Source organism: Pseudoalteromonas sp. SG44-17 (genome assembly GCF_014164235.1).
GTDB classification, from domain to species: Bacteria; Pseudomonadota; Gammaproteobacteria; order Enterobacterales; family Alteromonadaceae; genus Pseudoalteromonas; species Pseudoalteromonas rhizosphaerae.
Map to the genome: position 1 here is coordinate 1 of NZ_JACJEV010000020.1, position 57,671 is coordinate 57,671.

The 57,671-nt window shown below is 40.6% G+C and carries 50 protein-coding genes, 22 tRNA genes and 3 pseudogenes (1 of these 75 running past the window's edge); 37 read left to right on the plus strand and 38 right to left on the minus strand.

The features are described 5' to 3' along the window. Positions 1-45: 45 nt before the first annotated feature. The 14 genes from H5182_RS14120 to lolB form a co-directional block, all read right to left on the minus strand. A tRNA-Gln gene (locus H5182_RS14120) sits at positions 46-120 on the minus strand. A 40-nt stretch (positions 121-160) separates the two neighbouring features. Continuing rightward, a tRNA-Leu gene (locus tag H5182_RS14125) sits at positions 161-245 on the minus strand. Positions 246-329: 84 nt separating this feature from the next. After that, positions 330-404, minus strand: a tRNA-Gln gene (locus H5182_RS14130). A 40-nt stretch (positions 405-444) separates the two neighbouring features. After that, positions 445-529, minus strand: a tRNA-Leu gene (locus tag H5182_RS14135). Positions 530-696: 167 nt separating this feature from the next. Then, positions 697-773: transfer RNA gene (locus tag H5182_RS14140), tRNA-Met, on the minus strand. A gap of 5 nt (positions 774-778) precedes the next feature. Beyond that, positions 779-853, minus strand: a tRNA-Gln gene (locus H5182_RS14145). A 38-nt stretch (positions 854-891) separates the two neighbouring features. Beyond that, positions 892-976 (minus strand) — tRNA-Leu (locus H5182_RS14150). Positions 977-1,039: 63 nt separating this feature from the next. Then, positions 1,040-1,116: transfer RNA gene (locus H5182_RS14155), tRNA-Met, on the minus strand. Positions 1,117-1,395: 279 nt separating this feature from the next. Then, positions 1,396-2,487, minus strand: coding sequence for a redox-regulated ATPase YchF (gene ychF, locus H5182_RS14160; protein WP_145240629.1), 1,092 nt, complete (start codon positions 2,485-2,487; stop codon positions 1,396-1,398). 34 nt (positions 2,488-2,521) lie between these two features. Continuing rightward, positions 2,522-3,106 (minus strand): aminoacyl-tRNA hydrolase, encoded by a 585-nt coding sequence (gene pth, locus H5182_RS14165; RefSeq protein ID WP_145240631.1) that lies wholly within the window; start codon positions 3,104-3,106, stop codon positions 2,522-2,524. Between the two features lie 17 nt (positions 3,107-3,123). Further along, entirely contained in the window at positions 3,124-3,729 is a 606-nt protein-coding gene (locus H5182_RS14170) for a 50S ribosomal protein L25/general stress protein Ctc (RefSeq protein ID WP_145240633.1), read from the minus strand. Positions 3,730-3,889: 160 nt separating this feature from the next. Next, positions 3,890-4,837, minus strand: a complete 948-nt coding sequence (locus H5182_RS14175) for a ribose-phosphate pyrophosphokinase (protein WP_145240635.1) — start codon at positions 4,835-4,837, stop codon at positions 3,890-3,892. A gap of 100 nt (positions 4,838-4,937) precedes the next feature. Next, complete coding sequence (gene ispE, locus H5182_RS14180) at positions 4,938-5,795, minus strand: 4-(cytidine 5'-diphospho)-2-C-methyl-D-erythritol kinase (RefSeq protein ID WP_257325560.1); 858 nt, start codon at positions 5,793-5,795, stop codon at positions 4,938-4,940. A gap of 1 nt (position 5,796) precedes the next feature. Next, a complete protein-coding gene (gene lolB, locus H5182_RS14185) occupies positions 5,797-6,384 on the minus strand; it encodes a lipoprotein insertase outer membrane protein LolB (RefSeq protein ID WP_149980714.1) in 588 nt (195 codons plus the stop codon). An 83-nt stretch (positions 6,385-6,467) separates the two neighbouring features. Between lolB and hemA the strand changes: the two genes are divergently transcribed. From hemA to H5182_RS14250, 13 genes are all read left to right on the plus strand, one after another. Continuing rightward, positions 6,468-7,724: a glutamyl-tRNA reductase gene (gene hemA, locus H5182_RS14190; RefSeq protein WP_182719176.1), complete on the plus strand. Its 1,257-nt coding sequence runs from the start codon at positions 6,468-6,470 to the stop codon at positions 7,722-7,724. A 7-nt stretch (positions 7,725-7,731) separates the two neighbouring features. Continuing rightward, on the plus strand, positions 7,732-8,817 hold the full coding sequence (gene prfA, locus H5182_RS14195; RefSeq protein WP_145240641.1) for a peptide chain release factor 1: 1,086 nt from the start codon (positions 7,732-7,734) through the stop codon (positions 8,815-8,817). Between the two features lie 2 nt (positions 8,818-8,819). Beyond that, the gene (gene prmC, locus H5182_RS14200) at positions 8,820-9,662 is read left to right on the plus strand and encodes a peptide chain release factor N(5)-glutamine methyltransferase (RefSeq protein ID WP_182760195.1); all 843 of its coding nucleotides are present in this window, start codon (positions 8,820-8,822) and stop codon (positions 9,660-9,662) included. A 49-nt stretch (positions 9,663-9,711) separates the two neighbouring features. Continuing rightward, positions 9,712-11,253 carry a response regulator gene (locus H5182_RS14205; RefSeq protein WP_182732428.1) on the plus strand — a complete coding sequence of 514 codons (1,542 nt, stop codon included), beginning with the start codon at positions 9,712-9,714 and terminating at the stop codon, positions 11,251-11,253. Positions 11,254-11,364: 111 nt separating this feature from the next. Further along, positions 11,365-11,739, plus strand: coding sequence for a SirB2 family protein (locus H5182_RS14210; protein ID WP_145240645.1), 375 nt, complete (start codon positions 11,365-11,367; stop codon positions 11,737-11,739). Between the two features lie 124 nt (positions 11,740-11,863). Next, a complete protein-coding gene (locus tag H5182_RS14215; protein WP_145240647.1) occupies positions 11,864-12,691 on the plus strand; it encodes a tetratricopeptide repeat protein in 828 nt (275 codons plus the stop codon). A 16-nt stretch (positions 12,692-12,707) separates the two neighbouring features. After that, positions 12,708-13,961 (plus strand): DUF819 domain-containing protein, encoded by a 1,254-nt coding sequence (locus H5182_RS14220; protein ID WP_145240649.1) that lies wholly within the window; start codon positions 12,708-12,710, stop codon positions 13,959-13,961. A gap of 9 nt (positions 13,962-13,970) precedes the next feature. Continuing rightward, a complete protein-coding gene (gene kdsA / locus H5182_RS14225; protein WP_145240651.1) occupies positions 13,971-14,825 on the plus strand; it encodes a 3-deoxy-8-phosphooctulonate synthase in 855 nt (284 codons plus the stop codon). 119 nt (positions 14,826-14,944) lie between these two features. Then, entirely contained in the window at positions 14,945-15,841 is an 897-nt protein-coding gene (locus tag H5182_RS14230; RefSeq protein WP_145240653.1) for a transcriptional regulator GcvA, read from the plus strand. Between the two features lies 1 nt (position 15,842). Further along, positions 15,843-16,481, plus strand: a complete 639-nt coding sequence (locus tag H5182_RS14235) for an alpha/beta family hydrolase (protein ID WP_182732427.1) — start codon at positions 15,843-15,845, stop codon at positions 16,479-16,481. A gap of 25 nt (positions 16,482-16,506) precedes the next feature. Next, positions 16,507-16,875 carry a DUF423 domain-containing protein gene (locus H5182_RS14240; protein ID WP_179959144.1) on the plus strand — a complete coding sequence of 123 codons (369 nt, stop codon included), beginning with the start codon at positions 16,507-16,509 and terminating at the stop codon, positions 16,873-16,875. Positions 16,876-16,913: 38 nt separating this feature from the next. Beyond that, entirely contained in the window at positions 16,914-17,999 is a 1,086-nt protein-coding gene (gene rlmM, locus H5182_RS14245; protein ID WP_145240657.1) for a 23S rRNA (cytidine(2498)-2'-O)-methyltransferase RlmM, read from the plus strand. A 177-nt stretch (positions 18,000-18,176) separates the two neighbouring features. Then, the gene (locus H5182_RS14250; protein WP_145240659.1) at positions 18,177-18,530 is read left to right on the plus strand and encodes a YkgJ family cysteine cluster protein; all 354 of its coding nucleotides are present in this window, start codon (positions 18,177-18,179) and stop codon (positions 18,528-18,530) included. Positions 18,531-18,588: 58 nt separating this feature from the next. Here the strand turns inward: H5182_RS14250 and cysZ are convergent, their stop codons facing one another. Beyond that, positions 18,589-19,299, minus strand: coding sequence for a sulfate transporter CysZ (cysZ, locus tag H5182_RS14255; protein ID WP_220493073.1), 711 nt, complete (start codon positions 19,297-19,299; stop codon positions 18,589-18,591). A 246-nt stretch (positions 19,300-19,545) separates the two neighbouring features. On the opposite strand from cysZ, the gene H5182_RS14260 reads away from it, so the two are divergent. Next, on the plus strand, positions 19,546-19,809 hold the full coding sequence (locus H5182_RS14260; RefSeq protein ID WP_257325566.1) for a hypothetical protein: 264 nt from the start codon (positions 19,546-19,548) through the stop codon (positions 19,807-19,809). 99 nt (positions 19,810-19,908) lie between these two features. Continuing rightward, positions 19,909-20,523, plus strand: a pseudogene (locus tag H5182_RS14265) (sulfotransferase); the annotation flags it as partial. An 11-nt stretch (positions 20,524-20,534) separates the two neighbouring features. Here H5182_RS14265 and H5182_RS14270 read toward each other — a convergent pair. Beyond that, positions 20,535-21,914 (minus strand): hypothetical protein, encoded by a 1,380-nt coding sequence (locus H5182_RS14270; protein ID WP_182760197.1) that lies wholly within the window; start codon positions 21,912-21,914, stop codon positions 20,535-20,537. A gap of 298 nt (positions 21,915-22,212) precedes the next feature. On the opposite strand from H5182_RS14270, the gene H5182_RS14275 reads away from it, so the two are divergent. The 3 genes from H5182_RS14275 to speB all read left to right on the plus strand — a co-directional run bounded on the left by H5182_RS14275 (position 22,213) and on the right by speB (position 25,870). Beyond that, positions 22,213-22,674, plus strand: a complete 462-nt coding sequence (locus H5182_RS14275) for an N-acetyltransferase (protein WP_145240665.1) — start codon at positions 22,213-22,215, stop codon at positions 22,672-22,674. A gap of 357 nt (positions 22,675-23,031) precedes the next feature. Further along, positions 23,032-24,945, plus strand: a complete 1,914-nt coding sequence (gene speA, locus H5182_RS14280; protein ID WP_145240667.1) for a biosynthetic arginine decarboxylase — start codon at positions 23,032-23,034, stop codon at positions 24,943-24,945. Position 24,946: 1 nt separating this feature from the next. Beyond that, positions 24,947-25,870 carry an agmatinase gene (gene speB / locus H5182_RS14285; RefSeq protein WP_145240669.1) on the plus strand — a complete coding sequence of 308 codons (924 nt, stop codon included), beginning with the start codon at positions 24,947-24,949 and terminating at the stop codon, positions 25,868-25,870. Between the two features lie 53 nt (positions 25,871-25,923). Here speB and H5182_RS14290 read toward each other — a convergent pair whose 3' ends face one another. The 3 genes from H5182_RS14290 to H5182_RS14300 are packed head-to-tail and all read right to left on the minus strand — an operon-like array spanning position 25,924 to position 28,450. After that, the gene (locus H5182_RS14290) at positions 25,924-26,322 is read right to left on the minus strand and encodes a DoxX-like family protein (protein WP_145240671.1); all 399 of its coding nucleotides are present in this window, start codon (positions 26,320-26,322) and stop codon (positions 25,924-25,926) included. Beyond that, positions 26,309-27,331 (minus strand): M48 family metallopeptidase, encoded by a 1,023-nt coding sequence (locus tag H5182_RS14295; protein WP_182760198.1) that lies wholly within the window; start codon positions 27,329-27,331, stop codon positions 26,309-26,311. Before H5182_RS14295 ends, H5182_RS14290 begins: the two co-directional genes overlap by 14 nt. A 9-nt stretch (positions 27,332-27,340) precedes the next feature. Beyond that, the gene (locus H5182_RS14300) at positions 27,341-28,450 is read right to left on the minus strand and encodes a YjgN family protein (protein ID WP_182732423.1); all 1,110 of its coding nucleotides are present in this window, start codon (positions 28,448-28,450) and stop codon (positions 27,341-27,343) included. Positions 28,451-28,625: 175 nt separating this feature from the next. Between H5182_RS14300 and H5182_RS14305 the strand changes: the two genes are divergently transcribed. The 8 genes from H5182_RS14305 (at position 28,626) to msrB (ending at position 37,810) form a co-directional block, all read left to right on the plus strand. Next, positions 28,626-29,357, plus strand: coding sequence for an RNA methyltransferase (locus H5182_RS14305; RefSeq protein ID WP_145240683.1), 732 nt, complete (start codon positions 28,626-28,628; stop codon positions 29,355-29,357). Positions 29,358-29,437: 80 nt separating this feature from the next. After that, positions 29,438-32,833 carry a chromosome segregation SMC family protein gene (locus H5182_RS14310; RefSeq protein WP_182760199.1) on the plus strand — a complete coding sequence of 1,132 codons (3,396 nt, stop codon included), beginning with the start codon at positions 29,438-29,440 and terminating at the stop codon, positions 32,831-32,833. Positions 32,834-32,872: 39 nt separating this feature from the next. Beyond that, entirely contained in the window at positions 32,873-33,625 is a 753-nt protein-coding gene (gene zipA, locus H5182_RS14315) for a cell division protein ZipA (RefSeq protein WP_182732421.1), read from the plus strand. Positions 33,626-33,718: 93 nt separating this feature from the next. Beyond that, positions 33,719-35,740, plus strand: a complete 2,022-nt coding sequence (ligA, locus tag H5182_RS14320; RefSeq protein WP_182760200.1) for an NAD-dependent DNA ligase LigA — start codon at positions 33,719-33,721, stop codon at positions 35,738-35,740. Next, the gene (locus H5182_RS14325; RefSeq protein WP_145240691.1) at positions 35,733-36,077 is read left to right on the plus strand and encodes a DUF3392 family protein; all 345 of its coding nucleotides are present in this window, start codon (positions 35,733-35,735) and stop codon (positions 36,075-36,077) included. The genes ligA and H5182_RS14325 overlap by 8 nt, the downstream gene beginning before the upstream one ends. Beyond that, complete coding sequence (locus H5182_RS14330) at positions 36,074-36,577, plus strand: DUF2919 domain-containing protein (RefSeq protein WP_182735432.1); 504 nt, start codon at positions 36,074-36,076, stop codon at positions 36,575-36,577. Before H5182_RS14325 ends, H5182_RS14330 begins: the two co-directional genes overlap by 4 nt. Positions 36,578-36,605: 28 nt before the next feature. Further along, positions 36,606-37,046, plus strand: coding sequence for a hypothetical protein (locus tag H5182_RS14335; protein ID WP_182732419.1), 441 nt, complete (start codon positions 36,606-36,608; stop codon positions 37,044-37,046). A 323-nt stretch (positions 37,047-37,369) separates the two neighbouring features. Then, complete coding sequence (gene msrB / locus H5182_RS14340; RefSeq protein ID WP_182760201.1) at positions 37,370-37,810, plus strand: peptide-methionine (R)-S-oxide reductase MsrB; 441 nt, start codon at positions 37,370-37,372, stop codon at positions 37,808-37,810. Between the two features lie 193 nt (positions 37,811-38,003). Here the strand turns inward: msrB and H5182_RS14345 are convergent, their stop codons facing one another. From H5182_RS14345 to H5182_RS14385, 9 genes are all read right to left on the minus strand, one after another. Beyond that, positions 38,004-39,665: a tetratricopeptide repeat-containing response regulator gene (locus H5182_RS14345; RefSeq protein ID WP_145240699.1), complete on the minus strand. Its 1,662-nt coding sequence runs from the start codon at positions 39,663-39,665 to the stop codon at positions 38,004-38,006. Positions 39,666-40,001: 336 nt separating this feature from the next. Next, positions 40,002-40,092 (minus strand) — tRNA-OTHER (locus H5182_RS14350). Positions 40,093-40,234: 142 nt separating this feature from the next. Continuing rightward, positions 40,235-40,310 (minus strand) — tRNA-Val (locus H5182_RS14355). A gap of 19 nt (positions 40,311-40,329) precedes the next feature. Then, a tRNA-Val gene (locus tag H5182_RS14360) sits at positions 40,330-40,405 on the minus strand. 42 nt (positions 40,406-40,447) lie between these two features. Further along, positions 40,448-40,523 (minus strand) — tRNA-Val (locus H5182_RS14365). A 19-nt stretch (positions 40,524-40,542) separates the two neighbouring features. Next, positions 40,543-40,618: transfer RNA gene (locus H5182_RS14370), tRNA-Val, on the minus strand. A gap of 35 nt (positions 40,619-40,653) precedes the next feature. After that, positions 40,654-40,729, minus strand: a tRNA-Val gene (locus H5182_RS14375). A gap of 172 nt (positions 40,730-40,901) precedes the next feature. After that, positions 40,902-40,977: transfer RNA gene (locus tag H5182_RS14380), tRNA-Val, on the minus strand. Between the two features lie 169 nt (positions 40,978-41,146). Further along, positions 41,147-41,222, minus strand: a tRNA-Val gene (locus H5182_RS14385). Between the two features lie 883 nt (positions 41,223-42,105). On the opposite strand from H5182_RS14385, the gene H5182_RS14390 reads away from it, so the two are divergent. The 7 genes from H5182_RS14390 (at position 42,106) to H5182_RS14420 (ending at position 43,691) form a co-directional block, all read left to right on the plus strand. Continuing rightward, positions 42,106-42,181 (plus strand) — tRNA-Ala (locus H5182_RS14390). A gap of 39 nt (positions 42,182-42,220) precedes the next feature. Next, a tRNA-Glu gene (locus tag H5182_RS14395) sits at positions 42,221-42,296 on the plus strand. Positions 42,297-42,440: 144 nt separating this feature from the next. Further along, a tRNA-Glu gene (locus tag H5182_RS14400) sits at positions 42,441-42,516 on the plus strand. Between the two features lie 90 nt (positions 42,517-42,606). Beyond that, positions 42,607-42,682, plus strand: a tRNA-Glu gene (locus H5182_RS14405). A 90-nt stretch (positions 42,683-42,772) separates the two neighbouring features. Next, a tRNA-Glu gene (locus H5182_RS14410) sits at positions 42,773-42,848 on the plus strand. 183 nt (positions 42,849-43,031) lie between these two features. Beyond that, positions 43,032-43,107, plus strand: a tRNA-Glu gene (locus tag H5182_RS14415). Positions 43,108-43,424: 317 nt separating this feature from the next. Continuing rightward, positions 43,425-43,691: a DksA/TraR family C4-type zinc finger protein gene (locus tag H5182_RS14420; protein WP_182760202.1), complete on the plus strand. Its 267-nt coding sequence runs from the start codon at positions 43,425-43,427 to the stop codon at positions 43,689-43,691. Between the two features lie 90 nt (positions 43,692-43,781). Here the strand turns inward: H5182_RS14420 and gloA are convergent, their stop codons facing one another. From gloA to H5182_RS14450, 6 genes are all read right to left on the minus strand, one after another. Beyond that, on the minus strand, positions 43,782-44,183 hold the full coding sequence (gene gloA, locus H5182_RS14425) for a lactoylglutathione lyase (RefSeq protein ID WP_145240703.1): 402 nt from the start codon (positions 44,181-44,183) through the stop codon (positions 43,782-43,784). 53 nt (positions 44,184-44,236) lie between these two features. Then, on the minus strand, positions 44,237-45,268 hold the full coding sequence (locus H5182_RS14430) for a serine hydrolase (RefSeq protein ID WP_182760228.1): 1,032 nt from the start codon (positions 45,266-45,268) through the stop codon (positions 44,237-44,239). 234 nt (positions 45,269-45,502) lie between these two features. After that, the gene (locus tag H5182_RS14435) at positions 45,503-47,413 is read right to left on the minus strand and encodes an aminotransferase class V-fold PLP-dependent enzyme (protein ID WP_182760203.1); all 1,911 of its coding nucleotides are present in this window, start codon (positions 47,411-47,413) and stop codon (positions 45,503-45,505) included. 735 nt (positions 47,414-48,148) lie between these two features. Continuing rightward, positions 48,149-49,519 (minus strand): sodium:alanine symporter family protein, encoded by a 1,371-nt coding sequence (locus H5182_RS14440; RefSeq protein WP_182760204.1) that lies wholly within the window; start codon positions 49,517-49,519, stop codon positions 48,149-48,151. A 119-nt stretch (positions 49,520-49,638) separates the two neighbouring features. After that, positions 49,639-50,604, minus strand: a complete 966-nt coding sequence (locus H5182_RS14445; protein ID WP_182760205.1) for a porin — start codon at positions 50,602-50,604, stop codon at positions 49,639-49,641. 238 nt (positions 50,605-50,842) lie between these two features. Next, positions 50,843-52,174 carry a D-serine ammonia-lyase gene (locus H5182_RS14450; protein ID WP_182760206.1) on the minus strand — a complete coding sequence of 444 codons (1,332 nt, stop codon included), beginning with the start codon at positions 52,172-52,174 and terminating at the stop codon, positions 50,843-50,845. A gap of 373 nt (positions 52,175-52,547) precedes the next feature. On the opposite strand from H5182_RS14450, the gene dsdC reads away from it, so the two are divergent. After that, positions 52,548-53,483 (plus strand): DNA-binding transcriptional regulator DsdC, encoded by a 936-nt coding sequence (gene dsdC / locus H5182_RS14455; RefSeq protein ID WP_182760207.1) that lies wholly within the window; start codon positions 52,548-52,550, stop codon positions 53,481-53,483. A gap of 128 nt (positions 53,484-53,611) precedes the next feature. On the opposite strand, the pseudogene H5182_RS14460 reads toward dsdC, so the two are convergent. Then, positions 53,612-53,850, minus strand: a pseudogene (locus H5182_RS14460) (endonuclease III); the annotation flags it as partial. A 39-nt stretch (positions 53,851-53,889) separates the two neighbouring features. On the opposite strand from H5182_RS14460, the gene H5182_RS14465 reads away from it, so the two are divergent. Together H5182_RS14465 and H5182_RS14470 are read left to right on the plus strand one after the other, a co-directional pair. Then, the gene (locus H5182_RS14465) at positions 53,890-54,207 is read left to right on the plus strand and encodes a hypothetical protein (protein ID WP_149980691.1); all 318 of its coding nucleotides are present in this window, start codon (positions 53,890-53,892) and stop codon (positions 54,205-54,207) included. Next, positions 54,204-54,758, plus strand: coding sequence for a GNAT family N-acetyltransferase (locus H5182_RS14470; RefSeq protein WP_182735429.1), 555 nt, complete (start codon positions 54,204-54,206; stop codon positions 54,756-54,758). The genes H5182_RS14465 and H5182_RS14470 overlap by 4 nt, the downstream gene beginning before the upstream one ends. Positions 54,759-54,871: 113 nt before the next feature. On the opposite strand, the pseudogene H5182_RS14475 reads toward H5182_RS14470, so the two are convergent. Next, positions 54,872-55,120 (minus strand): annotated as a pseudogene (locus H5182_RS14475) (endonuclease III); the annotation flags it as partial. A gap of 115 nt (positions 55,121-55,235) precedes the next feature. Here H5182_RS14475 and H5182_RS14480 point away from each other — a divergent pair. Further along, complete coding sequence (locus tag H5182_RS14480; RefSeq protein ID WP_145240713.1) at positions 55,236-56,627, plus strand: alpha-amylase family glycosyl hydrolase; 1,392 nt, start codon at positions 55,236-55,238, stop codon at positions 56,625-56,627. Positions 56,628-56,726: 99 nt separating this feature from the next. Here H5182_RS14480 and nth read toward each other — a convergent pair whose 3' ends face one another. Together nth and H5182_RS14490 are read right to left on the minus strand one after the other, a co-directional pair. Continuing rightward, positions 56,727-57,359 carry an endonuclease III gene (nth, locus tag H5182_RS14485; protein WP_145240715.1) on the minus strand — a complete coding sequence of 211 codons (633 nt, stop codon included), beginning with the start codon at positions 57,357-57,359 and terminating at the stop codon, positions 56,727-56,729. A 37-nt stretch (positions 57,360-57,396) separates the two neighbouring features. Then, positions 57,397-57,671: the 3' portion of an electron transport complex subunit E gene (locus tag H5182_RS14490; protein ID WP_145240717.1), read on the minus strand. It continues 424 nt past the right edge of the window; 275 of the gene's 699 nt are visible here — the last part of the coding sequence; its start codon lies off the right edge, out of view; it ends in the stop codon at positions 57,397-57,399.

Here is a 57,671-nt window from a genome sequence, read left to right on the forward strand (position 1 = left end):
CGTAGCTAGAGTTATTCTTTAACAACATTCTTTGGTAGAAGAAGTTGGCTGGGATACCAGGATTTGAACCTGGGAATGCCAGGATCAAAACCTGGTGCCTTACCGCTTGGCGATATCCCAACAAAGAAACAGTTGATAGTTTTAATTCTTATCAAGAACATGGTGCGGAAGGAGAGACTTGAACTCTCACATCCTAAGATACTGGAACCTAAATCCAGCGCGTCTACCAATTCCGCCACTCCCGCATAGTCCGTATAATTATATACGTTTTTGCTGTTTATACTCGTAGCTAGAGTTATTCTTTAACAACATTCTTTGGTAGAAGAAGTTGGCTGGGATACCAGGATTTGAACCTGGGAATGCCAGGATCAAAACCTGGTGCCTTACCGCTTGGCGATATCCCAACAAAAAATCAATTGATAGTTTTAGTTCTTATCAAGAACATGGTGCGGAAGGAGAGACTTGAACTCTCACATCCTAAGATACTGGAACCTAAATCCAGCGCGTCTACCAATTCCGCCACTCCCGCATCGAACATACAGGTAACAATGTATTAGAACCTAAATCCAGCGCCTAATTCAAGACAACTGTTAATTCCGCTACTCCTGCATACTTTGTGTAATAAAACACTAGGTAGTTATTTTAAACTCTTTATTGAGTGTAGTTTATACTCCTACAGAGCCATTTCAAAAGAAATGGTGGCTAAGACGGGATTTGAACCTGTGACCCCATCATTATGAGTGATGTGCTCTAACCAGCTGAGCTACTTAGCCATTGTTGGCTGGGATACCAGGATTTGAACCTGGGAATGCCAGGATCAAAACCTGGTGCCTTACCGCTTGGCGATATCCCAACAATAACAATTGATAATTTTAATTCTTATCAAGAACATGGTGCGGAAGGAGAGACTTGAACTCTCACATCCTAAGATACTGGAACCTAAATCCAGCGCGTCTACCAATTCCGCCACTCCCGCATACGTTGTGTAATAAAACACTAGGTAGTTATTTTAAACTCTTCATTGAGCAACAAAAAATAATGGTGGCTAAGACGGGATTTGAACCTGTGACCCCATCATTATGAGTGATGTGCTCTAACCAGCTGAGCTACTTAGCCATCTTTTTTTGTTAGCACTTCATCGCTGAGTGCGGGGCGTATTATGCTGATATGACCCAAATCCGTCAACACCTTTTTTGCAAAAAAACACGTATCTTGGTTTGTTTGCGGGAAAAATAGGCTAACAGGCTAAATTTTAATAAAAATGGTGTTTTTTTAACTGCTTTATTGTGACTTATTCACAACAGCTGATATTTAATGATAGTGCAAAAATAAAAAAGGCTCGTAAAAACGAGCCTTTAAAAATCACTAAAGGTGATAGGTCACACTGGGATGGTGTTAAACATTGAACAAGAAGTTCATTACATCGCCATCTTTAACTATGTATTCTTTGCCTTCTTGGCGCATCTTACCTGCTTCTTTTGCACCACTTTCACCTTTATAGGCGATGTAGTCATCAAAAGCGATGGTCTGTGCGCGGATAAAGCCACGCTCAAAGTCAGTGTGGATTTTACCTGCAGCTTGTGGCGCAGTTGCACCTACTGGGATTGTCCATGCACGTACTTCTTTTACACCTGCAGTAAAGTAGGTTTGTAAATGAAGTAACTCATAACCACCACGGATCACTAGATTCAAACCTGGCTCATCCAGACCAAGATCGGCCATAAACTCAAGTTTATCTTCTTCATCTAGTTCCGAAAGCTCAGATTCAATCGCGGCACATACAGGCACAACAACAGCATCTTCAGCAGCAGCAATTTCGCGTACACGGTCAAGATATGGGTTATTTTCAAAACCATCTTCAGCTACGTTAGCAATGTACATAGTTGGTTTGATTGTTAAGAAGTTAACAGAGCTAATAGCCGCTTTTTCTTCTTTAGTTAATGCTAAAGAACGTAAAGTTAAGCCTTCATCAAGGTGTACTTTTACTTTTTCAAGTACGGCATTTTGTTCTTTTGCGTCTTTATCGCCACCTTTGGCTTTTTTCGCGTTACGGAAAAGGGCTTTTTCAGCGCTATCCATATCAGCAAGTACTAACTCGGTGTTGATCACATCAATATCATCAGCAGGATCAATGGTACCTGCAACGTGAATGATGTTGTCATCTTCAAAGCAGCGCACTACGTGGCCAATTGCATCGGTTTCACGAATGTTAGCTAAAAACTGGTTACCAAGACCTTCCCCTTTCGATGCGCCTTTTACAAGACCCGCAATATCCACAAATTCCATACTCGTTGTAAGAATACGTTGTGGTTTTACAATCTTTGCAAGTTCGTCTAGACGAGGATCTGGCACCGGTACCACGCCCGTATTTGGCTCGATGGTACAAAAAGGAAAGTTAGCGGCTTCAATACCCGCTTTGGTTAATGCATTGAAAAGTGTTGATTTACCAACATTAGGCAAACCGACGATGCCACATTTGAAACCCATAGTTAAGATACCTTGTTTAGATCCGCTTAACCAATTATGGCTTAAACGAATGTAGTCTGTTTTGTGCTTTTAACACACCGTCTTTTGCAAGTATTTCCATACAACGAACTGCTTCATCTACTGCGGCATCCATTTTCTCTTGGTCTTCTTTGGCTGCTTTTCCAAGCACCCATCCGGTCACCATTTCACGGTGTCCTGGATGACCTATGCCAACGCGCAAACGCATGAAATCTTTTTGATTTGCCATCTTTGCAATAATGTCTTTTAAACCATTATGGCCACCGTGTCCGCCACCTTTTTTTAATTTGGCAACACCGGGTTCTAAATCCATTTCGTCATGGGCAACTAGGATGCTCTCAACAGGAATTTTGAAAAAGTTGGCTAAACTACCGACAGCTTTACCACTTAAATTCATATAAGTAGTAGGGATCAGTAATTTGAATTCTTGACCTTGGATGATCACTTTGCCGGTAAGGCCGTGATACTTAGGATCGTGTTTTAGCGTACAGTTGTAGCGTGCAGCGAGTTGCTCGATGAACCAAGCACCTGCATTGTGGCGTGTGTTTGCGTATTCGGGGCCTGGATTAGCCAGGCCCACAAGCATTTGAATAGAATTCAAGGTGCAAACCTTAAAATTTATTCTGCAGCTTCGTCTTCAACTGGCGCAGCTTTGTTAGCTTTGATAGTTACGATAGACTGGTCGTGATCAGCACCTTTCGCTAAATCAACAGATGAAACACCTGCTGGAAGTTTAACGTCAGAGATGTGTATTGAGTCACCAGCAACTAGGCCAGCTACGTCAACTTCTACGAATTCAGGAAGTGACTTAGGAAGACACGTGATTTCGATTTCTGTTAATTGGTGAACTACAGTGTTACCCGCTTTAGTTACCGCTTCTTCACCGATGAAGTGAACTGGTACTTTAGTGTTAAGTTTGTGGGTAGCATCTACACGTTGGAAATCAAGGTGAGTGATTTTAGGCTTGAACGGGTGACGTTGGATATCTTTAAGGATAGCTTCAACTTTTTCACCAGCGATATCAAGAGTAAGGATGTGAGTGTAAAAACCTTCACTTTCTTGTGCTTTGATAATATCTTTGTGTTCAAAAGTAAGTGATGCAGCTTCTTTGTCAGCACCGTAAAGGATCGCAGGGATTTTATCTTCACGACGTAGGCGGCGGCTCGCACCTGTACCCGTAGCTGTGCGTAATTCTGCATTAAATGTATATGTTTCGTTAGACATGATGTCTCCAATAATTAAATAGTGTAGGGCCTTTGCGACCAAGGTCCCTAGCCAAAAGGCGCGCTATCATACCACCGCGACTAATTAAAAGAAACACGATACATAAAAAAAGCGCCAACGAGGCGCTTTATTACATCAGGATATTTTAACTAAACCAAGTTTAGTGTTCGAACATCGCTGAAATAGATTCTTCATTGCTGATACGGCGAATTGTTTCAGCTAGCATGTCTGCAAGTGTTAACACTTTAATTTTATCAATTGCTTTTAATTCAGCAGACAGTGGAATTGAGTCAGTTACAATCACTTCATCAATTACTGAGTTACGAATGTTTTCTAATGCTTGGCCAGAAAGTACAGGGTGAGTAGCGTAAGCGAATACTCGCTTAGCACCGTGTTCTTTAAGTGCTTCAGCTGCTTTACATAAGGTACCGCCAGTATCGATCATATCATCAACGATGATACAGTCACGGCCTTCAACGTCACCAATAATGTGCATTACTTGAGAAACATTCGCTTGTGGGCGACGCTTATCAATAATGGCAAGATCGGTATCGTTTAATAACTTAGCAATAGCACGGGCACGAACTACACCGCCGATATCAGGTGATACAACAACAACATCATCAAATTGACGCTCTTTCATATCTTCAAGTAGCACTGGGCTACCGAACACATTATCAACTGGTACATCAAAGAAGCCTTGGATTTGCTCAGCGTGTAAATCAACCGTTAGAACTCGGTCAACACCTACACTTGATAAGAAATCGGCAACAACTTTTGCTGTGATTGGTACGCGAGCAGAGCGCACGCGGCGATCTTGACGTGCATAACCAAAATAAGGAATGACGGCTGTTATACGACCTGCAGATGCACGACGTAAGGCATCAACCATTACAATAAGCTCCATCAAGTTATCGTTAGTAGGGGCACAGGTTGATTGCACAATAAAAACATCCGAGCCACGAACATTTTCATTAATTTGAACACTGATCTCACCGTCGCTAAAACGGCCAACAACAGCATCGCCAACTTCAATATATAAACGTTTTGCAACTTTTTGAGCTAACTCAGGTGTTGCGTTACCAGCGAAGAGCTTCATGTCAGGCACGGTAGGGTTCCTCAGGCACTGAATTTTTGGACTAATAAGCGATAAAAAAAGTATAGCTTATTAACTTAAACTTTATTTACTTGTACGTTACTTCATTGCTTCAATGTATAGCGTCCAACTGCGTATGAGCAGGAGAGATATTAACGCTGCTGGCAATAAAACCGTCCCAGTTATGGGGGAGATTTTCAAGAACATGTTGCGCTTCTTTTTGCGTGGCAAATTCAACAAAACAGCATGAACCTGTGCCAGTCATCTTCGACGGAGCGTATTTTAGCAACCACTGGAGGGTCTTTTCAACCTCAGGGCAGAGCTTTTTAACTAAAGGCTCGCAATCGTTGGCTAATGTTTGTTGCTGCCAGTGGCCTTTTAGCTTCGGTGTATTGCGTTTTAAATCTGGGTGAGTAAAAATTTTCGCGGTGCTGACATGTTCACTTGGATGCACTACACAATACCATTTTGACGGCAGCTCTACATTCACTAACTTCTCGCCAATGCCTTGAGCTAGGGCGCTTTTGCCGTTAATGAACACCGGCACATCTGCGCCTAACTGCACGCCAAGCGCTGCTAATTCAGATAGTGATAACTGGCATTGCCATAATTTATTAAGCGCTAAAAGTGTGCTGGCCGCATCTGAAGAACCACCACCAACGCCGCCTCCCATGGGTAATATTTTAGTTAAATTTATTTTTGCGCCAAAAAGGGAATTTGTGTGTTTTTGTAATAAAACGGCCGCTTTATAGATTAAATTATCTTTTAGGGGGATATCGGTGGTGTCACCAGTGACTTCAATTTCAGTTGTTTCAGTCAAAGTAAATGTGAGTTGATCGCCATAATTTAAAAAAGTAAATAAGGTTTCCAGTTCATGATAGCCATCTTCACGACGGCCATTAATGTGTAAAAATAAATTGAGTTTGGCAGGAGCCAATAACGAAAATGAAGTCATAGTGTGCGTAGTCATGTTAGTTAAAGTGCCACTCGTAAAGTTGAATTTTTATTTTAATATCTTGGTGTTTTAACGTGAGCTTTTTAGGTAACCAAAATCCGGCGTATTGTTGGTAATCAGCATAGCTTATTTGCCATTGATCGCCATCGGGTGCGTGCCAAGTTACATTTTTTGCTCGGCCTAGTTCATCAACTTGCAAACTTGGATCGTCAACAGTGCCTTTTAACCAATTATCGGCGCTGTCCATCGGTATATTAAAACCAGTGAGCCTAGCAAGCAGGCGCGATGCATTAATGTCATGGTAAATGTGATCATCGTATTCAAGTTCAGCGCCGTTAGTATTTTGTGTTAATGCTAAAACACGGGTACCGATAAAACTCGTTAAAATAAGTTGGTTTAACTGTTCTTGTTGTTGCCAATTTAAGTTTGCTGATTGGCGTTCATCTGGACTAATAAAAGCCAGTTTTCCTTCAACTTGCCAATTGGTTTGTTGTGATAATTGCGACTTCCAATCGTCATAAAGAGCTGTTTGAGGGCTAATTTGCTGCGCACAACCACTTAAAAATAAAAAAAATATGAGTAAAATCAAATATAGTCGAATCAAATGTCGTTCCTTACTTTCCATATTCCGCTGATTTTTGGTAAAATTATCGTCTTTCGAGCACGGCTTAGCAATATTTGGCACATATGACCATAGTAGCACTTGGTATTAATCATAAAACCGCATCTGTAGAATTACGCGAAAAGGTTGCCTTTTCGCCTGAGCAATTGTCAGAAGCATTACAGCAACTGAGCGATCACGATCAGTTTAATGAAGCGGTTATTGTGTCCACATGTAACCGAACAGAAATCTATTGTAGCCTCGCTCAGCAAAATTCCCAAATACTGTTGCAATGGTTAGCTAGTTTCCACGGTTTGGATGAATACGAACTGAGCAGTAATGTATATTGTCATCAAGATAATGATGCTATCAATCATTTAATGCGTGTGTCATGTGGCCTAGATTCTCTGGTGCTAGGTGAACCGCAAATTCTTGGTCAAATAAAGCAAGCTTATAATAGCGCCAAAAATCACAATTCGGTGAGTGTGGTATTTGACCGGTTATTTCAAAAAACCTTTTCGGTAGCAAAACAAGTAAGAACGGAAACCGATATAGGCGCCAGTGCGGTGTCTGTTGCTTATGCTGCGGTTAATTTAGCTAAACATATATATGGCAAGTTAGATAAAACCAAAGTGCTATTAATTGGTGCCGGGGAAACAATTGAGCTGGTAGCGAAACATCTATATCAAAATGAACCACAACAGATCACCGTGGCGAATCGCACCATAGAGCGTGCACGCCTACTGGCAGAAGATGTTAATGCCGACGTTATTGCGTTAGCGCAGTTACCTGAACGCTTACATCAGGCGGATATAGTGATCAGTTCGACAGCAAGTACTTTGCCAATTATTGGTAAAGGGGTAGTTGAACAAGCGCTAAAACAACGCCGTAATAAGCCAATGTTATTTATTGATATTGCAGTACCGCGCGATATTGAAAGCCAAGTTGGTGAATTAGATGCGGCCTATTTGTATTCGGTTGATGACTTACAGGCAATAGTAAGCGAAAATATCGCTTCAAGAGAACAAGCCGCCGATGAAGCGCAAGTGATTATTACCCAGCGCTGTGCGGAATTTGTGATGTGGATGCGTTCACTCGACTCTGTCGATCTGATCCGTTCTTATCGCCAAGATGTACACGATATTAAGTCTGAGCTGGTTGATAAGGCAATAAGCCAATTAAATACCGGTAAAGACGCAGAAAAAATTATTTTAGAGCTGGCCAACAAGTTAACCAACCGCCTAATGCACGCGCCTACCCGTGCAATTCAAGATGCGGCTAAAAAAGGTGAAGTTGCTCAGTTAAGCCAATTAAAGAAAATGTTAGGTATTGATCAGGAATAGCAGTTACATGAAAGAGTCCGTTTATCGTAAGTTAGAAACCTTAGTAGAGCGTTATGAAGAAGTGCAAGCGCTGCTAAGTGATCCGTCAGTTATTAGCGACCAAAATCGTTTTCGTGCGCTTTCAAAAGAATATTCTGAGTTGGAAGAAATTGTTAAAGCATTTTTAGGCTATCAGCAAACACAAGATGATGTTGCTACAGCAGAAGAAATGCTAAAGGATTCGGATCCTGATATGCGTGAGATGGCGCAAGAAGAATACAAAGAAGCCAAAGCGCAAATCCTTGCTATCGAAGATCAAATACAAGTGTTGATGCTACCAAAAGATCCGCGCGACAATAATAATGTGTTTTTAGAAGTACGTGCCGGCACGGGAGGCGATGAAGCGGCCATTTTTGCTGGTGATTTATTCCGTATGTATACCCGTTATGCTGAAACTAAAAAATGGAAAGTAGAGATTGTGAGCACCAATGAAGGTGAGCACGGTGGTTACAAAGAAGTCATTGCTAACATTAGTGGTGAAGGCGTGTATGGGCAATTGAAGTTTGAATCTGGTGCTCACAGGGTACAACGTGTGCCAGAAACTGAATCGCAAGGACGAGTACATACCTCTGCGTGTACTGTTGCGGTAATGGCTGAAGTGCCAGAAGCTGAAGCGATTCAAATTAATACCGCTGATATTAAAGTTGATACGTTCCGTGCCTCAGGTGCCGGTGGTCAGCACGTTAATAAAACTGACTCGGCAATTCGTATTACCCACTTACCAACAGGTGTAGTGGTTGAGTGTCAAGATGAACGTTCACAGCATAAAAATCGCGCGAAAGCGATGTCAGTGCTTGCTGCACGTTTACAACAAGCGGAAGATGAAAAACGCCACGCGGCTGAAGCATCAGAGCGTCGTAACTTAGTCGGTAGCGGTGACCGTTCGGAACGTATTCGTACTTATAACTATCCGCAAGGACGTATTACAGATCACCGTATCAATCTCACTTTATACCGTTTAAATGAGGTAGTTGCCGGCGACTTAGGTTGTGTGATTGAGCCGCTAATGCAAGAGCATCAGGCTGATTTACTAGCCGCTATGGGTGATGAGTAATCGTGACCGACACGATTGAAAGTGCTGTTTCGCGTGCTACTTTGCTGCTGCAAAGTAGCAGCGATAGTGCCAAATTAGACGCTCAAGTATTATTGCTCGACGTATTACAAAAACCACGTAGCTACTTATTTAGCTGGCCAGAACAAAAGTTAACACCGCAACAACAACAGCTATTCGAAAGTTATTGTCAACGTCGCTTAACAGGTGAGCCAGTGGCTCATATAACGGGCACGCGTGAATTTTGGAGTTTGCCACTGCAGGTTAATCCCACTACGCTGATCCCCCGTCCAGATACCGAAACACTGGTTGAATATACGCTCAGTTTACCTTTACCTGTGGCCGCTAAAGTGCTTGATTTAGGCACTGGGACTGGTGCAATTGCGCTTGCACTTGCCAGCGAAATGCCACTTTGGCAAATCACAGGGGTTGATAGGGTTACTGATGCTGTAGCGCTTGCGAATACAAATAAGCAGCGGTTAGGCTTTATTAATGTAGACTTTGTGCAAAGTGATTGGTTTAGCCAAGTTACAGCACAAAAGTTTGATCTAATAGTTAGTAATCCGCCGTATATCGAATATGATAATATTCACTTAAATCAAGGTGACGTACGTTTTGAACCACTTTCTGCGTTAGTTGCCGATGATGACGGTATGGCTGATATCAAGTATATTATTACTCAAGCACGCAATTTTTTAACGTCAAATGGTTACCTTGTTATTGAGCATGGATATCAACAAAGTACTAAAGTGCATAGTTTTTTTGCACAAATGGCGTATACAAATATACTTACAGTTAAAGATTTAGCAAATAACGATCGTGTAACGCTCGCACAGTGGCCGGGATAACTATAACAATTACAGTGCGAGAGCAAAATAAACGCTTTGAGGACTCAGTATGATGGATGATTTTTTGTTTTCGGATGAACCACAAGAAGTAGAAAGTGATGTAGTTAAGGGGACATGGAAAGTCATCATTGTTGATGATGAGCCTGAGGTTCATGCCGTCACGAAACTGGCATTAAGTGATTTTGAGTTTCAAGACAAGCGTTTAGAGTTTATTAGTGCATACTCAGGGGCTGAGGCTAAAGTACAAATAGATAATAATCCCGATGCTGCAATAGTACTGCTTGATGTGGTGATGGAAACCGACGATGCAGGCTTGAAAGTCGCGCAATATATTCGTGAAGTCGCTAAAAATAATCATATCCGTATTATCCTTCGTACTGGTCAACCCGGCCAAGCGCCAGAGCGCCAAGTTATTGTTAATTACGATATCAATGACTACAAATCAAAAACAGAACTTACCGCACAAAAACTATTTACTGTAGTGATGTCGAGCTTACGTTCTTATCGCGATATTTTATCGATTGAACAATCTCGTCAAGGTCTTGAAAAAATCATTAAAGCATCTCGAGATATTTTTTCAGCGCACTCACTTGATCACTTTATTGAAGGGGTGATGCAACAATTAACATCGTTGCTCGGCACCGTTGATCAAGCAATGTACGCCACCAGTTTAGTGGCAGGTAATCCACAAGATAATCAGCATAAATTAGTGGTATTTTCTGGGCGAGGCGATTTTGAACGCAGCGAAGGTAAAGCAATTGAAGAGGTCTTGAATACCGAGCAGCTATCAGCATGTAAGCAAGCATTTAGAGATAAAAACATTGTCTATAAAGACAATTATTTGTTTGCATACTGTTGCAGCGAACATAATCATAATTCAATGCTTTTTATATCCGGTATTCCACACGACTTATCGGATACACAGCGCCATTTGATTGAAATATTTTCGCAAAATGTACAGTTAGCGTATGAGAATGTGCAATTACAATCCGAGGTCGAAGCTACTCAGCAAGAGTTAGTGCTTCGTTTAAGTGAAGCTCTGGAGCAGCGTTCAACCGAAACAGGTAATCATGTTAAGCGGGTTTCGCATATATGTAATACTTTAGCACTGGCGTATGGTTTATCGAAACGTGAGGCTGACTTAGTTCGTTTAGCGTCGCCACTTCATGATGTTGGTAAGGTCGGTATTCCTGACGCTATTTTAAATAAGCCGGGTAAATTGACCTCCGAAGAGTGGGAAATCATGAAAACGCACACTCAAAAAGGTTACCTTATCTTACAAGGCTCTCGTCGAGAAATCGTTAATGCGGGTGCTCAAATTGCACGTGATCACCATGAAAAATGGGATGGTTCAGGTTACCCACAAGGAAGGCAAGGACAAGACATTCATATCTTTGGCCGTATAGTGGCGCTTGCAGATGTGTACGATGCGCTGCGCCATAAACGTTGTTACAAAGAAGCGTGGACGCTTGATGATGTCGTTAATGAAATCAATCAGCAAAAAGGCAAACATTTTGAGCCTAAACTGGTCGATGCATTTAACGACAACCTAGCGGAGCTTGAAGAAATTTTAACCCGTTTTCCAGATTAAAAAATAATACCCAGTGCATTGAACTGGTGAGTTATTTAACGCATTAGAATGAGTATGTTTAATAACATTGGTACAATTTCTTTTTTAACATTAATGAGTAGTTAGGGGCATATGGATTATTTAGCAGTCAAACACACACACATGGCAATTGCAGTTTTAAGCATTGTTCTATTTTATGTACGTTCATTTTCTCGCCTCGGCAGTGGTGCAATCGCTAAAAATAAATTGGTATTTATTGGTAGTCACGCAACCGATACGTTTTTACTTATTTCAGCTTTCGCGCTGATGGCAATTGCAAAAATTAATCCACTAGAACAAACCTGGCTGCTTGAAAAGATTATTCTTGTAGTGGCGTACATTGTACTGGGTATTATTGCCAGTAAACAGCAAAAAACCAGTATAAAAATTGTGTTTTTAGTTGTTACGACTGCGGTCATTGCCTTCATTGGTAAGCTGGCGGTTGCCAAAACAGCGTTTATTTTGTAACTAAACGTGTTCAAAGGCTGCACTAAACAGTCTTTGAACGTTAATCTAGCGCGCTACGTTGGTATCTGTGTAAAAAAATAGGTAAACTAGTCATTCATTTTCTATTAAAGATGTTGCCGTATTAATGACCACCCCTTGGTTTGAAGATCAAAATGAATCCTATCAAGATGAGGCTTTTGACACATTCGTTCCCCAAGCGTTGTATCGTTGTATAAGCGCTGAAGCGAAGTGGGATCCTCAAGCTGATTTAAGTGATAGCTTTGCCACACTGAGCGACTTTGAAAATCAAGTCACCGAACTATGCCAACAATACCCTGATATTCACGAACGGTTTGATGCGTTGGTTGACATGTTTTTTACTCAGTGGTTATTTAGCGTATCCAGTTTAAAAGTCCCAGAATACACCTTAAATAGTTTTAGCTATATGCTGAGTATGCGCAGTGGTTCTGAAACAACACTGGGTATTTTATTATGCCATTTGCTGAACCATGCAGGTTTTGATGCAAATGTAACGATTAATAATAGTGAAATAAATGTCCATGTTGCTATTAGCGATGAGGAAGGTTATTTACTTGAGCCGAGTTCAGGTCAACAAAGTTGGTATATTATTCCTGAAAACGCCAGTGAAGAAAATGGTGATGAGCAAGAGCCGCTTGAGCTCATTTTTGACGAAGAAGTGTATAAGCTTTATCTAGCACAACAAAAGTGGGCCTTTATTAGCAGTAATAAATTTGGTCATGCTTTGAGCTGTGTTGAGATGCTGATGGAGCTAATAGGCGATGATCCGTACGAAAGACGCGACAGAGGCTATTTACTTAACCAGCTTGATTGTCCGAAAATGGCACGTGACGACTTACAATTTTTTATCGATGAGTGTCCAGATGATCCTGCAATTGATATTATTCAGCATCAACTTGAAGAACTCGAAGATAATCACAAAACTCACCATTAACTTTTAAGGAATTTACATGGCTGACGCCCATACTGCCCTGATCACCAATGACGCGGTTGTCTTTGGTTTATTAGCAGTAATATTAGGCTTTATTTTTAAAACATCGAACAGTCAAAATAGCGCACTGAAAAAGTTTTACAAATATGTCCCAGCATTATTACTGTGCTATTTTTTACCTTCACTATTGAATACTTTTGGCATTGTTGATGGTCATTCATCTAATGTGTACTTTGTAGCATCACGTTACTTGCTTCCGGCGTGCTTAATTTTACTGACCATTAGTATTGATTTACGTGCCATTATTAATCTTGGTCCGAAAGCATTAATTATGTTTTTAACCGGTACTGCGGGTATTGTGATCGGCGGCCCGTTGGCCATTTTGATCATGAGCGCAGTGTATCCAGAAGCAGTCGGTGGTCATGGCCCTGATGCAGTATGGCGTGGCATGACCACGATTGCTGGAAGCTGGATTGGTGGTGGTGCAAACCAAGCATCGATGAAAGAAATGTTTGAAGTTGGCGGAGATATATTCTCAGCAATGGTTACGGTAGATGTGATTGTCGCTAATTTATGGATGGCAGTATTACTGTTAATGGCTGCCAACCATAAAGCCATTGATGCGAAAACAGGCGCGGATACTAGCGCGATTGAAGAGTTAAAAAATCGCGTTGAAAAATACCAAGCCGAGCACGCACGTCTGCCAACACTCAATGATTATATGCTGATCATTGCAATTGCATTTGGTATTACCGGTCTTGCGCATTTTTGTGCAGACTTTTTAGGACCTTACTTTGGCGCTAATTTTCCATGGGCACAAGAATATAGCTTAAACAGCAAGTTCTTTTGGTTAATTGTTATTTCGACGACCATAGGTATTGCATTGTCGTTTACTAAAGTACGTCATATTGAAGCCTTTGGCGCATCTAAAGTAGCCTCCAGCTTTTTGTATATTTTAGTGGCATCAATTGGCCTTCATATGAATATTACGGCTATATTTGAATCGCCTATGTATTTCGTCATTGGCTTAATTTGGATGCTTACCCACGCCAGTTTAATGTTAATTGTGGCAAAAATAATTAAAGCGCCGCTATTTTATATGGCCGTTGGCTCACAAGCGAATGTGGGCGGTGCGGCATCGGCACCTGTGGTTGCTTCGGCATTTCACCCATCGCTTGCGCCAGTTGGGGTATTATTAGCCGTTCTGGGCTATGGCGTAGGCACGTATATGGCATATATTTGTGGTTTAATGATGCAAGCAGTTGCACCTTAAGGAATAAAAATGAACAACCATTTAATTAAAATTAATGATATTGAACTGGCAAACGAAAAACCGTTTGTATTGTTCGGTGGCATGAATGTACTTGAGTCTCGTGATTTAGCAATGCGTATCGCCGAGCATTATGTAGAAGTGACCACTAAGCTTAATATTCCTTATGTGTTTAAAGCGTCATTTGATAAAGCAAACCGTTCATCAATTAATTCATACCGTGGTCCTGGCATGGAAGAAGGCTTAAGGATTTTTGAAGAAATTAAAAAAACGTTTAATGTTCCTTTGATCACTGACGTCCATGAGCCGCATCAAGCAGCGCCTGTGGCAGAAGTGGTTGATGTGATCCAATTACCAGCATTTTTGGCGCGCCAAACAGATTTAGTGGTCGCAATGGCGAAAACGGGCGCAATTATTAATGTTAAAAAGCCACAATTTTTAGCCCCGCACGAAATGCGCCACATCATTACTAAATTTAATGAAGCGGGTAATAACAATGTTGTATTGTGCGAGCGTGGCTCAAGCTTTGGTTATAATAACTTAGTCGTTGATATGCTGGGTATGGATGACATGAAACCAATGGCTCCGGTTATTTTTGATGCCACTCATGCTTTACAACGTCCAGGTGGGCGCAGTGATTCTGCCGATGGTCGTCGTGCACAAGCGGCAGAACTTGCTCGCAGCGGCATGGCATTAGGGTTAGCGGGTTTATTTATTGAAGCGCATCCTAATCCTAATGAAGCTAAATGTGATGGCCCATGTGCACTTGCATTAAGTAAGTTGGAAGGCTATTTAAGTCAAATGAAAGCCGTGGATGATTTAGTTAAAAGCTTTGGCCCATTGGATACCAGCGCCAGCGACTTGTAATCGCAAAGCGTGATAAGAAAAGCGACGAAAGTCGCTTTTTTTATGTCTTGAATATACACTTCCTTGGCATGTGTATATAATCTTATCCATAAGAAAAACTAATTCTAAGTTTGATCACTATGTCTCGACGTGTTCCGCCACTAAACGCATTAAAAGCATTTGAAGCTGCTGCTCGCCATTTGAGTTTTACTAAAGCGGCTGAAGAGTTATACGTCACACAGGCGGCGGTAAGTCATCAAATAAAAACTTTAGAAGAGCATCTTGGCTTAAAACTATTTTTGCGAAAAAACCGTTCTTTATTACTCACCGAAGAAGGCCAAGGTTACTTTTTAGATATTAAAGAAATATTTACTCAGCTAATTGATGCTACCGAAAAGCTATTAGCCCGTGGTGCAAAAGGCTCATTAACCGTGAGTTTAACGCCCAGCTTTGCTATTCAATGGTTAGTGCCACGCTTGAGCTTATTTAACGAACTGCACCCTGAGATAGATGTACGAATAAAAGCCCAAGATCAAGACGAAAACTCACTCACCGATGATGTTGATGTGGCTATTTATTATGGCCGTGGTCATTGGAGTGGCGTGCAAACGCATAAACTGCATACCGAATACTTAGTACCTTTGTGTAGCCCCATGCTATTAACAGGGCCAAAGCCGCTGGATCAGCCAAGTGATTTGGCAAACCATACTTTATTACACGATACCACCCGTAAGAACTGGAAAACGTGGATGAAAACCGCCGGTGTACGTAATGTGCAAGTAAACCAAGGACCAATATTCAGTCACTCATCAATGGTGCTGCAAGCAGCTGTGCATGGTCAAGGGGTTGCTATTGGTAACAGTGTGCTTGCTAAACCTGATATTGATGCAGGACGTTTAGTTATTCCGTTTAACCACAGTTTAGAAAGTAAAAATGCGTACTATTTAGTAAGTCGTGAAACGCAATCTGAATTAGGAAAAATAGTATCGTTTAAGCAGTGGATGCTGAGTTTAGTCGAACAAGAGCAAGAGTATTAATATGACTATCGAATGGATTAAAAGTGACCAACAACCCGCTTTGGCACAATTTATTTTTGCCCATGGTGCTGGAGCCGCTAGTGATTCAGAATTTATGCAGAAAATGGCAAGCTTGCTGGCAGAGCAAGGTATTGATGTTGGCTTATTTGACTTTGAATATATGCAAATAGCCAAGCAAACCAATAAGCGTCGCCCGCCAGATCGTGCGCCTAAATTACTGCAATACTTTGAGCATATATTAACCTTTGTACAGCCAAGCTTACCGTTATTTATTGGTGGCAAGTCAATGGGCGGGCGGATGGCATCAATGCTTGTCAGTGAAGAGCGAGTAACAATGCCAACAATTTCAGGCGTATTGGCATTTGGCTATCCATTTCATCCACCAGGCAAGGCTGATAAATTACGCATTGATCATTTTGGTAAAATACCATGCCCGTTTATGGTGCTCCAAGGCGAGCGCGATACATTTGGTACCCGTGACGAATTAACACAGCTACAACTGGATAAACGCCCAGAGTTTGTGTGGCTAGCTGATGGCGATCATTCCTTAAAACCACGCAAACGCAGTGGCTTTACAGAGTTAGGTAATGTGCAAACTGCCGCTGAGCACGCTGCTAGTTTTATTAAACAGCATATTTAAAGGCATCTTTAGCAGGAAAAAAATCATGATTAAACTATTTTTAATGACTGGCAGTTTATTTTGCATGCTATCAGTGGTGTTGGGCGCCTTTGCGGCTCATGGTTTAAAAAGCCGTGTTTCTGAATATGCTATTGGCGTATTTAAAACTGCGGCAGAGTATCAGATGGTGCATGGCCTTGCGTTAATTGCGATTGCCATTTTAATAAAATGGGGAATTAATCTCACATCGGCTGGTTGGTTTATTATTGCTGGTATTTTGTTGTTTAGTGGCAGTTTATATTTATTAGCAATCACCGGTTATAAGTGGCTTGGCCCCATCACACCCGTTGGTGGTTTATGTTTTATTATTGGTTGGACTATTTTATTAGTGCAAGTAGCACGGTTTAAATTTTAATAGAGAATATCGCTCAAAAGAGCAATTAAAGGGTTTTTATGTCAAGTGTAGTGATTTACTGCCGTAGTGGTTTTGAAAATGATGCCGCTGCAGAAATAACATTTCATGCCGCAGAGCAAGGTTTTGCTGGGTATGTAAAAGCAAAGCCAAATACCGGCTATGTTATTTACGAATGTTTTGAAGCGCAGCATAGTGATGAAATCATCAAAAAGGTTGATTTCAAAAATATGGTATTTGCCCGTCAGTGGTTTGCCGGCACTTTACTTGAAAACATGCCCGTCGAAGACCGTGTTGGCGAAATCGTAAAAGCAGCGGTCGATTTTCCACTTTGCTCAGAGCTACGAGTAGAAACACCCGATACCAATGAAGGCAAGGAGCTGTTAACTTTCTGCAAAAAAATCTCTACCCCACTTAAAAAGGCTTTAGAGAAACAAAACACCGTGTTACGCGAACCTAAAGCCAATCGCCCCGTAATGCACATCATGTTTTTAACTAATAACACCGCGTTTGTTGGTCATTCATATAGTTATAATAATTCCCCATTTTTTATGGGAATATTACGACTAAGAATGCCAAGTGATGCACCGAGTCGCTCGACCTTAAAACTGGATGAAGCGTTTAATGTGTTTATTGCGGAAAAAGATCGTGAAGCGCGAGTTCAAGCCGGTATGCGCAGTGTTGACTTAGGTGCCTGCCCAGGTGGTTGGACGTATCAACTAGTGCGCCGCGGTATGTTTGTTAGCGCCATTGATAACGGCCCAATGAATGATGATTTAATGCAAACAGGTCAAGTTAAGCACTTTCGTGTTGATGGTTTTAAATACCGCCCTGAGAAAAGAAATATTACTTGGTTAGTATGCGATATGGTAGAAAAACCAACCAAAGTAACCAGTCTTATGATTGATTGGGCGGTCAACGCATACGCGAAAGAACTTATCTTTAACTTAAAGCTGCCAATGAAAAAGCGCTTTGACAGTGTTTATGAGTGCTTAACGATGATCAAAGAAGAGCTTAATAAATACGGTATAAGCTATGAATTACAAGCTAAGCATCTTTATCACGATAGGGAAGAAGTAACTGTTCATTTGAACGTCACGAAAGTGCCACAAAGTCTATATAGTTAATAAGCTTGTAAAGTTTAGATATATAAAAGCACAGCATTAGCTGTGCTTTTTACGTTATGGCGTAAGTCTACACTAACATAGCATTGCAAGTTACTGCACATAACGCGTAATATAGGGGTTATGGAGAATTAGTTAAGTTGCGGCATGAATGCACAGCATAATAAAAGGTAAATATAAATGTACAAAAACCAAAAAGTAATCTTGCGATTACGCGCTAACATTCCATCGTTTGAATGTGTTGAAGGTTGTCATGATTGCTGCGGTCCAGTGACAACATCATCTGAAGAAATGTCGCGATTACCGGTAAAAAGCGATGCAGAGCACGAAGCGGCATTAAATGAATTTAATTGTGTACACTTAGGTCCAAAGGGATGCACTGTATATGATGAACGGCCATTAATTTGTCGTTTGTTTGGCACAACTCCAAGGATGCCATGCCCAAATGATCGCGCTCCAGAGCAGCCAGTTGATCCTAAAATTGAGCGCGAAGTGCATCATTTCATTGCTAATACACGGCAAGTTTTAGTGTAAATAGTGCTGCAAATAGGGGACTTAATAATGGCTTATATTGTCGTCCCCTCTGAGCGTTTTATTCGCGGTAGTTAGGGCGGTATTGATCAACCCACAAGCGAGTTGCGCCGCACACAGCGACAGGCATAACAATTAAATTCACGATAGGAATGGCTGTAAGCAACAATACGGCTAAGCCGAATCCATACGAGAGAGTTTGTTTTTGTTTTAAGTCTTCTTTCATTTCTTTAAAGCAAATTTTGTGATTATCAAACGGATAATCTTTGTATTGCACGGCATACATCCAACAGGTAAACATCACCCATAACACTTGGCCGATAACAGGTAATATCCATAGTAAGATAAAAAAGCCAATGGCACGTGGTAGGTAATAGCACAACTTGGTCCACTCACGGCCAAGCATTCGTGGCACATCTTTCACAATCTCCGCTAAGCCATCATCATTAATTTTTTGACCGGTTAAATACAGCTCTACTTTTTCACTGAGTAAGCCATTAAAGGGCGCGGCAATGAAATTAGTGATCACCGAAAACAGCATACTGTAGCTAAATAAAATCACTAATACTGCAATAGGCCACATCAGCCACTCCAGCCAACTTAACCACGTTGGTAATAGATCATTTAAATAAGCAAACCCATCGGTAAGCCAGCCATATAAAAAGAATAATGAGCTACCAAAAAGCACGATATTGATTAATAAAGGAATAAATACAAATCGCTTCAAGCCTTTTTGGGTAATTAATTTGAAGCCCGAAAAAAAATATTCCATACCTTGTGTAAACTGCACGCTAAAACCTCTGATCATATTGACATTGCCCTCAGTATAAATTGCTCAGATATTTTGAACAGTATTTTTGCGTAACAAAGTGTTTAATATTTGAAGCTTTTCAAGAGAAGTGCGACAGTTAAGGAGGTTAATTGAGGATTAAGAACAACAGTTAGCAATGATGTATTAACTAATTGAATCAGAATAATGACTCAGCTATGCTCGCCTTGTAAGTAAAACATTCAGGAAATGTCATTTTCTGATTTTAATGCATTTATAAAAGAGGGTATTTTGGAATCATTTAACATTACTCGTATAGATACCGAGTTTGGGATTTTTCGTATTTCAGGTTTATGGGATACTTTAAATGTTAATGCACTAACTATAATATCAATTGAAATTATGGGCACAGATGGTTGGGTACTATTAAATCAAACATACGATGCAGTTACTAAATTAATAATAGACCTCATTCCCATCCTACAATTATATTTATTTAGTAAAGACGAATGAAATTGTATTTTATGGATGAATAGTCTGTATCAATGTCTGAATCCTAACACGCTTGGTATATACTAGCGGCCTTTTAAAAATGAGTAACGTTGGATGTCTAAGATTTTTATTATCGGTCTACCTCGAACCGGCACCACGAGCATCAGTGTTGCGTTGTTAGAAATGGGTTTGTTGGTTGCGCATACCGCCTTTACTAAAAAAGCGTTTGAAATGGCTGATGCTATATCTGACGCACCGTGTTTTAGTGACTATATGCATTTAGATGGGTTATTTCCTGGTGCTAAGTTTATTTATTTAAACCGAGACCTAAAAGCATGGTTGCCATCCATCACGATGCTGCTTGAAAAAATGGCGCCACATCTTGATCTTAAAACAGGGCACTTTAGTCCGGTTCTAAAGCGCAGCTTTCATCAAACGTTTCCCTCTATTTACCCGTTGAGTGAGCGCGAGTTAGCCGATTGTTATACTAAACATCAACACGCAGTGTTTCATTATTTCAAAGGCCGTGATGATTTTTTATCTCTTGATGTCAGCGAACCTGGCGGCCTGTTGAAGCTAAAACAGTTTTTGGGAATGTCGCCTGAGGGCGATACTGACTTTGCGAAATTAAATGTTGGCCGTAATGTGGCAAACTGGCGTGAGTATAAACACCCTAATAAGGTGAATGCCAACTTAGCCGGAGCAGAGCATCGCAAGTTCTTTGACTACAGTTGATTGATTTAGAATTAGTCAGTTTTGGGCTCTTTACTATCAGCTGAACTGTGAATATTACCACTACTAAAAAAACTAAGCTTGGCGATTAAATCAGGAACTAGTCGCTCGCTATTATAATCATAAATTTTATTCATTTGTTTTACGTGAAATGCATCTTCTATCCGAGCAATATTATTTATTGCCCATGCCTCAACCGAATCTGAGCGAGTAAACTGCTCTGGCATTTTTTCCTTATCATCAAGTAGTGTTTGCCATAATTCGTTTTGGATCTGTGCTGGACTCCCTGTGAATTGCTCTAGCGCATCGTTTATCCAGCCCATGCCAATGTCGTTATAGGCGTTTAAGATATTGCTATAAAGCTCACGTCTATTAGAGTCAGAGCTAATATTGTCTTGTTGTGCAACAAACTTACCATTATCCATTTGGTAATACTGCTTATTGGCTTGATAATTAGTTTGCAGTGCAAGGTAACTAAATAAGTTAGGTTCACGGTCTTTATCAACTTCATTGAACATTGCCAATACATCATCCGTTTGATGGTTTTTAACTAAGCTAATCATGTCGATAATACCACTGCTTTGTGTAAGCGTACTGTCAGATAAGTGGTCATTTAACTGCATAAGTTGATCTTCGCTGAGGTTTTTTTCTATTAATAAATTGGTGTAGTCATTTGCCAATACATATTTTGCACTGTTAGCCTTATAGTTTGATTTAAACCAGTTTATGGTTTCAGGCATACTGATCATTTCGACTCTTTCATTACCATGCTCATTTTCACCTAATGGTGACACCGGCTTCTTATAATCATTCCCTTGTTGTAATAATTTATCCATTGTTGCGAGGGTACTGCTCAAGGCATCATCTGACAGTTTGCTTAAAGATGAAATTAACTGTGCACTGCTGTTGTTGTTTTCTGTGCCAAAGTGATAACTAGATGTTGTAACAACAAATTGACTAAATACAGCAAGCTCTTCATCACTCATTTTTTGCACCAAATCAAGTAGTTCTTGTGTTGGTTTTAGGTGTTGGAACATAAATTTATGTTCACCTTCAAGCCGGTCTACTTGATCTAAAAAAGCATTTATATCATCGGGATCTGTAAAGTCACCATAGCGATAGGTCGGCTCTTTAATCGGTTCACCTATGTTAATGGTGGTGCTAGAGGTGACTCTATAACGGTTCATACCAATGTAAGAAGAGGGGGTGTAATCTTGATTAAGTTTGCGGCCTTTGAATGGATCATAAAGGGGCGTACTTGCTGCGTCTTCGAGCGTTGAAAGGAGGTCTTGTGGTTCGACAAGAGAAGCTGCGGCTTTAAACTCCGTGGCGCGATTGGCCGACACCGTTTGCAAAGCTATTTGCTGCGCTTGACCAAGATTGGGGAGTTTCATTGTTATTCCTTTAACGTTAACTTAGCTATTTATCGACGCAGGGCGTTAAAGCTTTAGTCGTTAATTTATTTTTTAACCCGTATTTTTATAAAAGTCGCTAACGTTTAACACCACAGCAAACTATTATCTTGACGTGTTTGCTACTTTTTAGAAAATAGCTAAATGCTGTTATTTTGACATACGACAAAGTCGTGACTAATAAGACAGCAAATAAATGAAAAATCCATAGTTCTGGGTTGTTCATTTGCAACAATTCGGTATAGTTTGTTATCAAACAATAAATATAATTAGAGCTTTTATGCAGTTAGTCGACTTAACCCCTGATGATCCGGATGTGATTAATGTTTTTTCTGATATCGATAGGCTTATAAATTCTCTGTACCCAGTAGCCACGGCGCAATCGCTGTCGGTGAGTGAGCTTGGTCAAGCTAATGTGTACGCCATTGGCTTAAAAAGCGAGGAGGGTATTGTTGCATGTGGTGCGATTGTCAGACAGTTCGACACAGTACCTTATGGTGAAATACGCCGTCTATATGTCAAACCAAGTCATCGTGGTAAAGGCTTGTCTCGGCGTATAATGCAAATTTTATTGCATCATGCTGGCGAAGAAGAGATCCCTTTGATCCGCTTAGAAACAGGCCCGAAACAGGCTGAATCGATTAGTCTGTATGAAAATTTAGGTTTTAAACGCTGTGCAAGTTTTGGTAATTATACCGATAATCCACATAGCTTGTTTATGGAGTTAGGGCTCAGTCAATAAGGCTGATTAGTGGCTAGAAACTGTCTACGCTTTGTGTTTTAGTTTTTGAGTACTTCATCGATTTAATCTCCTACACAACTACGGCTTATAAACGGATATAAGTCGTAAATGGCCTTGGTCAGCGCCACTTTTATCATTGAGAGTCACGTTTTCGGCTAACTTTTTTATATATATTCCCTTTTAAGCCTTCTATTTTTTATACTAAATACTCCAGTGCCCAACAAATAAAAGGGCCGTTGTTATCGACACTAAAACTCACTCGTTACGAGCAAAAATACTTGTTGGACTTGATAAGCTATTTTTCCTTTAATGCGCGCAACAGCCGCAAGGCATTCATCAAATAAAAGAGAAAGATAAATGAAAGAGACAACATCACTAGAACAAGCTCGCACGAGTTACAATGTTCGTCATTGGAGCCAAGGTTTTTTTGGTATTAATGATCAAGGTGATGTGTATGTTGCGCCCAAGGCTGATGCCCCAGAGCAAACCATCGCACTTATTGATATTGCAAAACAACTTGAAGATAAAGGCTTGAGTTTACCTGCGTTGGTTCGTTTTCCACAAATTTTGCATCACCGCGTGCACAGCTTATGTGCTGCATTTAATACTGCGATTGAAAGCTATGGTTATCCAAAAGATTACTTGCTTGTTTATCCAATTAAAGTAAACCAACAGCGTGAAGTGGTCGAAGAAATTGTTGCAAGCCAAGCGAACGTAGAAAAGAAACAACTCGGTTTAGAGGCGGGCAGTAAGCCTGAGCTATTAACAGTATTGGCATTAGCTGAAAAAACCAGTGCAGTGATTGTGTGTAATGGCTACAAAGACAAAGAATATGTGCGCTTAGCATTAATTGGCGAAAAGTTAGGCCATAAAGTGTACATCGTACTTGAGAAACTGTCTGAGCTGGACATGGTACTAAGCCAAGCTAAAGAGCTGAACGTAAAACCGCGTATTGGTATTCGCGTGCGCTTAGCGTCGCAGGGTAAAGGAAAATGGCAAGCTAGCGGCGGTGAAAAATCAAAATTTGGTTTATCCGCTTCACAAGTATTACATGTTGTTAATCGTTTAAAAGAGACTGATCAACTTGATTTAGTTCAGTTGGTGCATTTTCACTTAGGCTCGCAAATGGCGAATATTCGCGATGTGCGTTTAGGTGTTAGCGAAGCGGCGCGTTTTTATTGTGAACTACGCAAACTCGGTGCACAAATTGAATGTTTAGATGTCGGTGGCGGTTTAGCGGTTGATTACGACGGTACACGGAGCCAGTCTCACAACTCGATGAACTATAGCTTAGCTGAGTATGCAAATAATATTGTCTACACCATTGGTGATATTTGTAAGCAGTACGAGCAACCATTCCCGACTATTATTTCTGAGTCTGGGCGTGCATTAACAGCGCATCATGCAGTGCTTATCTCTAATGTGATTGGCACTGAAAGTTATGAGCCTGAAGAAATTCAAGCGCCAGCAGATGACGCGCCATTATTGCTCAATAACATGTGGCTGTCGTGGCAGCAACTTCATGTGCTGACAGACGACCGTGCATTAATAGAGATATATCATGATAGCCAAGGTGATTTAGCTGAAGCACATAACCAGTTTGCGATGGGATTATTAGATTTAACTCAACGCGCCTGGGCTGAGCAAATAAATTTACGTGTGTGTTATGAGCTTAATAAACACATGGATAACAAAAACCGTTTTCATCGCCCGATAATAGATGAACTTAATGCCCGTTTAGCGGATAAGTTTTTTGTTAATTTCTCATTGTTTCAGTCATTGCCTGATGCGTGGGGAATCGACCAAGTATTTCCGGTATTGCCATTAAGTGGCTTAACTGAGGCACCACAAAGACGCGCAGTATTGTTAGATATTACCTGTGACTCTGACGGTGCACTAGATCATTACGTTGATGGGCAAGGCATTGAGAGTACCTTACCAGTGCCGGCATTTAGTGCTGAAAAACCCTATTTAATGGGCTTTTTCTTAGTGGGGGCATACCAAGAAATTTTAGGTGACATGCATAACCTATTTGGCGACACCCACAGTGCAATGGTACACATGGATGAGCAAGGCGACGCAAGCATTGTAGAAATAAACCAAGGTGACACTGTAGCTGACATGATGCGCTATGTTCATCTTGATGTAGAAGGTTTTCAATCATCGTACGCACAGCTAGTGGCTGCAAAATTACCAGCAGATGAGCAGCAAAGTGTGCTTGATGAATTGCAAGCAGGTTTAGACGGTTATACTTATTTAGAAGAGCTTTAATATGACCACTTTGTTTGATCATCCAGATCACTCATTGTATTCCAATGGCATGACGTTCTTACGTCAGCCAATGGTACAAAATATTACTGACATCAATGCTGATGTTGTGGTGTTAGGTTTGCCATTTGATATGGCAACCTCAGGACGTCCAGGTGCGCGTTTAGGCCCTGATGCGATTCGTCGTGCATCAGTGCATTTAGCATGGGAAGAAACAAAATACCCATGGACGTTCAAATTGTTCGAACGCCTAAAACTGGCTGATGCTGGAGATTTTACTTACCCTGTCGGTGACGCTGAATACTTTACCGCTAAGCTTGAACAAGCTGCGACGGGTATTTTAAGCCAAGGTAAAGCAATTTTAGGTTTAGGGGGCGATCACTTTGTAACTTTACCGTTGTTACGTGCTCACGCTAAGCGCTTTGGTAAAATGGCGTTGGTGCATTTTGATGCCCATACTGATACTTATAGTAATGGCTCACGCTACGACCACGGGACCATGTTTTACCATGCGCCGATGGAAGGGCTGATTGATGTTGATCATAGTATCCAAATTGGTATTCGTACTGATTTTGATCAAAGCAAACACGAGTTTGCAGTGATTGATGCGATGGCCGCCAATGATTTATCGGCGCAAACGATTGCTGAGCAGATTAAAGCGAGAGTAGGTGATTTACCTGTGTATATCACTTTTGACATTGATTGCTTAGATCCGGCGTTTGCCCCTGGTACTGGAACACCGGTATGTGGTGGATTAACATCAGATAAAGTACTTAAGATATTACGTGCCCTTAAAGGCATTAATATGATTGGTATGGATGTTGTTGAAGTATCACCTTCGTACGACCAAAGTGAGCTTACTGCGATTGCTGCAGCCACTATTGCTAGTGAGCTACTGCATTTGTGGGCATTAAAGCATAAGTATTGATGTTATAAATAGAGTTTTACAACAAAGGGTATGCCAACGCATACCCTTTTGTTTTACAGGCTCGTATTATTTGTAATAGTTATTTCTTTTAACCAAATAATACTTAACACAATAAGTGGTACGTTAGTTGTAACAGGGTTAAACGCTTCAATAAGTAGTTGTGGTTGCATTATTATCACAGCAAGCAAGAGTCCACTAAGCGCTAAAATGTTTAAAATAACTAAGTATTTATTTTTATAAAATAAAGCTAAACACAGGCCAAAAATAATTTCTCCAACACCTGCTGAGCGGGTAATAAAATCAGACACCTCAGTTGAAAAACCCGCACTGCCGGTCATAAGCTTTTCAAGAGGGGCTATATGATAAAGCTTTGGGAAAAAACCATGATATATCCATGTTAATGCTACTACACCGCGGGCAAGTTGCATATAAAGTAAGTTATTCTCTGGCATTATCTATTCGCTCTTGTGCACTTGGGTGGCTAGATAAATACTCGAGTAAATTATTCACTTTTTTAAGGTGCTCGTTTTCACTGGTATGGCTATATTGGAGTGTCTCTATTGCATCGGCAAAGTCGTTACTTGAGTACCCTAAATACTCCAATTGCGTTAACGCAAAACTGTCGGCCTCGCGTTCCATATCCCTTGAAAAACCTTGCTGTGCAAATGACGCGCCAGTCCCCAGAGCAACTTCTGCAATACCTTCTAAGTCACCAAATATTACCGCTAATACAATTGTACTTGCAGCTGATTGCGCAGTAATGCGCACACTATGCTGGTGTACTATATGGCCTATTTCGTGTAGTAATACTGCTTTTAGGGCATTGGGTTGATCGACAAGTAAATTAACAAGCTCATCTGTTATCACAATACGTCCATGCGGTAGTGCAAATGCATTAGCGCCAAAATGTTCAGATTTATAAAAAGATAATCGATATATCGATTTATCAAGTGATAGTTGCTCAAGCATGGTATTAAAATGTTGTTGTATCTTAGTTTGTTGTTCAACCGGCAATTCGCTATCATCGAGCGCTAACTTTTTAATCACCGTAAAGCTTTGTTCACCCATTTGATTAATCACATTATGCGGCAGTGTATCTATGCTATAAACCGCAATTGCTGGCACTGCTTTGTAAAGCGCTAGCCACATAAACAGTGGTGTAAGTATAACGGCAGCTAAAATAGCCCATTTACTTTTTTCTAGGCGTTCCATTATCTGATGATTATTTGATTTAAATGGCCACCTGTAATTTACATCTAGTGGAATAAATCGACTGCCATCGGTAAAGCTTAACTCGTCGGCAAGACCAGCCATACCTGAATTTAAATTAAGTTCAGTAATGGCGTGGCGAGTTATAATGTATTCATCGTGTTTTATGTCAATATGTGTGTCGCTAATACTTACGACACACTCTTGATAATTACTCGATGCCTTAGGAAAGTAATGTCCTTTTACATGCATGATGAGCTCTTAAGTTAATGAAAGGTCTATATCAAATACATTTGCAGCTTCTTCAGCGAAAGATGATTGCTGTGCTTGTTGAGTATCGATTAAGTTTAATGCGCCAGAATAAATATTCACCGTAGTTACATCAGCGAGCATTTTTGATGTACGTACTTTTGTCCACGGGTAAGCAAGTCCTAAAGAAAATACAATAGCGAGCATGTTTGTTAAAAGTAACATAGCAAAAGGTACAGGTTTTAGTTCTGACTTAAACGTTGCTACACCTTCAAACTGGCTATTATCAATAATATGGTTACGGATAGCAGCTTTCCACACAGCAGTTACTATAGTAATCATAAACACATAAGCGGCCATTAAAGCAGCAAACATAATTATCATCGCAGATGGGTCTTGTATATTTTGTTGGTTTTCTGCGTTTAGTAAATCGAGACCAAAAAAACCTAAAATGGCCATAAATATCACCATAGTGATAGAACTAACTACAAAACAAATAAGTGCTGTGAGGTAATAGGTTTCACCTTTTAAGTTCACCGTCAGTGGTTTGTCGCCGTAGCTAATGTTACTGTGAATATAGCTATCGATACGCTTTAAAACATAAGGCATTAATAAATATAAAGTAAATATGCTTGCAATCGGCAGTAGGATAAAGTTAACAAAGGCTTCGCCATAATTACCTTGAAACGAAAAACACACATTTCGGTGGCGAGTCATACGCATATTAAACCGTAGGCCTTGGTTAATAATCCATGGCATTAGAAATAGAAATCCAATAGCAAACAATAAACCAATAATAGGTAAGAAGCTGGTGGCAAAGGTATAAATTAAAAAAACCGCCACCGCTAAAATACGACCTTTTAAAATTTGCATCGGTGTTGCTAAGTAGTCAAAGCCGTGTCCGTCTATACGTGTGTGACCATAAAAGTAGCGGTATGTGCGTACTTTTGCCCATGCTGAGTAAATACCGAGTGTAATAACGCTGAGTAAAATATTGACAATCCAAATACCAAAATACTCAGCAGCTTTACCCTTAAATTGTACTTTCCCGCTAAAAATTGGCGATGCACTTTGGGTGTTTGTTTTGTTAGGCTCGTCTGGGGTTGGGTGTGTTGATTCCATTAAAAAAATATATCCATGCTGTTTTTTGTAAATTTACCTTTTTTTGGTAATGAAAACAATCTTTATCATTATCCTAGCTTGTTGTTTGTAGTGTAATTTTATTGGTTTTAATGTTTGTAGGGCTGCACTTTAAATCATCTCTGGTATACTGAGCAGATAATTTAATGGGGCTATTATGATTTCAAAAAACCAACTCAAACTTATTCGCCAGCTTGGCCAAAAAAAGTACCGTAAACAATATAGTCAATATCTTGTTCAAGGTGAAAAAAACGTATTAGAGTTACTAAATAGTCCATTAAAAGCCAAAGACGTTTTTGCAACGCAAAGCTTCATCGATAGCTATCAAGATAAGTATCAACACGTTAACTTAATTGCAGCGGATGAAGATGTGTTAACTAAAGCAAGTACTTTAGTGAGTAATAATGCCGCTATAGCTATAGTTGACATGCCAACAGCGAGTGCACCGCAGGCAAGCGGTTTAATCTTAGCCCTTGATGGTGTATCTGATCCGGGCAATTTAGGTACCATTATCAGAGTAGCTGATTGGTATGGGATCAAGCATATTGTCACCAGCACAGATAGTGCCGATGCTTACAACCCTAAAACTATTAGCGCCACTATGGGCTCGTTTGTTAGAGTCTCAGTGAGCCAAGTTGAGTTGCCTGCGTATTTAAGTGGTTTAAACTTACCTATTTATGGCGCTTTTTTAGATGGAAAAAGCGTGCATAAAACTCAATTTACAGGTCAAGGTGTTTTGTTAATGGGTAGTGAGTCTCATGGAATACGTCAAGCTTGCGCAGCATTGGTAACAGATAAGATAACCATCCCCGCTTTTGGTGGTGCAGAATCTCTCAATGTAGCCATGGCAACGGGTATTATTTTAGATAATTTTAAACGCCAAGCTTAATCCCTGTACTTACTTTTATCGTCAAGAACGGTTAAATTAAATACTCAAGCTATAACAATAACAATCGGTAAACCAATTAGATGCGTTTGAGCACCATAAAATTAGCGGGTTTTAAATCTTTTGTAGAGCCCACTAAAATTCCATTCCCAGATCAAATGACCTGTGTCGTTGGCCCAAACGGCTGCGGTAAGTCTAATGTCATCGATGCTGTGCGTTGGGTGCTTGGCGAAAGCTCTGCTAAAAATCTGCGTGGCGATGCCATGACCGATGTTATTTTTAATGGCTCAACCAATCGCAAACCTATTTCTCAAGCGTCGGTAGAGTTGATTTTTGATAATACCCAAGGGCACTTACCGAATACTTTTGCCGATCGAAACCAAGTGGCAATTAAACGTTTGGTAACACGCGACGGGCAATCGCTGTATTTTCTCAATGGCAGTAAATGCCGCAAACGAGATATTACCGATATATTTTTAGGCACAGGTCTTGGTCCGCGTAGTTATGCGATTATCGAGCAGGGCATGATCTCGCGTTTAATTGAGAGTAAACCGGCAGATTTACGGGTGTTTTTAGAAGAAGCTGCAGGCGTTTCAAAATACAAAGAGCGCCGTCGTGAAACGCAAACCCGGATCAAAAGTACCCGCGAAAACCTTGAACGCTTACTCGATGTTCGCCAAGAGCTGCAAGCACAAGTTGATAAACTGGCAGTACAGTCAGTTGAAGCAAAAAAATACCGCGAGTTAAAAACCCAAGAGCGCACTTTAAAAGGGCAACTAGCGGTCTTAAAATGGCAAAAGCTACATCAGCAACAAGTGACTAAAGCCGACAAAATGGCCAAGCTGAATGAGCAAATTAGTTTTTTTAAAACCGCTCATTCAGGTCATGACGATGTACTAGCAAGTCTTGAAAACCAAGTGCAATTGCAACTTGAAAAACTCAATGATGCGCAGCAAGCCCAGCACCAAACGCACACTGAATTGACTCGTGCTGAGCAACAGCAAATAAACTTAAAACAACAACAACAAGCGTTTAGTCACAACCTGATCAAACAACAACAGTTGCAGTTACAAAATCAGCAGCTGCAACAACAACAAAAAGACCATACTGATGAGTTACAAAATGCGTTACAAGAGGCAATTGAACATACTTTAATATGTACAGAGCAAGTCACTGAGATGGCCGACGCGGCGGCACAGTTGCAAAGTGCCAAGCAGCGCAGTGCTTCGGATTGGCAACGAGTTAATGAGCAGTTTCAGGCTATTAATACGCAATATAGCAAGCAACAAAATATAGCCGAACAACAGCTGCAAAATTTGCACTATATTAAAAACCAGCAAACGGCATTAGAAAGCGAATTAATAGAGCTGGCAGAAAATCCAATTGCTGAACAAGTAGCGCAGCAGCAGCAGTTAATGCAGTCACTAACGCAAGAGTTAGCAGCAAAACAAACTGCCTTAAACAAAGTAAATAGTAATCATCAACAAGCTCAAACCGTGTTACGCACCTGCCAAGATGCACATCAAACACTAGCACAACAACAAAACGAGAATAAAGCCAAAATAGCAGGCTTGAATACAATACTCGCAGATACTCCAGCGCAAGGTAGTGGCGATGTTTTGGCACAGTTAGTTGTACGTACTGGATTTGAGCATGTGGTTGAACAAGCATTACAAGGGCTTGAACAATTAAATGTGACATCTATAGCAACACCTAACGGAGTATGGCCAACTACCGACACCGCACCGCAAAGCTCATTAGCGGTGTTTATAGAGCAAGGGGTTTACCCTGATTTATTACATCGCATTAAGTATAAAAATGATTTTGAACATAATGATTTAGCGGATGAGTATTGGCTTGCAGTGATAGATCGCCAAGGTCATATTCAGGGCCGCAATTGGTATCAACAAGCCAGTAAAAGTGCAGAAAATTCGTTGCTGATCAAACATAAACAGTTGGCCGAAGCAACGCAGTTAGCATCTCAACTCAGTGACGAACTAGCTATACAAAGCAATAAGCTTACAGAACAACAGCGAGTCTGTGAGCAATTGAAGGCACAAAGCGAAGAGTTAAAAGCAGCGGTACATCAGCTTGCTCAACAAGTGGCCTCAGGAAGCACTCGTCGCGATATGCTCAAAGAGCAATTACAGCAGTTTCAGAATCAACAACATAAATTACAAGCGAAGCTACAGCAGTTAAACGTTGAACACACGAGCATAGAGAATAAAGTTTTTGAACAACAGCAACATATAGCAAGTGTGGCAAAACAGCGTGATGAAATAAGTGTTGCGCTTAATGATGCTCAAGTGCAGCAGCAACACACTGATGAGCAATATAAACAGGCAAACGCTCAGCTTGAACACTATAAAACGCTTGCCCATCAGGCGACACTAAGTGAGCAAAAAGCGCGCAGTGAATGCCAACTCAGTGACACTAAATTACAGCATGCAACGACCGCCAGCGAAACCGCCAGTGAAGCTGTCAGTGAGTTAACCGCGCAAATTGAAGAGTTGGTGATGCCATTAGAAGAGGTCGCAGAGCAAATAATATTATTGTTGGAACAACATCAACAAAGTGACATTGAACTCAAAAATTTGCAAAGTGTATTGACGGAAGCTAAAACAGCTCTTGTAGATAAACAAACAACGCTTAAAGCGTCGCAGGGGGAGCTGGTACTTTTACAAGAACAATTACAACAACTTGCCCTCGAAGAGCAGAGCTTATTAATTAAAGCACAGGCAGCTCTTGAACCTCTGGGTGAGTTACAGCAAAACTTGAAAGAAGTATTGGCACAGCTCCCTGAAAACGCCAATATAAACACTTATCAAGGACAGCTTAATAAAGTAGGACAAAGTTTAAGTGACTTGGGCGCGGTGAACTTAGCGGCGATTGATGAGTTTGAACAAGCGCAGCAGCGTAGCCAGTATTTAGATCGTCAAGTCGAGGATTTAAGCAAAGCATTGACGACACTTGAAGGTGCAATTGGAAAAATTGATCGCGAAACCAAAACGCGTTTTAAAATGACTTTTGATCAAGTAAATCACGATTTTGGTCAGTTATTTCCTAAAGTATTTGGCGGCGGCAGTGCATATCTTGAATTAACCAGTGATGACTTACTGGAAAGTGGTGTTAGTATAATGGCACGCCCACCGGGCAAGAAAAATTCAACAATTCACCTTTTAAGTGGTGGAGAAAAAGCGCTGACCGCATTATCATTGGTATTTTCAATATTCAGGCTCAATCCAGCTCCGTTCTGTATGCTGGATGAAGTTGATGCACCATTGGATGATGCGAATGTTGGGCGATTTTGCCGATTAGTGGAAGAAATGTCACAATCGGTGCAATTTATTTATATCAGTCATAATAAAATTGCCATGGAAATGGCTGGCAGGTTGACGGGTGTAACAATGGCTGAACCGGGCGTTTCGCGTGTGGTCGCTGTAGATATTGAACAAGCGGTGCAAATGGCACATGCATAAATATTAATATTTGAGTAGATAAATAATAAAGGTGAGGGGATGGCCGAACAATTAAGATGGGTTTTAATCATTATCAGTGTAATTGTCATTGGTGGATTATTAATACATGGCCTATGGTCAGTTCGTAAAAAAGACGCACCCGTTGCGACTAATGATGAGCGGGTTGAGCCTGCAGATCAGGCGTTTACTGAGCGTCAAAGCGAAGCTGAGCCAGCATCTCTTACTGAGCGTGATGAACCGCAGTTTGGGGATTTAAGCTTTAGTGCTGATGAAAAACATCCACACACTTTTGCAGCGTCAGATGACGAACTTGCCGCTGAGGTTGATGATGTGACTACTGCAACAGATGCAAGCGAAGAGGATGAAGCTGAGCAACCAGCTGCAAGTGACTTTATCATTGTGCATATTCAAATGCCTGAAGGCTTGAATATGGAAGGCAGCAAATTATTGCCAGCAGTAAATACACTTGGCTTTAAGTACTCTGAAGAAGGCTTTTTTAATCGTCATTTAGATCCAGCTGGCCATGGTCCAGTGCTGTTTCGGTTAGTGAACATGTACAACCCTGGTACTTTCGATATAGATAATATGGAACAATTTAGTACAGGTGGGATTAGCTTGTTTATGACCTTGCCGTGCGATGGTGACGGGCTTGCTGCATTTAACATGTTGCACAGTGCGGCTAAAAAATTAGCAGATGAATTTGGCGCCGTTATTTTAGACTCACAACGAGAAGAAATGACCGTTGACAGTGTGCGCAATTATGTTGAAAAAGTGAGACGCTTTTCAGCTTAATCACCTGCAATATGCAGTTAATTAATTAAGAATTTTATAAGCCACTTGGCGATAACTCGTTTAAGTGGCTTTTTTATGTTTTTTGAGGTCAGTATGTCCACTTTAGTGTTAGCGCAAATAACGCAACTTCGTCAGCAGTTAGAAGATCACAATCATAATTATTATGTACTTGATAACCCAAGTATTCCTGATGCAGAGTATGATCGTTTATTACAACAATTAAGTGCGCTTGAGGTAGCAAACCCTGAGTACTTGAGTACTGATTCACCGACCCAGAAAGTAGGTGGTGCGGCGCTTGCTAAGTTTGAGCAAGTCACTCATCAAGTGCCGATGTTGTCACTTGATAACGCTTTCAGTGAAGAAGAGTTCAGCGCTTTTAATCGCCGCATTAAAGAACGTTTGATGGATAACAATGAGCTGACCTTTTGCTGTGAACCAAAACTTGACGGTTTAGCGGTGTCGATTTTATACCGTAATGGTGTGTTAGTGCAGGCGGCAACACGTGGCGACGGGCACACCGGCGAAAATATTACCACTAACGTTAAAACGATTCGTAATATACCGCTTAAATTACGTGGCGATGACTTTCCTGAGGAAATTGAAATTCGTGGTGAAGTGTTCATGGATAGCGCCGGATTTGACAAACTTAATGCTGAAGCCGAAAAGCGTGGCGACAAAGTATTTGTTAATCCACGTAATGCAGCCGCAGGCAGCTTGCGTCAACTCGATTCAAAAATCACCGCCAAGCGACCTTTGATGTTTTATGCCTACAGTATTGGTGTTGTGACAAATGGCGTATTACCAAGTGATCATTACCAGCAATTGGCTAAGCTAACTGACTGGGGGTTACCACTTTGCCCGGAAACAAAGTTAGTCGAAGGTCAGCAAGCTGCTTTGGATTACTATCAAGATATACTTGAGCGCCGCAGCAGCTTGAAGTATGAAATTGATGGTGTGGTGATCAAAATAAATAACAAAGCACTACAAGAGCGGTTAGGTTTTGTGGCGCGAGCTCCGCGTTGGGCGATTGCGTATAAGTTTCCTGCGCAAGAAGAAATCACTCAGCTACTGGATGTTGAATTTCAGGTGGGGCGCACTGGCGCAATTACCCCTGTGGCTCGTTTAGAGCCGGTATTTGTTGGTGGTGTCACGGTTTCAAATGCAACGTTACACAATCGTGATGAAATAGAGCGTTTGGGTGTAAAAATTGGCGATACTGTGATCATTCGCCGTGCTGGTGATGTGATCCCACAGATTACTCAAGTGGTATTAGAGCGCCGTCCAACAGATGCCAAAGAGATTGATTTTCCGGCTACTTGTCCAATTTGTGACTCCCATGTTGAACGCATTGAAGGTGAAGCCGTAGCGCGCTGTACAGGAGGCCTGGTGTGCCAAGCACAGCGTAAAGAAGCGATCAAACACTTTGCTTCACGCAAAGCACTCGATATCGATGGCCTTGGCGATAAAATTGTTGAACAGCTGGTGGACAGAGAGCTCATTAAAACGCCAGCAGACTTATTCATACTTAAACAAGGACATTTTGAATCGCTTGAGCGCATGGGGCCAAAATCGGCGAAAAACCTAGTAGCTGCACTTGATGATGCAAAACAAACGACGTTGGCTAAGTTTTTATACTCATTAGGTATTCGTGAAGTCGGTGAAGCGACGGCGCAAAATTTAGCTAATCACTTTTTAACGCTAGATAAAGTAACTGCGGCAACAACTGAAGCGTTAGTCGAAGTTAGTGATGTTGGGGAAATTGTAGCCAAGCATGTGCGTGGTTTTTTTGCTGAGCAACATAATTTAGATGTCGTAACTGCCTTGCTGGAGCAGGGTATTCATTGGCCAGAACTCACGCCGCCAAGTGAAGACTCACAACCGTTAGCAGGCTTAACCTATGTGTTAACGGGTACTTTGAACGAGCTTAATCGAAATGATGCAAAAGCACGCTTGCAGCAGTTAGGGGCGAAAGTTTCAGGTAGTGTATCAGCTAAAACCGATGCGTTAATAGCGGGTGAAAAAACCGGTTCTAAGCTCACAAAAGCACAAGATTTAGGCATTGAAATACTGACCGAAGATGATTTAATTGCATTACTGGCGCAACATAATGGATAGCATTATTACGCTTTTTCAGGATTTAGCACTGACCTTTGGTCAGTGGCTAAAGCCTTACTTATATAATATCGCATTGTTACTGGTGGTGTGTTTGGTGTCTTTGTATGCAAATGAGATTATTAAAACCACGAAACGCTTTGTAGCAAGGCGCCACTTTATACTCAGAGTATGTGCATTTGTACTAGTAACCGGGTTTGGTTTTGGCTTATTAGTAGTATTTGTCACTCCATTACTAAGCCAGTTACTGATGTTTTTTGGTGTGCGCTGGTTAGGTGTTACAGCCGTGGCTGCATTTATATTACTTGGCGTAGTAGCCGAGAGGAAAAACCAGTTATGAAGCGTTATGGACCAGAGTATTGGGACAAATATGGCACCTATCGCACTCCAATCGCGTTTCATTTGAGTTTATTGGTATTACTTCGTGCCTACTTTATTTGGATCATTGCGGCACTGAGCAGGCGTCCTGAGCTTGATTTAATGTCATTAGTGTTTAGATCTAAAGCTGACTTTTTCAGTGCGTTGGCTATTGGTACAATAGCCATTATTCCTGCCGTAATTTTTTGTTTGCGCAGGCCACAAAAAAGCGCAGACAGTGCAGCATGGTTAGCGCGAGTGTGGCGTTTTATGCGTTGGCCATTATTAGCATGTGCAGCGATAGATTTAAGCTGGCTGATTATTCAAGCCGCCCATAGTTATTATCAGTTTTCGATGTTTTTAGCGCTGCAAATGGTGACGGTATTGTGGGTATTATTATATTTAGCAAAAAGTCGTTATTTAACGGTGTTTTTTAATGATTGGCCCGATCCTGAAACCGATGAAAAAAGTTCAAGTAAGTAATTTAGGTTAACGTTGCAAGGAGTCTTTGATGCGTAAAATTAATCAATTACTGGCGCTGATAGTCGGCTGTTTCGGTATCGTGTTATTATTGTTGAGTGTATTTACCATGTTATTTCAGCAAGCGTGGTTTGTATTTCTAATTGCTCTGTGGCTATTTGTATTTAGCTCATGCTGTTATCGGCTAACACCACTATTTAAAGCACGTAATGGCCTAGATAAGTTTATTCGACGCGAACAACAGCACCTTTTGTTATTTTCCCTTTCAGGTTTTTTTGACCGCACTCACGGCCCGCAATGGCTGCCTATAAATAGTATCAAGAAAATACAGTGTCATGATGACCAATTTTTAATTATCTTCAGCGAGCAGCATCAATGCTCAATAGGCTTACCGGCAACTAAAGCGGAGCTAATACAATACTTTAATGCACTATTGACTAAAAATGAAAAGAAATTAATTACAATTGAATGAAACTAAATAGTGAGCAACACGGTATATATGTCAGCGCCTTAAAAAGCATAGTGGGTATGAAATATAGTATGCAACAGCAAATAGGCTTAGGAGTGAGCTGCCATTAGTGTACTGAAGCGATAAGATTTAGCTTTGATTACGCAAATATTATTAGCCAGTGAGTTTAAACATTCCCCTAGCCAGTATCGAAATTATTATTTTTCAACCCCTACAAAACCATTTTGTGCAGTGCGGATAAATCCAGAGCTGACAATGTTATTAGCGCGATACCATGATAATGTGGATAGCAGTAAATTAACCTATCTTACTCAATGAGGTCAGTTATGTTGAATTGGAATGATATTCTAAACTTTGCCAATAAAGGCAATCCTGAGCCGAGCCGTAAAGTAGTAAAAACCGAGCAGCAATGGCGTGAACAATTAACCGAAGAAGCCTTTTATGTGACTCGTAATAAAGGCACAGAGCGCCCGCACAGCTCAGATAGCTGCACCTTGTTTGAACCTGGTAAGTACGCCTGTGTATGTTGTGATAACTTATTATTTGATGGTAATGAAAAATTTGATAGTGGCACTGGCTGGCCATCATTTACTCAACCCGCGCAACTAAACTCGATTGCTTATAATGGTGACAAGACCCATGGTATGCAAAGAATAGAAACTGTGTGTAATGTATGTGATGCACACTTAGGTCATGTATTCCCTGATGGGCCAATGCCAAGTGGTTTGCGTTATTGTATAAACGCGGTCTCATTGAAGAAGGTGTAATTTATTAGCTCGTAATTGACAATAACCAATGCCTTACTGAATTTACATGATACGATTCCAGTAAGGCTGGATTTTAAAAGTCATATCACCGCTTATCAGCGATATTTTTAATTTCGTATTCCTCATTCTTATAAACAACACCTTATCTAAACTATTTATTCAGCCTGCTCTTTGCTGAATAATATTTATTATTCTATTTGGTTTTGCCAGGCTCTTCTAGATTAGCAAGTGTTAGCCCCATACTCGTTGCTTGTTGTACTATTTTATTAAAGCGTTGTTGCTGCTCGTTGTCTAATGGTGTCGTATTGAGTAACGCATAGCATTTTTTTGCCATCATTAGGTTTAAGGTTTGGCCATTTTGCTTGGAATTATCAAATAGACACTGCAATAAATTTAAAGCAATACTAGGATTACGAGGCATTACTCTAAATGCTTGTGTGAATGCTTCAAGAGCGGTATTTAATTGACCACGATTAAACTGTGTAACTGCATGGTTATTCAGCTCTTTAGGGCCCATTTTTATATCACGGCGTTCACTTTGTTGTTGTTGAATATAACGTAAATAAACAGCATCACTGACTGTTGGATGACGTTCACAATGACTGATAATTTGGTTAAATAACGATTGTGCTTTGTGATGAAACCCTAGCTCATGAAATGCCTTTGCTTTATCAAGTGCGCCGTCTACAGAGCGAATGTGGCTATCGTCATCGTCGAGCTGCTCAATCAACTTTTTCGCTTTTTGATGTTCGTCTTTTAGATAGTGTAAACGGGCATTTAAAACATCTATTTGCGCCTGATTGTGACTATTTGGAAATTGGCTTTTTAAATCAGTTAAGTATTGATTAGTTTGTCTTGAAATCCTTTGAATCTGATCGCTCTGATCTGTTGTTAAAGCAAAATCGATACCAGCACGTGCAGCATTTAAATATACGTCAGGATGATCGTGAATCGAATGTTTGGCAAAGTTGGCGATATCTTTTTGTGTTAGATAATTTTTTTCATAATCATGATTTACCAGCGATACATGGCTAAGTGATTTTTGGCGTTCGATATTGCGTGGAGCAATATCAACAGCTTGGCTTAAAAAATCTTGCGCTAATTCAAATTGGTTTAATTTAATCTCCAGTTTACCAAGTAAATCGAGTGCGACTAATCGTGTTTCATGACGTTGCAGCATCGTTTTCAGCATTCTTTGCGCAAGAATATGCTCATTATTAGCAATTAATGCTTCAACTAAACCTACCTTTGCCCATGTGAATTTTTGAATATCAAGAACTGATTTAAAGAATGCTTTTGCAGTATCTACTCGTTTTAAGCGAAGTAGAGCATCACCTTTTAAACGCAATAATATTGCACTATAAGCATTGCCTTTTTTATCAAGCGCGGCATTGATTGCTTTTAGTGCCTTAGAATCATTACCATCGTCAATGAAATTATATATTGCTTGTAAATGATTTTTACGCAGTAAAATTCGTTCTATACGCGTTTTAAGGTCATGTATTGTGAATGGCTTGACCAAAAAGTCATCGGGTTGTAGTTCAAGCACGCTGTGTACCAAAGAACCACTGGTTTCAGCTGAAATAAAAATGAATCCTGTAGAGTTTTTTATTAAACGCTTAACGCGTAACTCTTCATATAGCTGATAGCCATCTTGGTGCTTACTCAAATTAAAAGAGCAAACAATCAGATCAAACTGTTCACTGGTGCACTGCTCTTTCGCTGAATTTGCATGTTCAGCAAAGCGCAGCTGTCGAAAGCCAAGTTTTTCGAGCGACTGTTTCATATAGCTTTGAGCAAGAGGCTGCTCTTCAACTATAAGTATTTTTGCATTAGAAAAAATCTTTGCTGGCATTAGACTTGTGACCACATGAACGTATCAGAGACTATAATAAACAGTCTAGTCGCTGACAAGGGAATTTAAAATTTAATACCGCAGACTTCGTTTATTTGATCAGTTATGGGTTTTAAAGTAGCTTGATTATCCAAATTTAGGTAGCGCTAGTTATTGCTTGAGGATTTTTATAGAGATAGGAGACCCTAGGTTTGTAAAGCGCCTAGGTTGATGCTTTTCAAACTTAATTATCCATCAAGGAACATATTAAAAGAGTTTAAGGTTTGGAAAAGAATTAGCGTATTTAGAGGCTTTTTGAATTTTATTTTTAACAGAATTACTAAGAAGTTTTATATGTGGTCGGTGATACTGGACTTGAACCAGTGACCCTCGCCATTATTTGTGAAGGGTGGCGATGCTCTTTTTTTTTCAGCTGAGCTAATTATCGATTGAAGAATATAACGTGAGGTTTTATATGTGGTGGGTGATACTGGACTTGAACCAGTGATCCTCGCCATTATTTGTGAAGGGTGGCGATGCTCTTTCTTTTCAGCTGAGCTAATTATCGATTTAACGTGAGGTTTTATATGTGGTGGGTGATACTGGACTTGAACCAGTGACCCTCGCCTTGTAAGGGCGATGCTCTCCCAACTGAGCTAATCACCCACATATAATTTTGATTAAATGGTGGGTCGTACTGGACTTGAACCAGTGACCCTCGCCTTGTAAGGGCGATGCTCTCCCAACTGAGCTAACGACCCCAAATAATCAATTACTAAACTTTACGATAACCATTTTATAAATGGTGGGTCGTACTGGACTTGAACCAGTGACCCTCGCCTTGTAAGGGCGATGCTCTCCCAACTGAGCTAACGACCCGTAAAGTTTTATATCTAAATGGTGGGTGATACTGGACTTGAACCAGTGACCCTCGCCTTGTAAGGGCGATGCTCTCCCAACTGAGCTAATCACCCATCTAGATATCATGTAATATGCACCATTCTAAGAATGGTGGGTCGTACTGGACTTGAACCAGTGACCCTCGCCTTGTAAGGGCGATGCTCTCCCAACTGAGCTAACGACCCATATTACAAATTTAAAACGCTACTATTAAAATAAATAGTACTGGATTTTAACCAGTGAACCTCGCCGTTAGTTGTAAATAGCGGTGATGCTCTCTTTTCTTGTAACTGAGCTTGTGACCCATATTACAAATTTAAAACATGCAACTACTAATATAATAACAGGTTTTATATGTGGTGGGTGATACTGGACTTGAACCAGTGACCCTCGCCTTGTAAGGGCGATGCTCTCCCAACTGAGCTAATCACCCACATATAAATTAAAACTCTACTATTAAAATAAATAGTACTGGACTTTAACCAGTGAACTTCGCCGTTACTTGTAAATAGCGGTGATGCTCTCTTTTTTCCAACTGAGCTTGTGACTCATATTACAAATTTAAAACATGCAACTACTAATATAATAACAGGTTCTATATGTGGTGGGTGATACTGGACTTGAACCAGTGACCCTCGCCTTGTAAGGGCGATGCTCTCCCAACTGAGCTAATCACCCACATATAAATTAAAACGCTACTATTAAAATAAATAGTACTGGACTTTAACCAGTGAACCTCGCCGTTACTTGTAAATAGCGGTGATGCTCTCTTTTCTTAGAACTGAGCTAATCACCCACATCTAAACAACAACTCATTGCTGCGTTGTTGTGGGGCGCTATTATAGATAGAGTTGTAAATGTGTCAACACTTGAATGAGGAAAAATGTTTTAGATGCAGGTTTTATAATCAATGAAGTAAGATTGAGATTGTTTTATAGCCAATTTACTTACATTCAATCTATATGTGCAATCAATTTACTCATTATTTAATGCAATACTTTAATAGCTAGTGGTGCCTGTTAGTCAAAAGCGGATTTGTTTTTTAATCATGAGGGAGGAGGGTTATAGTCAATCGCATTGAAAAATCCAAATACCGTTAGTTAAATACGATTGATATAAAACACCGACTGTAACTAATGGAGCCTCTGTGATCATATAAATAACTGACAATAGAGTAGGGGCGTTGCAGTTAATTGCTAGTATGTTCATCTTAAATTCGTTTTACTTGGTGATGAAAACGTTGTTGTGAAAAACAAGAAAAGACTCCGACTTTATTTTGCATATAAATGTATACCTTATTGTTTTGATGTTTTAGAATATATTTCACCTCAGTTAATCTAGATTGTGCGCCTTTCAGTCCTAATTTTTGTTTTGAAACAGCTCCCTTGCATGTATTTTGAGCGCCGCGGTTTATTCATTATTCAGTTTGTTGAAAATTAAACCGTTTAAAGAAAGTTACTGAAAAAAATGTTGACATTATTTTGGTGGCTGCATAGAATGCGCCCCGCACTCAGCGATACACAGCACGGTTTAACTGCGCAAGTGTTTAGCAAAATAAATTGGGGCTATAGCTCAGCTGGGAGAGCGCTTCGCTGGCAGTGAAGAGGTCTGCGGTTCGATCCCGCATAGCTCCACCAATTTATTAAAGTGTTTGTCCTAGGGTAGCAGTTTTCTGTGTCCCCATCGTCTAGAGGCCTAGGACACCGCCCTTTCACGGCGGTAACAGGGGTTCGAATCCCCTTGGGGACGCCACTTAACTTTTATAAGTTAAAGGCGGGTTAACCGAGAAAATAGCGAACAAATTAAGCTCGAGTCTTAATTTGTATTAATCGCAATTACCTTAAAAACTCATGATGTGAGTCTAACTAATCAATTGTCCTAGTGATACATTTATGTGTCCCCATCGTCTAGAGGCCTAGGACACCGCCCTTTCACGGCGGTAACAGGGGTTCGAATCCCCTTGGGGACGCCACTTACTATTTCTATAGTAGGTGTAGTGTTATTAAGATAGCTCGCCTGAAACGAGTTAAACCATTCAGTTGTCCTAGTGACACATTTATGTGTCCCCATCGTCTAGAGGCCTAGGACACCGCCCTTTCACGGCGGTAACAGGGGTTCGAATCCCCTTGGGGACGCCACTTACTATTTTCATAGTCAGTGCAGTGTTATGAAGCAGCTCGCCTGAAACGAGTTAAACTATTCAGTCGTCCTAGTGACACATATTCTGTGTCCCCATCGTCTAGAGGCCTAGGACACCGCCCTTTCACGGCGGTAACAGGGGTTCGAATCCCCTTGGGGACGCCACTTACTTATTTTAAGTAATGTATAAAGCAGTGTGACACCGCACTCTCTATGCACGACGTTAACAAGAGTACTAATCTCTTGGGGACGCCACTTACTTATTTTAAATAGGGAAGTGCAGTGTTATTAAGCAGCTCGCCTGAAACGAGTTAAACCATTCAGTTGTCCTAGTGACACATATTCTGTGTCCCCATCGTCTAGAGGCCTAGGACACCGCCCTTTCACGGCGGTAACAGGGGTTCGAATCCCCTTGGGGACGCCATTTACTTTTTTTAAGTAATGTGCAAGGAAGTGTGACACCGCACTCTCTATACACAACGTTAACAAGAGTACTAATCTCTTGGGACGAAACTTACTATTTATTAGTAAGATGGCTTTTATTAAAAAGCTTACAACATCAATTTAACTGCATTTCTATAGTTACTTCAGAATTATTCATCCAAGTTAAAATCTAAAAATTAAATATTTTATATAATAATTCCTAAATTTTATTAGCATCTTTCCCTTTCTTATATTCAGCTTAAATAAACTTTACCTATGTTAGCGTACATATAAAAGTCCAAATAAATAGGAGGTTATATGGCAAGCGGATGGGCACGAGACGGTGCAATTCAAGATCAAATTGATGCCAGCGTTAATGATGCTGTGCAATATGCTAGAAGTAATTTAGTTTCTGGAGCTAGTGCCGAGCTATGTGAAGAATGTGATGAACCAATACTACAAGCACGAAGGCTCGCGTTACCTGGTGTGAATTATTGTGTAAGTTGCCAAGCTGAACTAGAAGGTAAAGGCACGCTTTCTAAAGGGTTTAACCGACGTGGCAGTAAAGACAGTCAATTACGATAAAAAGGTGCATACAGCACCTTTTTTAATATCGTATCAGAGTTGAGCTTAAATAAATAAAAAGCGGATTAGCAAACCTATTACATATATTTGCTAAAATTTACTCATATTTTCTTTCTTCTGAATTAATTCAATTGAGTAGCCATCTGGATCTTTTACAAAAGCAATTTCTGTTGTGCCGCCTTTAACAGGTCCTGGCTCACGGCTAACATTGCCACCAGCGGCCTTGATATCAGCACAGGCTTTATAGATATCATCAAACTCAATCGCGATATGACCATAGGCATTGCCTAAATCATAGCTGTCGGTATCCCAGTTATAGGTCAGCTCTAGTACTGCTGTGTCTTTTTCATCGCCATAGCCTACGAAGGCTAGGGTATAGCGATACTCTTCGTTATCAGCACGGCGTAACTCTTTCATGCCGAGTACTTGAGTATAAAACGCAATTGATTTATCTAGATCAGCAACCCGTAACATGGTGTGTAATAAACGCATTTAAACCCTCTTTAAAATTCACATAAATTTTTGATAGCGCAGCTACTCTGTAACTACTGCTGCGCTGTTAAAATATCAATAATCCGATTATAAATTATTTCTGTGAGCAACACAGTATCATTGCCATTAGTATTTATAAACTGCACAACGACTGTATCGATATCTTTATAATAACGAGCAATGCTTGAATACCCTAATACCCAACCTGTGTGCTCATATTTATAGAGTGATGCGTACAAAGCTTGCTCTTGTTCACTAAAAAATGTGCCATTATTTAATGCCACAATAAAGTCGCCTACATCTTGTGCTGTTGCCACATACCCTTGATCAAGTGCTTTAAAATCATTTTCGTAGCCAACATAATAGCCACTCATTAATAGCGCTAAATTTATCTCATTTACAGACTCGAAGGTATTCGTTAAGCCCAATGGCGTTAAAATCTCGTTTTTAATAAATTGGTTATGGTCATAACCCAGCACATTAGACATGATTTTCCGCAGCAACAAATAATTAGTATTAGAATAGCCGTAATCAGCATTAGGACTAAAGTCAGCGGGAGTATCGAGTACTAATGCAAGCGGGTCGGGGTAGGTGATTGACCAATCAAAATGATCAGTGTCTGTGTAATTGGGTATGCCACTTCTGTGCTTTACCATCATTCGTAGTGTTATCTTATCTGCATTTTCAATGCGTCCAATTAACGATGGAAGATAATCAGCCAGTGTTTTATCCACATCAATTAGCCCAGCAGAGGCAAGTTTTGTTAAGGCTGATGCATCATACAGCTTACGGATACTGCCAATCTTAAACAAAGCAGTAGCAGAAGCGGGGATTTTTTGCTCTCGATTATGCCAACCGTTTGCAAAATATTCAGGTTGCTGTCCTTGTCTATGAATATACACAATAATGCCATCGACTCCTTGTTCAATAGCCTCTTGTGTTTGTTCTTTGATCGTCGCCGGTAGCGGTTGCAAGTAATATAAAGCAAATTTCCAAGGGGCAAAAAAGTATATGCTCATGATGGTGACAATAAATGCAGCAATGCGCATTAAAGTAAGCGTTTTTTTGTTCTTAACTAGCATTATTACGCATCCGCTTCATTTATTTTTGTAGTGTCAGGGTCAGTTCTTTAATCTACTATACTTCGTATTATTTACTCTGTCTTATCTTTAAATTCTGACGTGAAATTACCTAATATTAACATTAGCTTAGCACACCAAGTTCTATTAACGTGGCCTAGAATTATAACGCACTAAACAGCAATATCGTGTGACATTGCTGTTTCGTTATAAGGAGTTCGACTGTATTAAAGTATATTTTTACTTTTGAACTTTGCCCTTAAGAACATAGATTTCACCATCAAAACTCCCTTGAATCGTCAAACCTTGTCCTGCTAACTCTTTAAGGTACTCTATATGTTCCTCTGTAATATGCTGTCCCGGGACCAAAAGAGGAATGCCTGGCGGATAGGGGGTGACTAAACCGGCACAAATACGGTTGTTACTTTTACCGATAGGCACAGATTCGCGCTCGCCATAAAAGGCATCGCTTGGAATACACGCTAAGTCTATGGCTGGTAGATTCTCAGGCAAGCGAGATCGTCGCGTCGATTTTGACAACTTCACTTTACCGCTGTCGAGTTTTTTGAGCGCATTATAAAGACGAATTATTTTTGAGCGTGTGCCGCCAAGCGTCAGTAATACTAAGATGGTGCTATGAGTGTACTTCTCTATTTCTAGGCCAATTTCATCCAGCAGGTATTTATGAATATCCTTTAATGAATAAGGTAATTCGCTAATATCGATGAGAATTTTTAGCGGATCGTGACCCATGTTATCACCACTAAAGTGTGGAAATATTTCCATAAAGTCTTGCTTACCTAGCACTTTAATTTGTTTGAGTGAAGCCATCTGTTGTTTAAATTCTTCCACATGGTTCAATAAAGCATTGAGTAACTTATAGCCTTCCATCTCTAATTGCTTTTGGCACACGTCAAGCGAAGCGATAAGCTGATATTTTGGCGATGTACTGGCGTAAATACTGTAAATCTCGCGAAAGAAATCAGCATCGAAATCGGGATCGTTAACATGAATATAAGACGCCTGAGAAAACGCTGAAACCACTTTATGCGCTGAATGGGTGACATAGTCAGCGCCAGCATGAATGGCGGAATAATATCGTAGGCTTGGATGAAACAGAGAGTAAGCAAACCACGCTTCGTCAATAAATACTTTAATACCATGTTGATGGGCAAAATCGACCACCTGTTTCAGATCGCTCAGTAGGCCATCGTAAGTACAACCCGTGAGGACTAGCAATTTTGCATCGGTATTTTGTTCTATCGCTTGTTTTATATCGGCCAACGACGGCGGCGCGAAGATGCCATATTTAGGATTTAAAATACTCGACAAATAAACAGGTAAACTCGCTGATTGCAAAATGCCATAGTGCACAGATTTATGACAATTGCGGTCGATAATCACTTTATCGCCCTTGCGCAGCAATGTCTGCAAGATGATTTTATTTGAGGTAGACGACCCATTGGTAACGAAATAGGTATGCTTGACTTCAAACGTCGCCGCTGCTGACTCTTGGGCACGGCCAATGGTATTGGTGCTATCTGATAATGATCCTAACGAATCAACAGAAACCGACAGGTCGCCAACGAACACATTACGACCATAAAACTGATAAAAATCTTTGATATAAGGGGAATTTCTAAAGCTAGAGCCACCGCTGTGTCCCGGTGTATGCCAAGAGTCGTTTGCTTCGCCAACATAACGGCGATACGCCGTCCAAAATGGGGTTTCTGAGCGGTCATCGAAATCGTTAATCATATAGCCTAAAATTGCTTCAGGATCAGAAATCACCTCATCTTTAAAGAAGAAAGACTCAATCTCCTCCGACTCATTAACTATTTCTAGCCCTTTCGTATCATCGCCAATAACATAAACAGGCAACTCAAGGCGGATCCCCTTTAACTGCTCGATAAAGCGACTATAAGTGCGTTCGCCAACCTTATTTTGCAAATCCCAGCTAAGCACTACGGCCTGAATATCGCCATCTTCCTCTACAATGTCCAATGCTTGTTTTAGCTCAAGACGCTCAATAATATCGATATGAATATCATCTCGCTCAAAATTTGGGATGGTTTTCGACAGATTAGTAGAAAGCTCTTGCAAGGTGGCGGGGTCTTGCTCAATTAACAAGATACGAAGTATAGGTAACATAAGAATTCTCGCAATAAAATTTCATAATGCTCAACAGCATAACGAAAGGATTGAGACTTGTGAAATTAATACTTTGAAAATGTTCTAATAATTACTCTGACATTTGTACACATAAAATATTATATTCAAATTTTGTTAAATGATATCGAAATTGAGCCTGTGTGAACGATAGATTTTAGTCCTTATTTATCTAATCTATCTTCTCTTTATACTTGGGGGAATAATGTAGACCCTTATCCTAAAGTTTGTATTTTTATATTTACCGCTCATTTTTAGGTAGTGTGAAAATAAACAGGGTGATGCTTGGCAATTCAAATTAAACGTCAAATAAATTTAGTGGATATGCGTTTTTTATAAAAACCGTCCTTGGTTTTTAGCCTTCGGCCCAGCATTCGCTATTCATAATTATACCCAATCAAACTTTTTCATCGGATATTATCAATACTTTTTTAAACACAGGTTTAATCAGTTCAAGTATTTTGGTCACGAAGCTCACTATCGATTTGTAATGTGGTTTAATGCCTGCTGATACTCTCATGAACAAAATATTATTCTTATAGGCTTTGGCGATACGGCGTCTACTAACCAATTCATGAATGCATATTTACCTTTTTGGTCGGAGTTCATTACAAGCTTTACGTGATCAGGCCGTACTAAAAAAATGACTAATGTGGCCTGGCTACGTGTTAAGCGTCGGTTAAATTGAGTTTAGCCTTGCTGACGCTCAGCTTTGACTTATTCGCTGATAACTTTCTTTTCGCCATTGGTGAAGTATTCACGCGTTAGCTTGAATACTACTGGGCTCAACAGTGCTAGGGCGATAAGGTTAGGAATAGCCATCAGAGCGTTCATGGTATCGGCAAGCAGCCAGATGAAGTCCAACGATCCCATTGCGCCTATCGGTACAACGACAACCCACATAATACGGAATGGAATGACGGCTTTGATCCCCAATATGTATTGGACACATTTTTCACCGTAGACACTCCAACCTAGGATGGTGGTGAAGGCGAAGACTGACAAGGCGATAGCCACAATGTAGTTACCGACATCAGGTAAAGCCGTGGCAAAGGCTGCGGAGGTCAGCGCCGCACCGGTTTCACCTGAAGTCCAAGCGCCGGAAACCACAATGGCTAGACCTGTGATAGAACAAATGAGCAAGGTATCGATGAAGGTACCTAGCATAGCTACCAAACCTTGGGCAACAGGATTGTTGGTCTTGGCCGCGGCATGAGCAATTGGCGCACTACCTAGACCCGCTTCGTTAGAGAATACCCCGCGAGCAACACCGAAGCGAATTGCTGCCATTACAGCAGCACCGGCGAAACCACCAGAAGCAGCAACAGGGTTGAAGGCGCTTTCGATGATTAAGGCAAAAGCTGCCGGGATCTCATTGAAGTTCATACCCAGAACAATAAGGCCGGCACCGATATAGAAGAAAGCCATCAGTGGGACCAGCTTACCAGCAACGTCACCTATACGCTTGATGCCACCCATTAATACTAGACCGACGAGAATCATCATGACAAGACCTGTCGCCCAGGTAGGGATACTGAAGTTGCTTTGCAGCGCAGCAGCTACAGAATTAGCTTGCACTGTGTTACCGATACCGAAACTGGCGAGCGCCCCGAACAGGGCAAATGCCATACCCAGCCAGGCCCATTTGCTGCCTAGTCCGTTCTTGATGTAGTACATCGGACCACCGTTGTGATTGCCCTCTTCATCGACTTCACGAAAACGCACCGCCAGTACTGCTTCAGCAAACTTAGTCGCCATACCAACAAGGGCAGTACACCACATCCAAAATAACGCACCCGGACCACCAAGAAATATTGCGGTTGCCACACCAGCGATGTTCCCAGTACCGATGGTTGCTGACAGCGAGGTCATCAGAGCGTTAAATGGGCTGATCTCGCCTTCAATATTTCTTGCTTTGTCAGGGGTGCGACCACTCCACAACAGTCTGAAACCGGAGCCCAGTTTCATGATGGGCATCAGTTTTAATCCAATCATCAGGAATAGCCCAACCCCGAGGATCGCTACTAACATCAGTGGGCCCCATACTACGCCGTTAATTACAGAGATGATATTGACAATATTTTCCATTGTAACCTCTTTTATTTATTGTGATTCAGTGAATAACTATTACAAGCAGTGCATCCTGTTGATGGCGCGAGCTAACAGTTTTCTGAATATGAGAATTATTAACACAGTGTTGTCGAAGCTTAAAATTTGAAGCCGTAGTCAAAGTTGTAGCGAAGACCGACCATAAAGGAGTTTGTGCTGTCGCCAGCTTTCCAATCCATGGTCTGCACTTCACCGAAAAGGTAGAAGTCATTGCGAGGGTGCCACTCGAGGGTCGCGTTGTAAGCCCGGAAGCTGGTGACATCAACGCTGCTGTCAAAGTCGGATATACCGATTTTTAGCTTGTAGCCATTACTTAGCTTATAAGCGGCAACCATGTCTAGGCTAGTCTTGTTTACGCCCTGGTCGTCTGTATCTGTGAAGGTGGCGGCTAGGTAGAGATCACCAAAGCTCTTGGCGGCACTGACACCGCGTATTTCTTTTTTGTCAACAGCCATTTTCTGTATGTAGTAAGCAACGGCTAGGCGAAGATTGTTGGCGCTGTAGGCTAGACCTGTGTTGAAGCGATCCGTGTTCTGTGAAGCTTCATTTTCATCATCGATCTGAACATCTGTGGCAAGGGAGAAATCACCGATGATTTTGCGGTAAGAGACATAGTTGTTGATGCGATACGGACCAATGTGATCGTAGGCTAGTGGGCTGCTGGCGCGGTTAAAAATATCGACCGGATCGCCTAGCATGTTGTAGATAGTGGACCACTGCTTACCTATGGCAACACGACCGAAGTCGCCCTTGATGCCAACGAAAGCTTTACGCGCTTCACCTAGATCACCGTTTTTATCGATGGCAATCTTGAATTCACCAGTGGCAAAAGCGGTCATGCCGTTACTCAGTGCTTTTTGGGAGCTGAAGCCGATACGTGAAAGAGCGTCTTTGACGTCCCAACTGTCCTCACTACCGTTGCTGGTGATACCGAAAGTCGGGCGTAGTGTGCCATAGAAGTTAAAGCTGGTTTTGTTTGTCACCCCTTCATCTTCAGTATTGGCAGCTGACGGCAAAGCGATCATTAAAGGAAGCACAGCTGCTTTTAATAGTCTTTGTTTCATGAGTGATCATTCCTGTGTTATGTGGATGGTAGTGTTTAAATTTTTCTTTCTCTGTTGATGTAATCGCTCCCTTAATAGACTTTATTTGTTGTAGGTTCATTGGACTGACCTTAACTTCCATCCTAAATTGAACGTGAATTTACTTTTGAAAACGGAAGTTTCGTCTTCTTTGGCGGCCATGTGGCGCAGGAAAATGAATATTTGACAAAGGCGCAGTTGGCAGCTGGCTTGTTTAAATTCAGCGCACAGACTGAGTGAGATACGACGCCATTTCGTTTTCAGGAACCATACCCCCACCTGTGGCCCAAACTAAGTGGGTGGCATTTTTCAGTTTTTGATCGTTCTGTTGGATCCGTTGAATATACTCTTCATTGCCAGATACCAAGACAGGGCCCAGTATTCCAGCTAAAGCAGAAGGCTCTAACTGAATATTTTCATATTTATTAAGCTCTCCAAGGTGGTGATACATCTTTTCATCAGTAATGGTATAAAAACCATCAAGTAACCTTTCCATTGCTCTTCCCACAAATCCAGAAGCGCGGCCAACAGCAAGCCCGTCAGCAGCAGTTATATTATCGATGCCAATATCCTGAACTGAAATTTTGTCATGAAGGCCAGTAAGAACTCCCAATAACATGCAAGGCGAATGGGTGGGCTCCGCAAAGATACAATGAACATTGTCACCAAATGCCATTTTTAAACCAAACGCCACGCCACCAGGACCGCCGCCCACTCCGCAAGGTAAGTAGACAAACAGTGGATGCTGCTCATCTACCTGAATTTTCATTTCTTCGAACTGCTTCTTTAATCGTTCTCCAGCAACGGCATAGCCTAGGAAAAGAGTTGTCGAGTTTTCATCATCAATAAAGAAGCACGTCGGATCTTTTTCCGCTTGCTTACGTCCCTGGGCAACCGCGACACCGTAATCTTTTTTGTATTCAATAACTTTTACGCCATGAGAACGAAGTTTGTCCTTTTTCCATTGACGCGCATCGGCCGACATATGGACAGACACTGAAAATCCAAGTTTCGCGCTTATAATACCAATAGACATTCCTAAATTACCGGTAGAACCCACAGCGATACTAAACTGCTTAAAGAAAGCCCTAAATTCACTACTAAACAGTTTGCTGTAATCATCGGATTCAGAGAGTAACCTAGCTTGCATTGCTAGCTTTTCGGCATGAGTTAACACTTCATAGATACCACCACGTGCTTTAATTGAACCCGAAATCGGCAGGTGGCTATCTTTTTTCAGTAATAATGTTCCTCTAATCTCGGTGTCATACTGCTGTTCAAGAGCCTTTTTTATGGTTGGAATAGCAACAACATCAGATTCTATAATGCCGTTTGTTTTGGCGGTTTCAGGAAATGCCTTCACCAGATAAGGAGCAAACCTTTTGAGTCGTTCACTAGCGTCCTCTACATCTGCCTGATTTAGCCCTACATAAGGGAGACCTTCAGCCAGAGTTGTCATATTTGGGTTAAACCAACAGACTTCGTCTAAGGCGATTAGTTTTTTAATCAGAGGGAAATCAGTAAAGAGTTGTTGAATGTTTAATGTGCTCATTTTATTCCTTAAACGTAGATGATGTACGACAGCAGGAAGGTATCTTCCAAAGTTAAAAAAGAAACTATAAATGTATCAGTCGTATAATATTTAAAAAGTTCTGTCATTGTTGCGCCGCATGACCCTGACTAACCAGAGTTGCAATTTCATCTTGTTAGCTTGTGTTTACTGTTTGATTTAGACGCATTAAACAAAAGATACAAAATGATGACAAGCGATCAAAATTCACACATGCATGAGCTATATTAAAACAACAGCGTTATTTAATTGATAATTTGGATTTATTCAGATATTTAAGTTAGATTAACTCATACAAAACCAGCGTGCTTGATAATGGACGTAATAGGCGGGCTTCATTCTGAAAGGTGGCTTCATGTATACCAAGGATAACATTTTTGCTAAGAATCAGCGGTTAAATAGCTCTCAGCTCTCCAAGCTTCATACATTTGAAGTTGCTGCCAGACACTGTTCTTTTTCTTTATCAGCAGAAGAATTGTCAATAACACCAAGCGCGATATCACACCGCATCAATGGACTAGAAGATGAACTTGGGATCCAATTATTTAAACGTTCCCACAGAAAAATAAGCCTAACCTCTGAAGGGGAGCGAATTTATCGCACCTTAAAACAATCTCTAAACACATTAAATCAAGAAATCCTAGAAGTACGAGATGGTGAGATATCAGGAACGCTCACCATCTATTCACGTCCATCTTTTGCGCAGTGCTGGTTAGTGCCTCGTATCTATAAATTCAAAGAGTTACATCCTGCAATTGGACTTAATATCTTGACGGGAAACGAAAATATCAACTTTTATGGACACGGCATCGATGTCGCTATCTATTTTGATGATAAAACGCCACAAAAATTTTGGTATCAGCAGATAATGTCAGAGTCTATTTCCCCAGTATGTACACCGGACTATGCGAAAAAACACGATTTAGAGGCAGGTGTACAAAATTTACATAAATGCACATTGCTGCATGACAACCAAGCTTGGAATTACGACTCTAACCTGGATGAGTGGGAGTCTTGGGCAAAGACATATGGCATTGAGCCAATTAAACAGATACCGAGTATGGGTTTTGATCGATCTGATTTGGCGGTTATTGCCGCTATAAATAATGCAGGTATTGCAATGGGCAGGCACAGCTTAGTTCAGAAAAGAATCATCTCAGGCGAATTGATTAAGCCATTTCCCGGAAAAGAAGTATCTTGTCAACAAAGGTACTACGTAGCCACACTTAAAAATCAAAACGCCAAAAAAGTTGAATTATTTATCGATTGGCTTAAACATGAAGCTCAATAACTTGGTGTGATGGACTCTTGCTAAAACGGGGAATTTCCAGATATGTAGTGGTTTAATTAAACTGGAGAGGTTTATAGCGTAAAATGAGCAAAACCGCAGTTTCAACATAGCTAGTAAAAGACCTAGGACTAATCTGTTTTATTTTTAAACTCACATAAATCTCAATAATACAACTGCCACATTTTGGTTTACGTGCTACGCAAGTATAACGCCCGTGAAGAATGAGCCAATGGTGTATATCAAGTTTAAATTCTGCTGGTACAACTTTTAAAAGTTTTTGTTCAACCGCAACAACACCTTTACCCATGGCAAGCTTAGTACGGTTTGATACACGGTCTATGTGGGTATCTACAGCAATGGTTGGCCAACTTAAATATAAGGAAGGAAGATGTAACTAGCTTTCAAAATGTTGGTAGTTGAAATCCTAAAGAGCAAAGATCATGTGTTTGCATTAGGCATCATCGGAACTTTTAGTTACAAAGTTAATTTGGTAACTCATATTAACTGTGTTGTAGTTGATATAATTACAGCACGAGATAGGGAATTATGTATGAAAGAGGATATTGATGAGCTAAAAAGTGAATTTCAAGCAAAACTTCTATCTTGGAATAATATAAAAAGTAAAAAAATTAAAGTTACATTTATATTCATATTTTTCGGTTTGATTGGATTAAAGGTTTTTACTACTATCTTAACTGTTGATTGGCTTGCAGGGTTAATATGATGATCACTTTTCGCCCACTTAACAAACATGATTTTAACTATTCAAAAGTTATAGACCTTTTTTTCGAAGCTTTTCCAAAAGTTCACAGACTACCAGAATGGCTTGTTAAATACAGAATGAGGAATGGAAAAAATGGCTTTGATATTATTTATGATCATAATAAATGGGTTGGCTTTCTCTACACTAAAGAATATAAACAAATTATCTGTGTAAAGTTTTTTGCTATATCTGAATTGCTCCGCTCAAGTGGTTACGGAAGCAAAGTAATGGATTCTATGAATGAAAAGCATTCAAATAAAAGAATAGTACTCACTATTGAGGAGCTTGATGAAAAGGCAGAAAACTATCAACAAAGAGTTAAGCGCAAAGCGTTTTATGAAAAAAATGGGTTCAGTTCTACCGGGTTTATCATAAAAGAGCCAGCTGAGCGGCAAGAAGTCCTTATACGTGGTGGAACTATATCTCAAGAAGAAATAGAAGCTATGTACAAGCATTTTTTAGGAAATTTATTGTTTTCTTTACTTAAAATCGAAGTACTAAAAATTGAATAAGAATACCGTCATTTTAATGTAATTAGTTAGTCGTTAGCAGTTAAATAATGCATGCAAACAGCAGCAAAGATAAAAACTTAAAGTTTACTTATTGGCTCAAAAAAGAATAAACATTATTCAGTCTTGTCTTTAAACTCATATAAATCTTCAATAATACAACTGCCACATTTTGGTTTACGGGCAACACAGGTATAACGCCCGTGCAGTATGAGCCAATGGTGTACGTCTACTTTAAATTCTTTGGGGATCACTTTTTCGAGTTTTTGCTCAACGGCTACCACGTCTTTACCCATGGCAAGCTTAGTACGGTTTGATACACGGAATATATGCGTATCTACAGCGATGGTAGGCCAACCGAATGATAATTATCGTAGATAGGCATTAAGACTTACATACGTATTCATGTTAATAGTTTGTTGAAAATAATTTCACTACATCACATATTGTTAAAACTTAATCGTTTAAGGGGCTTTATAAATGAAAAACCTTTCAATAATATTACTATTTTTAGGGCTGTGTGCCTGCACTAATATAAGTAAAAAAACTAAGACAACAAATATTTCCTCTAATTATGTTCCACAAGAATATGTGAAGTTAACGCATCCTCAGTGGAGTAAGAACGCAAGTTTTTATCAAATTAATACGCGACAGTTCACACCTGAAGGAACATTTGCAGCCGCTGAGCATCAACTACCACGATTAAAAGAACTTGGCGTCGATATTCTTTGGTTAATGCCGATTCATCCGATTGGCGAAGAAAACAGAAAAGGGTCGCTGGGTAGCCCTTATTCAGTAAAAGATTACTACGGTGTTAATCCTGAGTTTGGTACCTTAGATGACTTAAAAAGCTTTGTTAACGCTGCTCACGAATTAGGTATGTACGTTATTCTAGATTGGGTAGCAAATCATAGTGCTTGGGATAATGAATTAAGACATAAGCATCCAAATTGGTATACAAAAAATTCGCAAGGTAATTTTCAACCTACGCCGTGGTGGGATTGGTCAGACATAATCGACTTTGATTATAACGTACCAGAAATGCGTGAATACATGACTGATGCAATGAAGTATTGGGTCAAAGAAGTAAATATTGATGGTTATCGATGTGATGTAGCTGGTTTTGTTCCTCTCGATTTTTGGGAAAACGTTAGGGCGGAGCTAGACGCGATCAAGCCCGTTTTTATGTTAGCTGAATGGGAAATGCGTGATTTACATGCTAAAGCTTTTGATGCTACTTATGCATGGTCTTGGCAGGAAGCTATTCATGATATTTTAAGTGGTCACGCTGATTTAAATAGATTGTTTGTATACTATTCATGGAATGAGGGAGCGTATCCGAAAAATAGCTATCGGATGACGTATGTTTCAAATCACGATGCTAATTCATGGGAAGGAACCGTGTTTGAGCGTTATGGTAGCGAAGAAAAAGTAGCGACAGCAATCGTATTGTCTATTGTCGGTGAAGGTATGCCATTAATTTATAATGGACTTGAAGCTGGGAATATTAAGCGGCTTGAGTTTTTTGAAAAAGATCCTATCGAATGGAAAGAACATAAATTTAAGCCATTGATTCAGAAGCTCTTAGCTTTGCAGAAACAAAATAGTGCGTTGTGGCATGGTAAATATGGCGCGACAATGGAGCGTATTTATAATACTAATCCGACAGAGGTGTTTAGTTTTATCCGCGAAAATACCAAAGATAAAGTGTTTGTTGTGATTAATTTTTCTGATAAAGAGCAAGATATTCAATTTATGGGTCCACAAACAGCTGGAGTATATACAGAGCTATTTAGCAAACAAAAGGCAACGCTTACTGAAGACGCAAGCCTTAAGTTGGCGCCTTGGGAGTATAGAGTTTATGTCCGGTAATGTTTAAAGGTTAAGCGTTTATTTGAGGTTTTCAAATTAAGATAATCATACGTAGGGCACATATCGTATGATTATCTTAATATTTCAATTAAAAATTAGTTACTCAGTCTTTTCTTTAAACTCACATAAATCTTCAATTATACAGCTGCCACACTTTGGCTTACGCGCCACACAGGTATAACGTCCATGTAAAATGAGCCAGTGATGTACATCTACTTTAAACTCTGCTGGTACAACTTTTAATAGCTTTTTTTCTACTTCAACAACGTTCTTACCCATAGCAAATTTAGTGCGGTTTGATACGCGGTCTATGTGGGTATCTACCGCGATTGTCGGCCAGCCGAAGGCGGTGTTGAGTACCACATTGGCAGTTTTACGGCCAACGCCGGGTAGGGCTTCTAGGGCTTCACGATTCTCAGGCACTTCGCTGTTGTGCTTATCAACTAAAATTTGGCACATTTTGTACACATTGGCAGCTTTAGAATTAAACAAACCGATGGTTTTAATGTAATCGCGAAGTTTATCGTGGCCTAAATCTAAAATTGCTTGCGGCGTATTGGCGACGGGAAAGAGCTTACGGGTGGCTTTATTTACCCCAACGTCAGTTGCTTGTGCTGATAGCGTTACCGCAACTAACAGTTCAAACGGGCTTGAATATTCAAGCTCGGTTTCTGGATGTGGGTTTTGCTCGCGCAAGCGAGAGAGTATTTCGTATCGTTTTTCTTTATTCATGCAACTTAAACGCACAGTAAATACTGTGCGCTTCCCCTTAAGTTAAACTGGTGACCCTTGCTCGTGGGCCTTTTTCGGCCACTGGTGGTGCTACTTGTTTTGCTTTTATTTGCGCATCAATGACATTTTTAGCAGCAATCAGTAAGCCCAAACCTAAAAATGCACCGGGTGGTAAAATAGCGAGCAAAAATTGATTATCAAAACTAAATACTTCAATGCGTAAAACCGATGCCCATGGGCCCAGTAGTAAATCGGCGCCATCAAATAAGGTACCTTGGCCAATAAGCTCACGCATTGCGCCAAGCACAACCA

Bases quoted from the DNA above. Each gene is read 5' to 3' on its own strand.
- H5182_RS14440 (WP_182760204.1), bottom strand. From the start codon at position 49,519: ATGGAAAATATTGTCAATATCATCTCTGTAATTAACGGCGTAGTATGG.
- zipA (WP_182732421.1), top strand. From the start codon at position 32,873: ATGGCCGAACAATTAAGATGGGTTTTAATCATTATCAGTGTAATTGTC.
- cysZ (WP_220493073.1), bottom strand. From the start codon at position 19,299: ATGGAATATTTTTTTTCGGGCTTCAAATTAATTACCCAAAAAGGCTTG.
- H5182_RS14250 (WP_145240659.1), top strand. From the start codon at position 18,177: ATGTACAAAAACCAAAAAGTAATCTTGCGATTACGCGCTAACATTCCA.
- nth (WP_145240715.1), bottom strand. From the start codon at position 57,359: ATGAATAAAGAAAAACGATACGAAATACTCTCTCGCTTGCGCGAGCAA.
- dsdC (WP_182760207.1), top strand. From the start codon at position 52,548: ATGTATACCAAGGATAACATTTTTGCTAAGAATCAGCGGTTAAATAGC.
- H5182_RS14300 (WP_182732423.1), bottom strand. From the start codon at position 28,450: ATGGAATCAACACACCCAACCCCAGACGAGCCTAACAAAACAAACACC.
- H5182_RS14450 (WP_182760206.1), bottom strand. From the start codon at position 52,174: ATGAGCACATTAAACATTCAACAACTCTTTACTGATTTCCCTCTGATT.
- msrB (WP_182760201.1), top strand. From the start codon at position 37,370: ATGTTGAATTGGAATGATATTCTAAACTTTGCCAATAAAGGCAATCCT.
- H5182_RS14210 (WP_145240645.1), top strand. From the start codon at position 11,365: ATGGATTATTTAGCAGTCAAACACACACACATGGCAATTGCAGTTTTA.
- H5182_RS14445 (WP_182760205.1), bottom strand. From the start codon at position 50,604: ATGAAACAAAGACTATTAAAAGCAGCTGTGCTTCCTTTAATGATCGCT.
- H5182_RS14260 (WP_257325566.1), top strand. From the start codon at position 19,546: ATGTCATTTTCTGATTTTAATGCATTTATAAAAGAGGGTATTTTGGAA.
- H5182_RS14295 (WP_182760198.1), bottom strand. From the start codon at position 27,331: ATGCATGTAAAAGGACATTACTTTCCTAAGGCATCGAGTAATTATCAA.
- H5182_RS14230 (WP_145240653.1), top strand. From the start codon at position 14,945: ATGTCTCGACGTGTTCCGCCACTAAACGCATTAAAAGCATTTGAAGCT.
- ychF (WP_145240629.1), bottom strand. From the start codon at position 2,487: ATGGGTTTCAAATGTGGCATCGTCGGTTTGCCTAATGTTGGTAAATCA.
- H5182_RS14480 (WP_145240713.1), top strand. From the start codon at position 55,236: ATGAAAAACCTTTCAATAATATTACTATTTTTAGGGCTGTGTGCCTGC.
- ligA (WP_182760200.1), top strand. From the start codon at position 33,719: ATGTCCACTTTAGTGTTAGCGCAAATAACGCAACTTCGTCAGCAGTTA.
- H5182_RS14305 (WP_145240683.1), top strand. From the start codon at position 28,626: ATGATTTCAAAAAACCAACTCAAACTTATTCGCCAGCTTGGCCAAAAA.
- H5182_RS14310 (WP_182760199.1), top strand. From the start codon at position 29,438: ATGCGTTTGAGCACCATAAAATTAGCGGGTTTTAAATCTTTTGTAGAG.
- prfA (WP_145240641.1), top strand. From the start codon at position 7,732: ATGAAAGAGTCCGTTTATCGTAAGTTAGAAACCTTAGTAGAGCGTTAT.
- H5182_RS14290 (WP_145240671.1), bottom strand. From the start codon at position 26,322: ATGCCAGAGAATAACTTACTTTATATGCAACTTGCCCGCGGTGTAGTA.
- H5182_RS14470 (WP_182735429.1), top strand. From the start codon at position 54,204: ATGATGATCACTTTTCGCCCACTTAACAAACATGATTTTAACTATTCA.
- H5182_RS14420 (WP_182760202.1), top strand. From the start codon at position 43,425: ATGGCAAGCGGATGGGCACGAGACGGTGCAATTCAAGATCAAATTGAT.
- gloA (WP_145240703.1), bottom strand. From the start codon at position 44,183: ATGCGTTTATTACACACCATGTTACGGGTTGCTGATCTAGATAAATCA.
- rlmM (WP_145240657.1), top strand. From the start codon at position 16,914: ATGTCAAGTGTAGTGATTTACTGCCGTAGTGGTTTTGAAAATGATGCC.
- H5182_RS14325 (WP_145240691.1), top strand. From the start codon at position 35,733: ATGGATAGCATTATTACGCTTTTTCAGGATTTAGCACTGACCTTTGGT.
- hemA (WP_182719176.1), top strand. From the start codon at position 6,468: ATGACCATAGTAGCACTTGGTATTAATCATAAAACCGCATCTGTAGAA.
- H5182_RS14275 (WP_145240665.1), top strand. From the start codon at position 22,213: ATGCAGTTAGTCGACTTAACCCCTGATGATCCGGATGTGATTAATGTT.
- H5182_RS14235 (WP_182732427.1), top strand. From the start codon at position 15,843: ATGACTATCGAATGGATTAAAAGTGACCAACAACCCGCTTTGGCACAA.
- H5182_RS14240 (WP_179959144.1), top strand. From the start codon at position 16,507: ATGATTAAACTATTTTTAATGACTGGCAGTTTATTTTGCATGCTATCA.
- H5182_RS14215 (WP_145240647.1), top strand. From the start codon at position 11,864: ATGACCACCCCTTGGTTTGAAGATCAAAATGAATCCTATCAAGATGAG.
- ispE (WP_257325560.1), bottom strand. From the start codon at position 5,795: ATGACTACGCACACTATGACTTCATTTTCGTTATTGGCTCCTGCCAAA.
- H5182_RS14205 (WP_182732428.1), top strand. From the start codon at position 9,712: ATGATGGATGATTTTTTGTTTTCGGATGAACCACAAGAAGTAGAAAGT.
- speA (WP_145240667.1), top strand. From the start codon at position 23,032: ATGAAAGAGACAACATCACTAGAACAAGCTCGCACGAGTTACAATGTT.
- speB (WP_145240669.1), top strand. From the start codon at position 24,947: ATGACCACTTTGTTTGATCATCCAGATCACTCATTGTATTCCAATGGC.
- H5182_RS14170 (WP_145240633.1), bottom strand. From the start codon at position 3,729: ATGTCTAACGAAACATATACATTTAATGCAGAATTACGCACAGCTACG.
- H5182_RS14435 (WP_182760203.1), bottom strand. From the start codon at position 47,413: ATGTTACCTATACTTCGTATCTTGTTAATTGAGCAAGACCCCGCCACC.
- H5182_RS14270 (WP_182760197.1), bottom strand. From the start codon at position 21,914: ATGAAACTCCCCAATCTTGGTCAAGCGCAGCAAATAGCTTTGCAAACG.
- H5182_RS14220 (WP_145240649.1), top strand. From the start codon at position 12,708: ATGGCTGACGCCCATACTGCCCTGATCACCAATGACGCGGTTGTCTTT.
- H5182_RS14335 (WP_182732419.1), top strand. From the start codon at position 36,606: ATGCGTAAAATTAATCAATTACTGGCGCTGATAGTCGGCTGTTTCGGT.
- H5182_RS14345 (WP_145240699.1), bottom strand. From the start codon at position 39,665: ATGCCAGCAAAGATTTTTTCTAATGCAAAAATACTTATAGTTGAAGAG.
- H5182_RS14330 (WP_182735432.1), top strand. From the start codon at position 36,074: ATGAAGCGTTATGGACCAGAGTATTGGGACAAATATGGCACCTATCGC.
- H5182_RS14465 (WP_149980691.1), top strand. From the start codon at position 53,890: ATGTTGGTAGTTGAAATCCTAAAGAGCAAAGATCATGTGTTTGCATTA.
- kdsA (WP_145240651.1), top strand. From the start codon at position 13,971: ATGAACAACCATTTAATTAAAATTAATGATATTGAACTGGCAAACGAA.